The organism is Streptomyces sp. NPDC003016 (assembly GCF_053591455.1).
On record NZ_JBSFTV010000053.1, the window covers coordinates 1 to 44,853 of the forward strand.

At 71.8% G+C, this 44,853-nt stretch carries 34 protein-coding genes and 3 pseudogenes; 19 read left to right on the forward strand and 18 right to left on the reverse strand.

The window, feature by feature from the left end; genetic code table 11:
• The first annotated feature begins 406 nt into the window (after positions 1-406).
• Entirely contained in the window at positions 407-856 is a 450-nt protein-coding gene (locus ACWDZ4_RS31365; protein ID WP_451511775.1) for a PTS sugar transporter subunit IIA, read from the forward strand.
• An 86-nt stretch (positions 857-942) separates the two neighbouring features.
• Positions 943-2,613, forward strand: a complete 1,671-nt coding sequence (gene ptsP / locus ACWDZ4_RS31370) for a phosphoenolpyruvate--protein phosphotransferase (protein ID WP_451511776.1) — start codon at positions 943-945, stop codon at positions 2,611-2,613.
• Positions 2,614-2,676: 63 nt separating this feature from the next.
• Here ptsP and ACWDZ4_RS31375 read toward each other — a convergent pair whose 3' ends face one another.
• Together ACWDZ4_RS31375 and ACWDZ4_RS31380 are read right to left on the reverse strand one after the other, a co-directional pair.
• Positions 2,677-3,576, reverse strand: coding sequence for a hypothetical protein (locus tag ACWDZ4_RS31375; RefSeq protein WP_451511777.1), 900 nt, complete (start codon positions 3,574-3,576; stop codon positions 2,677-2,679).
• Positions 3,577-3,699: 123 nt separating this feature from the next.
• Positions 3,700-5,676, reverse strand: coding sequence for an acetoacetate--CoA ligase (locus ACWDZ4_RS31380; protein WP_451511778.1), 1,977 nt, complete (start codon positions 5,674-5,676; stop codon positions 3,700-3,702).
• A gap of 216 nt (positions 5,677-5,892) precedes the next feature.
• On the opposite strand from ACWDZ4_RS31380, the gene ACWDZ4_RS31385 reads away from it, so the two are divergent.
• Positions 5,893-8,250 (forward strand): glycoside hydrolase family 31 protein, encoded by a 2,358-nt coding sequence (locus tag ACWDZ4_RS31385; protein WP_451511779.1) that lies wholly within the window; start codon positions 5,893-5,895, stop codon positions 8,248-8,250.
• 20 nt (positions 8,251-8,270) lie between these two features.
• On the opposite strand, the gene ACWDZ4_RS31390 is transcribed toward ACWDZ4_RS31385, so the two are convergent.
• A complete protein-coding gene (locus ACWDZ4_RS31390) occupies positions 8,271-8,804 on the reverse strand; it encodes an NUDIX domain-containing protein (RefSeq protein WP_451511780.1) in 534 nt (177 codons plus the stop codon).
• 61 nt (positions 8,805-8,865) lie between these two features.
• Between ACWDZ4_RS31390 and ACWDZ4_RS31395 the strand changes: the two genes are divergently transcribed.
• From ACWDZ4_RS31395 to glpK, 4 genes are all read left to right on the forward strand, one after another.
• Positions 8,866-9,672, forward strand: coding sequence for a M15 family metallopeptidase (locus ACWDZ4_RS31395; RefSeq protein WP_451511781.1), 807 nt, complete (start codon positions 8,866-8,868; stop codon positions 9,670-9,672).
• Between the two features lie 128 nt (positions 9,673-9,800).
• Positions 9,801-10,148, forward strand: a complete 348-nt coding sequence (locus ACWDZ4_RS31400; protein ID WP_451511782.1) for an Mpo1-like protein — start codon at positions 9,801-9,803, stop codon at positions 10,146-10,148.
• A gap of 338 nt (positions 10,149-10,486) precedes the next feature.
• Complete coding sequence (locus ACWDZ4_RS31405) at positions 10,487-11,212, forward strand: MIP/aquaporin family protein (RefSeq protein ID WP_451511783.1); 726 nt, start codon at positions 10,487-10,489, stop codon at positions 11,210-11,212.
• A gap of 40 nt (positions 11,213-11,252) precedes the next feature.
• Complete coding sequence (gene glpK / locus ACWDZ4_RS31410; protein WP_451511784.1) at positions 11,253-12,785, forward strand: glycerol kinase GlpK; 1,533 nt, start codon at positions 11,253-11,255, stop codon at positions 12,783-12,785.
• 129 nt (positions 12,786-12,914) lie between these two features.
• On the opposite strand, the gene ACWDZ4_RS31415 is transcribed toward glpK, so the two are convergent.
• From ACWDZ4_RS31415 to ACWDZ4_RS31430, 4 genes are read right to left on the reverse strand one after another with little or no spacing between them, the layout of a single operon-like run.
• Positions 12,915-13,520: a GTP-binding protein gene (locus ACWDZ4_RS31415; protein ID WP_451511785.1), complete on the reverse strand. Its 606-nt coding sequence runs from the start codon at positions 13,518-13,520 to the stop codon at positions 12,915-12,917.
• Positions 13,501-13,899 carry a DUF742 domain-containing protein gene (locus tag ACWDZ4_RS31420; protein WP_093801939.1) on the reverse strand — a complete coding sequence of 133 codons (399 nt, stop codon included), beginning with the start codon at positions 13,897-13,899 and terminating at the stop codon, positions 13,501-13,503. The genes ACWDZ4_RS31415 and ACWDZ4_RS31420 overlap by 20 nt, the downstream gene beginning before the upstream one ends.
• A 10-nt stretch (positions 13,900-13,909) precedes the next feature.
• Positions 13,910-14,350, reverse strand: coding sequence for a roadblock/LC7 domain-containing protein (locus tag ACWDZ4_RS31425; protein WP_451511786.1), 441 nt, complete (start codon positions 14,348-14,350; stop codon positions 13,910-13,912).
• Positions 14,347-17,052: a nitrate- and nitrite sensing domain-containing protein gene (locus ACWDZ4_RS31430; RefSeq protein WP_451511787.1), complete on the reverse strand. Its 2,706-nt coding sequence runs from the start codon at positions 17,050-17,052 to the stop codon at positions 14,347-14,349. Before ACWDZ4_RS31430 ends, ACWDZ4_RS31425 begins: the two co-directional genes overlap by 4 nt.
• Positions 17,053-17,475: 423 nt before the next feature.
• Here ACWDZ4_RS31430 and ACWDZ4_RS31435 point away from each other — a divergent pair, with 423 nt between their 5' ends.
• Positions 17,476-17,967 (forward strand): hypothetical protein, encoded by a 492-nt coding sequence (locus ACWDZ4_RS31435; protein ID WP_451511788.1) that lies wholly within the window; start codon positions 17,476-17,478, stop codon positions 17,965-17,967.
• A 109-nt stretch (positions 17,968-18,076) separates the two neighbouring features.
• Here the strand turns inward: ACWDZ4_RS31435 and ACWDZ4_RS31440 are convergent, their stop codons facing one another.
• The 5 genes from ACWDZ4_RS31440 to ACWDZ4_RS31460 all read right to left on the reverse strand — a co-directional run bounded on the left by ACWDZ4_RS31440 (position 18,077) and on the right by ACWDZ4_RS31460 (position 26,526).
• Complete coding sequence (locus tag ACWDZ4_RS31440; protein WP_451511789.1) at positions 18,077-22,891, reverse strand: hypothetical protein; 4,815 nt, start codon at positions 22,889-22,891, stop codon at positions 18,077-18,079.
• A gap of 81 nt (positions 22,892-22,972) precedes the next feature.
• The gene (locus ACWDZ4_RS31445) at positions 22,973-23,932 is read right to left on the reverse strand and encodes a hypothetical protein (protein ID WP_451511790.1); all 960 of its coding nucleotides are present in this window, start codon (positions 23,930-23,932) and stop codon (positions 22,973-22,975) included.
• Complete coding sequence (locus ACWDZ4_RS31450) at positions 23,929-24,186, reverse strand: hypothetical protein (RefSeq protein WP_451511791.1); 258 nt, start codon at positions 24,184-24,186, stop codon at positions 23,929-23,931. The genes ACWDZ4_RS31445 and ACWDZ4_RS31450 overlap by 4 nt, the downstream gene beginning before the upstream one ends.
• Positions 24,183-25,709, reverse strand: a complete 1,527-nt coding sequence (locus ACWDZ4_RS31455) for a hypothetical protein (RefSeq protein WP_451511792.1) — start codon at positions 25,707-25,709, stop codon at positions 24,183-24,185. The genes ACWDZ4_RS31450 and ACWDZ4_RS31455 overlap by 4 nt, the downstream gene beginning before the upstream one ends.
• Before the next feature lie 103 nt (positions 25,710-25,812).
• Positions 25,813-26,526 (reverse strand): GntR family transcriptional regulator, encoded by a 714-nt coding sequence (locus ACWDZ4_RS31460; protein WP_451511793.1) that lies wholly within the window; start codon positions 26,524-26,526, stop codon positions 25,813-25,815.
• A 177-nt stretch (positions 26,527-26,703) separates the two neighbouring features.
• Between ACWDZ4_RS31460 and ACWDZ4_RS31465 the strand changes: the two genes are divergently transcribed.
• The 5 genes and pseudogenes from ACWDZ4_RS31465 to ACWDZ4_RS31485 all read left to right on the forward strand — a co-directional run bounded on the left by ACWDZ4_RS31465 (position 26,704) and on the right by ACWDZ4_RS31485 (position 30,582).
• Positions 26,704-27,981 carry an MFS transporter gene (locus ACWDZ4_RS31465; protein ID WP_451511794.1) on the forward strand — a complete coding sequence of 426 codons (1,278 nt, stop codon included), beginning with the start codon at positions 26,704-26,706 and terminating at the stop codon, positions 27,979-27,981.
• A 106-nt stretch (positions 27,982-28,087) separates the two neighbouring features.
• A pseudogene (locus ACWDZ4_RS31470) lies at positions 28,088-28,306 on the forward strand (D-glutamate cyclase family protein); the annotation flags it as partial.
• Between the two features lie 22 nt (positions 28,307-28,328).
• Positions 28,329-29,093: a LamB/YcsF family protein gene (locus tag ACWDZ4_RS31475; RefSeq protein ID WP_451511795.1), complete on the forward strand. Its 765-nt coding sequence runs from the start codon at positions 28,329-28,331 to the stop codon at positions 29,091-29,093.
• Positions 29,090-29,716 (forward strand): 5-oxoprolinase subunit B family protein, encoded by a 627-nt coding sequence (locus ACWDZ4_RS31480; protein ID WP_451511796.1) that lies wholly within the window; start codon positions 29,090-29,092, stop codon positions 29,714-29,716. The genes ACWDZ4_RS31475 and ACWDZ4_RS31480 overlap by 4 nt, the downstream gene beginning before the upstream one ends.
• Positions 29,713-30,582, forward strand: coding sequence for a 5-oxoprolinase subunit C family protein (locus tag ACWDZ4_RS31485; protein ID WP_451511797.1), 870 nt, complete (start codon positions 29,713-29,715; stop codon positions 30,580-30,582). The genes ACWDZ4_RS31480 and ACWDZ4_RS31485 overlap by 4 nt, the downstream gene beginning before the upstream one ends.
• Positions 30,583-30,620: 38 nt before the next feature.
• On the opposite strand, the gene ACWDZ4_RS31490 is transcribed toward ACWDZ4_RS31485, so the two are convergent.
• The 5 genes and pseudogenes from ACWDZ4_RS31490 to ACWDZ4_RS31510 form a co-directional block, all read right to left on the reverse strand.
• Positions 30,621-34,226, reverse strand: coding sequence for a hydantoinase B/oxoprolinase family protein (locus ACWDZ4_RS31490; RefSeq protein WP_451511798.1), 3,606 nt, complete (start codon positions 34,224-34,226; stop codon positions 30,621-30,623).
• On the reverse strand, positions 34,223-34,726 hold the full coding sequence (locus ACWDZ4_RS31495; RefSeq protein ID WP_451511799.1) for a hypothetical protein: 504 nt from the start codon (positions 34,724-34,726) through the stop codon (positions 34,223-34,225). Before ACWDZ4_RS31495 ends, ACWDZ4_RS31490 begins: the two co-directional genes overlap by 4 nt.
• 37 nt (positions 34,727-34,763) lie before the next feature.
• Positions 34,764-35,258, reverse strand: a pseudogene (locus ACWDZ4_RS31500) (hypothetical protein); the annotation flags it as partial.
• A 165-nt stretch (positions 35,259-35,423) separates the two neighbouring features.
• Positions 35,424-36,842 (reverse strand): HEAT repeat domain-containing protein, encoded by a 1,419-nt coding sequence (locus ACWDZ4_RS31505; RefSeq protein ID WP_451511800.1) that lies wholly within the window; start codon positions 36,840-36,842, stop codon positions 35,424-35,426.
• Between the two features lie 255 nt (positions 36,843-37,097).
• The gene (locus ACWDZ4_RS31510) at positions 37,098-37,490 is read right to left on the reverse strand and encodes an ankyrin repeat domain-containing protein (RefSeq protein ID WP_451511801.1); all 393 of its coding nucleotides are present in this window, start codon (positions 37,488-37,490) and stop codon (positions 37,098-37,100) included.
• Between the two features lie 262 nt (positions 37,491-37,752).
• Between ACWDZ4_RS31510 and ACWDZ4_RS31515 the strand changes: the two genes are divergently transcribed.
• Together ACWDZ4_RS31515 and ACWDZ4_RS31520 are read left to right on the forward strand one after the other, a co-directional pair.
• Complete coding sequence (locus ACWDZ4_RS31515) at positions 37,753-37,947, forward strand: hypothetical protein (RefSeq protein ID WP_028814016.1); 195 nt, start codon at positions 37,753-37,755, stop codon at positions 37,945-37,947.
• Positions 37,948-37,984: 37 nt separating this feature from the next.
• Entirely contained in the window at positions 37,985-39,565 is a 1,581-nt protein-coding gene (locus tag ACWDZ4_RS31520; RefSeq protein ID WP_451511802.1) for a hypothetical protein, read from the forward strand.
• Positions 39,566-39,597: 32 nt separating this feature from the next.
• Here ACWDZ4_RS31520 and ACWDZ4_RS31525 read toward each other — a convergent pair whose 3' ends face one another.
• Positions 39,598-41,097: an SCO1417 family MocR-like transcription factor gene (locus ACWDZ4_RS31525; protein WP_451511803.1), complete on the reverse strand. Its 1,500-nt coding sequence runs from the start codon at positions 41,095-41,097 to the stop codon at positions 39,598-39,600.
• A gap of 110 nt (positions 41,098-41,207) precedes the next feature.
• On the opposite strand from ACWDZ4_RS31525, the gene yczE reads away from it, so the two are divergent.
• From yczE to ACWDZ4_RS31545, 4 genes and pseudogenes are all read left to right on the forward strand, one after another.
• Positions 41,208-41,867 (forward strand): membrane protein YczE, encoded by a 660-nt coding sequence (gene yczE, locus ACWDZ4_RS31530; protein WP_451511804.1) that lies wholly within the window; start codon positions 41,208-41,210, stop codon positions 41,865-41,867.
• Positions 41,864-42,641 (forward strand): annotated as a pseudogene (locus tag ACWDZ4_RS31535) (glycerophosphodiester phosphodiesterase family protein). Before yczE ends, ACWDZ4_RS31535 begins: the two are co-directional and overlap by 4 nt.
• 57 nt (positions 42,642-42,698) lie before the next feature.
• Complete coding sequence (locus ACWDZ4_RS31540; protein WP_451511805.1) at positions 42,699-44,090, forward strand: MFS transporter; 1,392 nt, start codon at positions 42,699-42,701, stop codon at positions 44,088-44,090.
• A gap of 267 nt (positions 44,091-44,357) precedes the next feature.
• Complete coding sequence (locus ACWDZ4_RS31545) at positions 44,358-44,732, forward strand: RNA polymerase-binding protein RbpA (protein ID WP_014044757.1); 375 nt, start codon at positions 44,358-44,360, stop codon at positions 44,730-44,732.
• The last annotated feature ends 121 nt before the right edge of the window (positions 44,733-44,853 follow it).

The window sequence follows — 44,853 nt, forward strand, 5'->3', positions numbered from 1 at the left end:
TGTTCCCGACTCTACCAGACGCTTTACCGCCCGACTTCGCCGGCGCCTTCCGGTTCTCCGCTTCCGCGTTTCCCTTTCCGGCGACTCCGACTCTATCAGCGCTTTTCCTTTTCTCTGACCATCGTTCTGCGAACATGCGGAACTTAGATCCGAGATAGGGTCTGGACTTGATAGAAGCTACCGACCTGCGACCCACTAGGAGGTGGGCGCTGGTGTCAGGCAGGACTACGACAGTACATCGCTCCGGCAGACGAGGCAAATCGTTCCGGTGCACCCCCTAGGTCCGCCAAGCGGTAGCTCTCATGCGGAACCGGGACTTCTCGTGACTTACCCTTCTGAACAGTACGCCGTCCTGGACAGGTAGTGACGGCGGCACACGAATCTCTCCACCCCCTGGGAGGCCCCCATGACCAGCGTGACGTCGCCACTTGCTGGACACGCCATCGGACTCGCCGCAGTCCCCGACCCGGTGTTCTCCGGTGCGATGGTCGGTCCTGGCACCGCTATCGACCCCGTACGTGAGCCGTCGGAGGCCGTGGCCCCCGTTGACGGTGTCATTGTCTCCCTGCACCCGCACGCCTTCGTAGTCGTCGACGCCGACGGGCACGGAGTTCTGACGCACCTGGGCATCGACACCGTGCAGCTCAATGGCGAAGGCTTCGAGCTGCTCGTCAACAAGGGGGACACCGTGACGCGCGGCCAGGCGGTCGTGCGGTGGAACCCGGCAGCCGTCGAAGAGGCCGGCAAGTCGCCGGTGTGCCCTGTCGTGGCGCTCGAGGCCACGGCCGACTCCCTTGTCGACCTGGTCGAGGACGGCGATGTGAAGCCCGGCGACGCGCTTTTCAGCTGGCAGTGACGCCGGCGCCGTAATAACGGCCGCGGGTACGACATCCATCGCGGTGGACTGGACAGGGTGCCGCCGCAACTATCGGAGACGGTGAAATGGAGACAACGCTGCGAGGCGTCGGCGTGAGCCACGGTGTGGCGATCGGCGAGGTTCGGCACATGGGTACGGCGGTTCTGGAGCCGCCGGCCAAGCAGATTCCCGCGGAGGAGGCGGAGCGCGAACAGGGGCGTGCCCGTCAGGCCGTGGAAGCTGTGGCTGCCGACCTGATTGCGCGCGGCAACCTGGCCGGCGGCGAGGCACAGCACGTGCTCGAGGCGCAGGCCATGATGGCGCAGGATCCTGAGCTCATGGCTGATGTGGACCGGCGCATCGCCGTCGGCAGTACGGCCGAGCGTGGCGTGTACGACGCCTTTGCCGCCTACCGGGCTCTGCTGGCGAATGCCGGTGAGTACCTGGCCGGCCGGGTCGCGGACCTGGACGATGTGCGGAATCGTATTGTCGCCCGGCTGCTGGGCGTTCCGATGCCGGGTGTGCCGGACAGCGACGAGCCGTATGTACTGATCGCGCGGGATCTCGCCCCCGCCGACACGGCGCTGCTGGACCCCACGCTGGTGCTGGGCTTCGTGACGGAAGAGGGCGGGCCGACCAGTCACAGCGCGATCCTGGCGCGTGCGCTGGGTGTGCCGGCCGTGGTGGCTCTGCCGGGCGCCGGTGAGCTGGCCGAGGGCACGGTCGTCGCGGTGGACGGCAGTACCGGCGAGATCTTCGTCGATCCGAGTGCGGAGAAGCGTGCCGAGCTCGAGGCGGCTGCCGCCGCTCGCAGGGCGGCCTTGTCGGCTTCGACGGGGCCTGGTGCGACGTCCGACGGACACAAGGTGCCGCTGCTCGCCAACATCGGTGGTCCCGCCGATGTGCCGGCCGCGGTCGAGGCCGGGGCTGAGGGCGTGGGCCTGTTCCGTACGGAGTTCCTCTTCCTCGACGACAGCAAGCAGGCGCCGTCGGAGGAGAAGCAGGTCGAGGCGTACCGCAAGGTTCTCGAGGCGTTCCCCGAGGGCCGCGTGGTCGTGCGGGTGCTGGATGCGGGCGCGGACAAGCCGCTCGACTTCCTGACCCCGGCGGAAGAGCCGAACCCGGCGCTCGGTGTGCGGGGCCTGCGGTCTCTGCTCGACCACCCGGACGTGCTGCGTACGCAGCTGACCGCACTGGCGAAGGCCGTCGAGGGCCTGCCGGTGTACCTGGAGGTCATGGCACCGATGGTCGCGGACCGTACGGACGCCAAGGCGTTCGCGGACGCGTGCCGTGCGGCCGGGCTGCGGGCGAAGTTCGGCGCGATGGTCGAGATTCCGTCCGCCGCGCTGCGGGCGCGCTCGATTCTTCAGGAAGTCGAATTCCTTTCACTGGGGACGAACGACCTGGCCCAGTACACCTTCGCCGCCGACCGGCAGGTCGGTGCGGTGTCGCGGCTCCAGGACCCGTGGCAGCCGGCGCTGCTCGACCTGGTGGCGGCCTCGGCCGATGCCGCGAAGGCCGAGGGCAAGAGCTGTGGCGTGTGTGGTGAGGCTGCGGCCGATCCGCTGCTCGCCTGTGTGCTGACCGGTCTGGGTGTGACCTCCCTGTCGATGGGTGCGAAGGCCATTCCCTATGTCCGCGCGACACTGGCGAAGCACACACTCGCCCAGTGCGAACGTGCTGCCGCTGCTGCGCGTGCCACGGACACCGCCGACGAAGCGCGGGCGGCCGCGCAGGCGGTGCTGTCCGGCGAGTAACCGGACGGTTTCTGTGGGGAGCCGAGGGCTCCCGGCCGACATGGCCGGGAGCCCTCGGGCGGATCAGTGGTGGGTGTCGGGCTCTTCGATGTCGAAGCCCGGGCAGTACTCGACGCCGGGCTCGGGGGATACGGGATCGCCGGTGTCCGCGTCCGTGCAGTAGGCGCTGAAGACTTCCCCTGCTGTGAGTGCGACCAGTCGGCCCTGGTGGAGTCGCCAGCCGTGAAGCCGGTCGGGTACTCCGGGCTCGGTGGTCCTCAGTACCACTCCCCCGGTGCTTTCCACGGCGATGCCCGCTGCCAGGACCGTCACGAACTCCGCGCCTCCGGCCTCGGTCAGGTGGGCCGGCTCGTTCGCGGTGCGCTCCGCGTGGAGTACGGCGAGGAGTTGTTCCTCTTCGGCCGGGACACTGCAGACGAGGTGATGGCTGCCGGGGCCCGCCTGTTCGAGCAGCCGTGTGACGAGGCGCGCGGCCCGGCCGAGGGCCTCGCGCCCGATGTCCTCGCCGCACTCGGCGCAGTTGCCCAGTCGAGCCAGGAGCAGGGTCGCGTACTCCCACGTGGTCTGCCGGACGGCTTCGTTGATGAGCAGGGGCACGAGGCTGTCGATGGGCTGGCCGGTGTACGGGAGGGAGGCGCCGCAGACCGCGACTTCCGCGGTGAAGCGGGTGCGGCTCTCCGCCGTGTCGGGATCGATTCCGGCCTCCCGGCAGAACTCCAGGAAGTCTTCGGGGTCGAAGAGCGCGACGGTGGTGTGCACTCCTTGCGCCGCGAGGGCGCGCAGCAGGCCTTCGACCTCCTGGAGGTAGGCCGTGTGGTCGTCGAAGACGAAGGTCTCGTAGCCCGTCATGGTCGCGAAGTCCTGCTCTTCGGCCAACAGACCTACCGTGCTGGGTGCTTCGCGGCGGAGTGTGCGCCGCATGGCCTTGCTCTTGTAGTGCTTCGTGGACTTGGTGTGCGCCATGATTCCCCCTGAGCGCAGTCGATCATTGCTCACTCACCGTAACCGGCGGCACTGACAACGCACGCTCCGTGAGGTGGTCGCCGGCGGTCCGGGGCGGGGCGGGCGAGGCCTGGGGCGGGGTCTTCAGCGACGGGTGCGGGCGAGGGTTTCGTAGAAACGGAGGAGGTCGAGGTTGTCGACCGAGCCCGGATTGACGGCCTTGGCGAGGGCCGTCCCCTGGAGGAGGCGCTTGACGGGCACCTCGATGCGCTTGCCGGTCAGGGTGTGCGGAACGCCGGGAACCTCGATGATCTCGTCGGGGACGTGGCGCGGGGAGAGCTCGGTGCGGATGGCCTGCTTGATGCGGGTGCGCAGGGCTTCGTCGAGGGTCGCGCCCTCGACGAGGTGGACGAAGAGTGGCATCCAGTAGCCGCCGTCGGGCTCTTCGAGGCCGATGACGAGGGACTCCCTGATCTCGGGAAGGCGCTCGACCACCTCGTAGATGTCGGCCGAGCCCATGCGGACGCCCTGGCGGTTGAGGGTGGAGTCGGAGCGGCCGTGGATGATCACCGAGCCGTGGTCGGTGATGGTGATCCAGTCGCCGTGCCGCCACACGCCGGGGTAGGTGTCGAAGTAACTGTCGTGGTAGCGGCTGCCGTCGGGGTCGTTCCAGAAGTGGATCGGCATGGACGGCATGGGGTTGGTGACGACCAGTTCGCCGACCTCGCTGATGAGCGGCTTGCCCTGGGGGTCCCATGCCTGGAGGTCGGTGCCGAGGCAGGCGGCCTGGAGCTCTCCGATGTGGACGGGGAGGGTGGGGACCGCGCCGGCGAAGCAGCTGCAGACGTCCGTTCCGCCGCTGACCGATGCGATCCAGAGGTCGGACGCGACTTCGTCGTGGAGCCAGCGGAAGCCGTCGGGCGGGAGCGGGGATCCGGTGGTGGCCACGCACTTGATGCGGGAGAGGTCGTAGTCGCGTGCGGGGTGGACCTCTGCCTTGGCGCAGGCCATGACGTACGCCGCCGAGGTTCCGAAGAGGGTGGCTCCGGTGCGTTCGGCGATGCGCCACTGGGCGTCGGTCCCGGGATGGCCGGGGCTGCCGTCGTACAGGACGACCGTGGTGCCCGTGAGGAGGCCGGAGACGAGGAAGTTCCACATCATCCAGCCGGTGGAGGTGTACCAGAAGAAGCGGTCCTCGGGACCGAGGTCGCAGTGCAGGCCGATCTGCTTGAAGTGCTCCAGGAGGATGCCGCCCTGGGACTGCACGATGGCCTTGGGCAGGCCCGTGGTTCCCGAGGAGTACAGGACCCACAGGGGGTGCTCGAAGGGGACCTGTTCGAAGACCGGTTCCGTGTCCGAGGAAGTGAGCGCGGACCAGTCCGTGGCGCCTTCGGGGGCCTCGGTGCCGAGGAGGGGGATGTGGATCACGGCGCGCAGGGTGGGGAGCTCGCGGCGGAGTTCGGCGACGGTGTCCGTACGGTCGTGCTCCTTGCCGCCGTAACGGTAGCCGTCGACGGTGAACAGGACGACGGGCTCGACCTGCTGGAAGCGGTCGAGGACGCTGCGGGCGCCGAAGTCGGGGGCGCAGGAGGTCCAGACTCCGCCGACGGCGGCGGTGGCGAGCAGGGCGACGGTGGCCTGGGGGATGTTGGGGAGGTATCCGCTGACGCGGTCTCCGGGGCGTACGCCCAGGGCGCGCAGTTCGGCGGCGAGGGAGCCCACCTGGCGGCGCAGCTCGGACCAGCTCACCGGAGTGGGTTCGTGGGTCTCGTCGACGTGGAGGAGGGCGGGGTCGTCCGCGCGGGAGGGGTCCTCGGCCGTACGGAGGGCGTGTTCCGCGTAGTTGAGGGTGGCTCCCGGGAACCACTGGGCGCCCGGCATGGAGCGGTCGGCGAGGACCGTTTCGTACGGCGTGGAGAAGCGCACGTCGAACCAGTCGGCGACGGCCTTCCAGAAGGTGCCGAGTTCGTCGACGGACCAGCGGTGCAGCGCCGCGTATCCGCCGTCGGCGGGTGCTCCGTACCGTTCGGCCGCCCAGCTCTGGAAGCGGGTGACAGCTGCGGCGGCGATGCGGTCCGCGTCCGGCTGCCAGAGGGGCGCGGTGTTCGCTGCTGAGGACATGGGGCGGCTCCCGGGCTGTACGCGTGGTGTGCGTGTGTCGCGCGCACGTGCGAAGGGTGTGCGCACGAGGCGGCTGAAAGGGACGATGCCACGTGATCGTCGTGCGCACCAGAGCGGGCCTCCCACAGCCGGGCGTCCGGTCATGTGCGCGCACCACGGGTGAACGGCAGTTGAACGGCCCCCGTGCGCGTGCGTCCGGATGGCAGGGTGAGCCGCATGGACGGTCGTGACCTGGTGCGCTCGGTGAAACTGGTCGGCACGGTGCAGGGACTGCGCGTCGCGCGCTCCGCGTGGCGGCGGCGTCGTACGGACGCCTGGGGACTGGAGCCGCGGGGAGCTGAGCGCGCCCGGGTGCCCGGCGCGGTGACCGGTGCGGAGCCGCAGCGGGGCGGCGGGGTGGTCCGTTTCGCCCGCTCGGAGCTGCGGGTGATGGTCGCGGTGGGCGGGGCGGTGTTCTGGGGCTGGGACGGCGCGGATCCGGAGCCCTCGTACGCGCTCGCGGGCGCGTGCCCGGAGCCGGACCTCAGGGCGGAGCTGGAGCCCGACAAGGACGGCGGCTGGCAGGTGGTGTCGGAGCGGCTCACGGTCGCCGTTTCGCGGCACGGTGCCGTGGAGGTCCGTACGCCGGGGGGCGTGGTGCTCCGCCGGGAGCTGCCGCCGCGCTGGTGGGAGCCGGACGCCGCCGGGCCCGCGCGCTGGTTGCAGCGCAGCGAGGTGCCGGCGGACGCGCGGTTCTTCGGTCTTGGCGGGCGGTCTTCGGGGCTCCGGCTGCGGGGCGGCACGTACCGCCTGTGGAACACCGGTCCGGGCGAGAGGCGCACCCCGGGCGACGAACCGCTCTCCGTCACCATGCCGGTGCAGTTGGTCGTCTCCGACGCGGGGACGCATCTCGTCTTCCACGACAACAGCTGGGAGGGCCGGGTGACACTGCGGGAGGGCGAGGAGGGGGCGGGGTCGGGCCATGACCGGCCGGGGACGAGTGAGCTGCGCATGGACGGCGGGCCGCTGCGCTGCTGGGTCGTGGCCGGTACTCCGGCGCGCGTGCTGCAGGGCTGGACCGCGCTCACGGGTTCGCCCGCGCTTCCTCCGTCGTGGGCGCTCGGTCCGCAGCACGCACGGTGGGGTCCGGGCGGTGAAGGGGAGGTCCGGCGGGTCGTCGCCGGTTACCAGGAGCGGGGGCTTCCCCTGTCCGTACTGCATCTGGGGCCGGGGGCGGGGCTGGACATGGACCACCGCGGCCGGCGTCAGGCCTCCACCGCCGACCGTGAGCGTTCTCCTGGTCTTCCCCGGCTTGCCGCGGATCTCAGGGCGTCGGGGGTGCGGCTGGTTTCGACGGTCGGTCCCGCCGTCAGGGCTGAGCCCGGCTCCGCGCTGTACGACAGCGGAAAGGCCATGGGGGCGTTCGTGCGGGACGCGCGGGGAAACGAGGTGCGCGGGCCGGGCAGGTCCGGGAAGCGTGTCTACCCGGATTTCACCGATCCGCGCGTGCGTGCCTGGTGGGCGTCACTGTACGAAGAGTTGTCTGCCCAGGGCTTCAGTGGGGTGGGGCACGAGACGAACGAACCGGTGGTCTTCTCTCCCTTCGGTGATCCGTCGTTGCCGCGCTCCGCACGGCACAGCCTGGAGGGCCGCGACGGCGATCACCGGGAGGCGCGCAATGTCTATGGTCTGGGGATGGCGCGCGCCGGTTACGAAGGGCTGCGGAAGGTGCGTTCCGGGGAACGGCCGTTTCTCTTCTCCCGCTCCGGGTGGACCGGCATACAGAGGTACGGCGGCATCTGTTCCGGGGGTACGGCGACGGGGTGGTCCGGACTGCGTGCCTCGCTCTCCCTCGTGCTCGGTCTCGGGTTGTGCGGGGTGCCGTACTCGGGTTCCGATGTCGGCGGGTTCGACGGCGTCCCCTCTCCCGAGCTGTATCTGCGCTGGTTGCAGCTGAGCGCCCACCTTCCGCTGTTCCGTACGCATGCGACGGCCACCGCGGGCAGCGGGGAGCCCTGGGAGTTCGGTCCGCAGGTCCTCGAGCACGCAAAGGCCGTGTTCGCCGAAAGGGAGCGGCTGCTGCCGTATTTCGTGACGCTGTCCCATCTGGCCCGCCTCACCGGTGCGCCTTATGTGCGTCCCGTGTGGTGGGGTACGCCCGAGGACCGGGCCCTGCGGGACTGTGAGGACGCTTTTCTTCTCGGGGACTGTCTGCTGGTAGCTCCCGTGCTGGAGCACGGTGCGGACCGCAGAGCGGTGCGGCTGCCGCGCGGACGGTGGTACGACACGGCTACCGGTGAGGCGTACGAAGGGCAGGGCCAGGTGCTGCTTGAGGCGCCCCTGTCGCGTGTCCCTGTGCTGGCGCGGGCCGGCGCCGTGATTCCCGTGCGGGGTGACGACGGCCGGCCGGCACTCGATGTGTGGGCACCGGCTGCCGGGCGTACCGGAGGAGGGCTGCTCGTGAGGGACTCGGGTGATGGCTGGGAGCGGGCAGAGGTCGAGCGGTTCACGACGCGGGTGGTCAGTGGCCGCGTGCTGGTGGAGCGCGAAGGCGGCGGAGAGGTGGGGCTTGCGGTGCGGGTGCGGGGCTGTTGAGACGACGTACCCGGGGACGTTCATTTCGCGTGGCTGTAGCTTCCCGCGAACCATCGGTGCACTGCTTCGGTGTGCAGGGGGAAGGCCAGCTCGGCGGGCTGGCGCAGGAGGTGCCAGCCGGTCGTTTCGTCAGTGGGTGCGGACGGCGGCAGGCCGGCGGCGTCGCGTTCGGGGAGCAGTCCGAAGAGGAGAAGGTGGCCGTCCGGGGAGCTCAGCGCGTCGGCGAGACTTACCTGCTCCGCCGGGGCTTCGATGCCCGTCTCCTCGCCCAGTTCGCGTACGACGGCCTGCTGCCAGTGCTCTGCGTGGTCGACGAAGCCGCCGGGCAGTGCGGTCCCGCCGCGCCGTGGCTCGATGGCACGGGTGATGACGACGAGTCCGCAGCCCTGTGGGTCGCGTACGGGCAGCAGGGCGACGGCGACGGGCAGAGGGTTGCGGTAGGCCGTGTCGCCGCAGACGGCGCAGGTGCGGGGCCAGTCGCCGGCCGGCCGGTACGGCGCTCCGCAGCTGGAGCAGTGGGAGTTCCTCACGGGCTTCTTCGCGGGTAAGGACACGCGCGGACTGTATCGGATCACCCTTCCCTCCGGGGCCGTCGACCTGATAGATGGAGGGTCCATGACACGACTTGCTCCCGCGCCGCGCACCCTGGCCACCGCTGCCGTCGCCCTGCTCGCCGTCGCAGCCGCCCCCTCCACGGCGCAGGCCGAACCCGAACCGAAGGCGCCCGGGGAGTTCGTGTCCCTGCGGTCCGTGGACCCGACGATCATTCAGGAGATGCGCTACACCACCGCGCACAATTTCGTGGGCGTGCCGGTGGACGGCTACCGCCAGCCGGTCTGCATCCTCACCAGACCTGCCGCGAAAGCCCTGCACGAGGCGCAGACGGAGCTGCTGGGCCGCGGCTACTCGCTCAAGGTGTACGACTGCTACCGGCCGCAGCGGGCCGTCGACCACTTCGTGCGGTGGGCGAAGGATCTTGAGGACGAGACGATGAAGGGGGAGTTCTATCCCCACGTCGACAAGTCACGGCTGTTCGCGGACGGCTACATCGCGGAGAAGTCCGGGCACAGCCGGGGCAGCACCGTCGACCTGACGATCGTGAAGCTTCCCGCGAAGGCCACCAGGCCGTACGTCCCCGGTGAAGAGCTCGTCCCCTGCTACGCGCCCAAGAATGAGCGGTTCCCGGACAACTCGGTCGACATGGGGACTGGTTTTGACTGCTTCGACACGCTGTCCCACACCGAGGATCCTCGTATCCAGGGTGTACAGCGTGCCAATCGGCAGTTGCTGAAGGGGCTGCTCGGTGAGCTCGGTTTCGTGAATCTCACCGAGGAGTGGTGGCACTTCACCTACAAGCCGGAGCCGTTCCCGGACACCTACTTCGACTTCCCGGTCACCCGGCGGTCGGTCGCCGGGCACTGACGCGTGGCCTCCCGACAGGGCCGGGCGACCGGAGCCACCCCCGTGGGTCCCGGCCGTCCGCCCTGTTCTCTCCTTTCGGACGCGGTACAGCCGTATCCGGTTCTCCGTCGGGCCGTTACCGTGCGCCCATGGAACAGCGGACTTTTGATTCGTACGAGGAATTCTGGCCCTACTACGTCGCGATGCACTCCAGGACCGCGACCCGGTGGGTCCATCTCACCGGCACCCTCACCGGCCTCGCGGTCAGCGCGTACGGCCTGGCGCGCGGCCGGAAGCGGTATGCCGCTGCGCTGCCGCTCATCGGGTACGGCGCCGCGTGGCCCGCGCACTTCCTGATCGAGAAGAACAATCCGGCCACCTTCGGGCACCCTGTCTGGTCGCTGCGGGGCGACGTACAGATGATCCGGACGATGCTGGCGGGGCGCGACCGGGAACTCGCGGAGACCGCCGCCAAGTGGCTCGCGGAGAACCGCTGATGCCGGGGTCCGCCCTGTCGGCCGGTTCCGGGCGCAACGTTCCCGGGAGCCGTTGCTGTCCATGACCTTGACGCTCCATCACCACCGGTGAACACTTCCCGTTGTCAGTCGGCGTCGCCGTACGACGGTTCCCGGGAACGTGGAGAACGAGTCTGTTCCCGGGGTCCTCCCTGATGCGGTTCAGGGGCCTCCCCCACGGGCGATTCCACCGGCTCGGCATGCTCGTCACGGACGCCGGACAGGGCAGGGCAACCCCTGCCTCCGGCCGCCGGCCATGGGAAACGCACCCTGCACTTCAGGACCGGGGCCCGGCCCCGGGCGAGGGCCTAGGAGCCGCCATGAGCAACGGGGACATCTTTGTCGGTGAGGTCATCGGCACCGCCATCCTGATCCTCTTCGGCGCCGGTGTGTGCGCCGCAGTCACCCTCCACCACTCCAAGGCGAAGGCCTCGGGGTGGATCGTCATCTCCTTCGGGTGGGGCATGGCCGTGCTGGCCGGGGCGTACACCGCCGCCCCGTTGTCCGGCGGGCACCTCAACCCCGCTGTGACCATGGGCATCGCCGTCGACACCGGCGAGTGGGGGAAGGTCTGGGTCTACGTGCTCGGGCAGATGGCCGGTGCGATGCTCGGGGCCGTACTCGCCTATCTGGCCTACTACGCCCAGTTCGCCGCCAACAAGGACGAAGCGACCGCACTGCCGACGCTGGGCATCTTCTCCACCATTCCGGAGGTGCGCAGCCCTGTCGCCAACCTCCTCACCGAGATCATCGCGACGGTCGGCCTGGTGCTGCCCGTCCTGGCGTTCGGGATGACCAAGGGGCTCGGGGAGTCCGGCACCCAGGTACTGATCGTGGCGCTCCTGGTCGTCGGCATCGGCCTCTCGCTCGGCGGCCCCACGGGGTACGCCATCAATCCGGCCCGCGACCTCGGGCCGCGCATCGTCCACACCGCGCTGCCGATCCCGAACAAGGGCACGTCCGACTGGGGGTACGCCTGGGTGCCGGTGGCGGGGCCGCTGATCGGCGGGGCGTTGTCGGGCCTCGTCTACAACGCAGCCTTCTGAGCACTGAGAGCTTTCAGCCGAGTTCGGACAAGGGGACGCCATGACGGAGCAGACCGGGCACACCGAGAAGTACGTCGCCGCAATCGACCAGGGCACCACCTCCAGCCGCTGCATGATCTTCGATCACAGGGGCGCGATCGTCGCCGTCGACCAGCGTGAGCACCGCCAGATCTTCCCCAGGCCGGGGTGGGTGGAACACGACGCGGCCGAGATCTGGTCCAAGGTGCAGGCCGTGGTGGCGGGTGCGCTCGCCAAGGCCGGCCTGCGCGCCGGGCAGCTCAGCGCGCTCGGTATCACCAACCAGCGCGAGACGACGGTGCTGTGGGACCGGGCAACGGGCAAGCCGGTGCACAACGCGATCGTCTGGCAGGACACGCGTACCGCCGCCCTCTGCCACGAACTGGGCGGCACGGACGGCCAGGACCGCTTCAGGGAAGCGACCGGGCTGCCACTCGCCAGCTACTTCTCCGGGCCCAAGGCAGCCTGGCTCCTCGACAACGTTCCCGGGCTGCGGACCCGCGCCGAACGGGGCGACATCGCCTTCGGGACCATCGACTCGTGGCTGATCTGGAACCTCACCGGTGGCACGGACGGCGGCGTACACGTCACGGATGTGACGAACGCCGGGCGCACCATGCTGATGAACCTGCGAACGCTCCAGTGGGACCGGGCGATCCTCTCCGCGATGAACGTTCCCGAGGCCGTGCTGCCGGAGATCAGGTCGTCGGCCGAGGTGTACGGGACGGCCGTCGGGCAGCTCGCGGGTGTGCCGGTCGCCTCCGCGCTCGGTGACCAGCAGGCCGCTGTCTTCGGGCAGGCCTGCTACGACGTGGGAACAGCGAAGAACACGTACGGGACAGGCAGTTTCCTGCTCCTCAACACCGGTGGCCGGCCGGTTCCTTCGAAGAACGGTCTGCTCACCACCGTGGGCTACAAGATCGGTGACGAGGCGCCGGTCTACTGCCTGGAGGGATCGATCGCGATCACCGGGGCGCTGGTCCAGTGGTTCCGGGACCAACTGGGGATCATCCGTTCCGCGGACGAGATAGAGGCGCTCGCGGGAAGCGTCGACGACAACGGCGGGGCGTACATCGTGCCGGCCTTCTCGGGGCTGTACGCGCCCTACTGGCGCTCCGACGCACGCGGTGTGGTCACCGGCCTCACCAGGTACGTCACCAAGGCGCATCTGGCGCGGGCGGTCCTCGAGGCCACCAGCTGGCAGACCAGGGAGGTCGTCGACGCGATGTACCAGGACTCGGGCGTGGCGATCACGACGCTCAAGGTGGACGGCGGCATGACCGGGAACCATCTGCTGATGCAGCACCAGGCCGATGTTCTGGGTGTTCCTGTCATCCGGCCGAAGGTCTCCGAGACGACGTGCCTGGGCGCGGCGTACGCCGCCGGGCTGGCGACCGGTGTCTGGTCGGACCTGGACGAGCTGAAGTCGCACTGGCGGCGCGACGTCGAATGGTCGCCGCGCATGGAGGCCCAGGAACGCGACCGGGAGTACCGCAACTGGCGCAAAGCCGTGGAGCGGAGTTTCGGCTGGGACGAGGAGGGCGGCCAGGGCTGACAGCGCCGGCCCCGCGACCGCGGTCCGTACCCCTGTCGGCGGGGTACGGGCCGCTCGGGGCCGCGTAGCACTACGGACTGCTGCTCCGATGCGCTCCGCGGATCGCTCGGAGTCCGTTCCCGGGAAGGCTCAGGTCGTTGCGGCCTGCCGCCGGTCGGCGGAGCGGGCCAGCGCGTGCTCGACCACCGCGATGAGCACTCCCTTGACGGTCTCCCGGTCCCGCGCGTCGCACAGCAGCAGGGGCACGCCCTCGTCGAGGTCGAGTGCCGTACGCACCGTCTCCGCCGGATAACGGGTGGCGCCGTCGAAGCAGTTGACGGCGACGGCGAAGGGAATGCCCCGACGCTCGAAGTAGTCGATGCCGGCGAAACAGTCCTCCAGGCGGCGGGTGTCGGCGAGCACGACCGCGCCGAGCGCCCCCTGCGCCAGCTCGTCCCAGAGGAACCAGAAACGGTCCTGGCCGGGCGTACCGAAGAGGTAGAGCACCAGGTCTTCGCGGAGCGTGATCCGGCCGAAGTCCATGGCCACAGTGGTGGTCTTCTTGCCCTCGACGCCGGCGGTGTCGTCGACCGGGCGGCCCGCTTCGGTGAGCGCCTCCTCGGTGCGCAGTGGCCTGATCTCGCTGACCGCGCCCACCAGGGTGGTCTTGCCCACCCCGAAACCACCCGCGACGAGGATCTTGAGCGTCACCGGTTCGACCGGTCGCTTCTTGCGGCTAGAGCGCCCGAAGACCATTGATTACCTCGCGAAGAATACTCTCGTCCGGCAGCTCCGCCGGCGGTACGGGTCGGGTCACATGTACCAGCTCGTCCTCGACGAGGTCGCCGACGAGGACTCTGACCACCCCCACGGGGAGGTCGAGGCCCGCGGCGAGCTCGGCGATCGACTGCGGCGTCTCACTGCAGAGCTCGACGATCTCGACGTGCTCGGGAGCGAGCGTCTGGTCGCGCCCGGGATCGTCGGCCGCGGGCTCGGGAACGACGAGCGCGATCAGATCGAGCCGGTGCCGGCTCGCACTGCTCGTACGGCCACGCGTCATCGCGTACGGGCGCACCACCGGGCCCGCGTCGTCGTCGAACCAGTGCGGCGATCCCTGCTGGCCTGCTTCGCTCATGTCAGCCCACTCACCCTCCGGCGGGCGGACCGGAGCGGGGCGCGGTCGTCAGGTGGGCGCCGACCCGCTTGACCATCAGCGTCATCTCGTACGCGACCTGGCCGACGTCGGAATCGGAGTCCGACAGGACAGCGAGGCAGCTGCCGTCACCCGCAGCGGTGACGAAGAGGAAGGCGTCGTCCAGCTCCACCACGGTCTGCCGGACACGGCCCGCGTCGAAGTGGCGGCCGACGCCCTTGGCGAGGCTGTGGAAGCCGGAGGCGACGGCGGCGAGGTGTTCGCCGTCCTCGCGCGTCAGGTCCTTGGAGGCGCCGGTGGGGAGCCCGTCGCTGGAGAGCACCAGGGCCTTGCGGATGCTGCCGACGCGGTCGACGAGTTCGTCGAGGAGCCAGTTGAGCTCCCCCGAGCCCCGGCCCGTGGTGTGGTGTGCTGTGGCGTTCGGTGCGGTCATCGACCGTCCCTCTCTGGTGTCGTTCCTGGTGCTGTCTCGCCAGGGCCTGGCTCGTCCTCGGCGTTCTGCCGACGGCCGCGCTGCCAGCCGCGTTGGAGCGAAGCCATACGGCTGCGCACCTCCTCCGCTTCGCGCTCGGTCTCCTGCTCGGTGGCCGGCGCGTCGGTCGCGGGTTCGGTGCGGTCTGCGGCGGCCTCGCGCAACTGCGGGGCGAGGTTGGCCTGGCGGACACGGCGGGGCAGTCCGGCCTGCGGGGGGCCCGGAGCCCTGTCCTCGGTGGACGGTTCCCGTGCGGGCGGTGTGGTGGACGTGATGGGGGCGCGGTCGCGACCGCCGACACGGCGGCCGTGATCGGCGACGAGGGTCGGGGCCTTACGGCGGGGCAGTGGAACGGGGACTCCGGGGCGCGCGCTTTCGCCGTTCCCGGGAACGTGGTCGGAGGCCTGCTGGTGCTGTTCGCCGGCGGCTTCCCGGGAACGGCTTCGGAAGCGTTCCCCGGAACGACCGCGGAAGCGTTCCCCGGTGCCTTCCCGGGCGCGGAACAGACCGCCGCGCTCGCTCTCCGTGTCCTCGATGTCGGCGACGCTGTCGAGTGAGCCGAATGAGGCATCCTCGAGGCCCAGTGCCCCCAGAGGCGGTTCGAGTTCGACAGGGCCGTCCAGTATCGCCTGAGCGGCGAGCTCGGCAGGCAGACGCGAGAGCGTCGTCAGGGACTTGCGGCGTCCGCTGTTTCCCGCCGCCGCTCCGGTCCCCGCCTCGTCGGCCGAGTGCTTGCGGTCGAGCCGGAAGCCGGTGCCGTTCGTCTCGGGTGCGTCCGTGAGCAGGGCTGCCGGAACGAAGACGACCGCGGTGGTTCCGCCGTACGGCGACTGCTGGAGCGAGACCCGGACGTTCTGGCGCTGGGCGAGCCGGCTGACCACGAAGAGGCCGAGCCGGTCGGTGTCCGACAGCTCGAACTCGGGAGTCTCGGCGAGCCGCAGGTTGGCGTCGAGGAGGGCGTCGGGCGTCATACCGAGGCCACGGTCGTGGATTTCGAGGGTGAAGCCGTTGGCGACCCGCTCGCCGTGCACCTGCACCGCGGTGTGCGGGGGCGAGAACACCGTGGCGTTCTCCAGGAGTTCGGCGATCAGGTGGGTGAGGTCGGCGACCGCCGGGCCACCGACACCGATGCGCGCCAGCCTGCGTACCTCGATGCGCTCGTAGTCCTCGACCTCGGCGACGGCGGCCCGTACGACGTCCATGAGCTGGACGGGCTTGCGCCACTGGCGGGACGGGGCCGCGCCCGAGAGGATGACCAGGCCCTCCGCGTGGCGGCGCATGCGGGTGGTGAGGTGGTCGAGGCGGAAGAGGTCGGCGAGTTCGTCGGTGTCCTCGGTGCGGCGTTCCATGGTGTCGAGGAGCGTGAGCTGGCGGTGGAGCAGAACCTGGTTGCGGCGGGCCAGGTTGACGAAGACCTCGGAGACGCCGCGCCGCAGGTCGGCCTGTTTGACGGCCGATTCGACGGCCGCGCGCTGAAGGGTGTTGAGGGCCTGGCCGACCTGGCCGATCTCGTCCTTGTCGTACTCCAGACGCGGCGCCTCGGTCTCCACGTCGACCTCCTCGCCGGCGGCGAGTCTGCGCATGACGCTGGGCAGCCGTACGCCGGAGACCTCGTGGGCCTCCCTGCGGAGGCGGGAGAGGTCGCGGACGAGACTGCGGCCGATCCGTACGGACAGGACCAGCGAGACGATCAGGGCGACGAAGCCGAGCACGCCGGCGGCGCCCGCTTTGGCGAAGACACCGAAAGCGACCGGGTCGACACGGTCCTGATAACGGTCGCCCGCGTCCTTGCCCTCGCGGGCCAAGTGGTCGAGTACGCCGGTCGCGGCCTCGTTCCAGCTCTTCGCGGTGACGGCGCGCGGGCTCTTGGTGACACCCTCGGTGATGAGGTGTTCCTCAGCGGTACGGAGGGCCTCGGTGGCCGGGCTGCCCCAGTAGTCCGCGAAGGCCTCGCGCTCGGTCGCGGGGAGGAGTTCGAGGTTGACGTCGTACAGCAGATCGCGGTTCGCGGCCAGGGCCGAGATCTCGCGCAGCTCGGGCGGGTCGAAGCGGCGGGCGACGAAGCCGGATGCGACGAGGGCGTCCTCGCGGGAGAGCATCTCGTGCGCGCGGGCGACGCCGACCAGGGCACGGCCCTGTTTGTCCAGCTCCACGTCTTCGAGGACGTGGAGGGCGGTGAGGAAGGTGTAGCAGGGATCGACGAGCCGGTTGTAGCGGTCGAGGGCCTCGCGTCTGGTGACGGTGCTGTTCTCGACGGAGCGGCGCAGCGTTTCGATGTCAGCGAAGGCTCTGAGGAGGGAGGTCAGGCGCTTGGACGCCGAGGGCCGCATGTCGTCGCGCACGTGGGGGTCCTGTGCCTGGGCCCTGATCTTCGCGACGGACTCGTCGGTGGTCTCTCGCTCACGGCGGAGGGCGGCGAGGGCGTCGGAGGCCCGGGGGTCCGCCAGATAGATCAGCGTCTGCCGCCGTTCCTGCTGGATCACCCTGACCGCGTCCTCGACGGGCCGGCCCACCTGCTCGACGGTGTGGGCCATGTCCAGCATTCGGCCGGCCTCGCGACCGGTGATCACGGTGGCGAATCCCCAGAGCGAGGTGAGGGACACGAGCGGCACCAGCAGCAACGCCACGATCTTCCTGCGGATGGACTTCCCGCGAAAGCGCATGGCCTCCCCCAGCTCGCCCCCCGCCGGGCAGGGGTGGTGTTCCGTCAATAAACGGCCTGAGCCTACTACTGTCACTCACGCAACTCGAAGACATGTCCGGGCGATTTTCGGCCGCTCCAAGGTGAGTTGACCATGAGTTGTCACGCCATTCCGGGAGCTTGCAGGCGCCGTTGTGGCGAAGGACACGCGTACGTACGGTTCTCGTCCCGCCGGGGCAGATGGCTGGAATTCTACGTTCTGCGGGAATCTTCGAGGTGTGCCGTTCGTCCTGCTGTACGAGGGGGGACCGGGCGAGGCCATACATGCCACATTCGGTTCGGGGTAACGGCGTAAAGGGACGCAAGGCGGGCAGCCACTCGTGAAAGCGGGCGTCGCGCGCCCGAGTTGAGTGCACGCCAGGCGGTGGTGGGGAGTGAAGGTCCGATGGATACGGAAGAGCGCCGTACGGCGTCCAGGGCGTCTGCGGCGCCCGTGACGTTCGAGGTCGCCGAGGATTTCCCGGAGCCCGAGGCGGCCGGGGCTCAACGGCAGTTGTGGGTGGACGAGCCTGCGGTACGGCCGCGGCTGCCCGATCCGGTCCGTACAGCAGCCGTCCGCTCCGTCCTCATCACGTCCCTGACGCTGATCCAGGCGATGGTGGCCTACCTGTCCACGCTCGCGGGGTCGTGGCTGGCGTTTCCGATGGTGCTGAGCAGCGTGGGCAGCACCGTGGTCGCCACCTGGGGCGTCCTGGACGTATGGGTCACCCGACAGGTGTGGAACCAGCGCCACGGCGTGGTCTCGGTCCCGAGCAGTACGGCGCGCCGACTGCGACGCGAGCGGCGGAAAGCCCGCCGGACGGCCCGCAGGTCCGCCCGGACACAGCAACGGGAGGAGCGGACCCGGCGGGGGACGGGCCGGCTCTCCCAGGCCTGAACCTCGGACAGGACCGGACAGGCCCAGGCGGGCCCGGACAGGCCCAGGCGGGCCCGGGATGCCCTGGGACCCGGGGCCGCGCCGAGCCCGCCCCTCGCAGACGTCGCCGCTACTCGGCCCGCTCCGGCGTGCGCTTGAACATCCGTGTCGCCGTGATCTCGCCGTGCACCGTCTCGCCGTCCGGGTCCTGCTGCGGCAGGCCCGGCCTCAAGTGCTCCTCCACGCTGATGTACTTCAGCCCCGCCCTGAGGTCGGCGTCGTTGCGCAACCGGATGACCAGCGGGAACTCGGCGAGCGCGGTCGTGTCGAACAGCCCGGTCGTGTAGAGCAGCTGGACGCCGAGCGCGTCGGACACCGCCCGCTGGAGCTCCAGCAGGTAGGTGGCGTTGGCGCGGCCGATGGGATTGTCGAGGAACAGCGTCCCCGCGTGCCGGTGCTTGTCACGGCCCCGGTCGTTGCTGCGCAGCGCGGCCATCGTGCAGTACAGCGCGATCGCGGCCGTCAGCAGCTGGCCGCCCGAGAAGACGTCGCCCATCTGCCCGACCGGTACCCGCTCGGCGCGCAGCACGGCGTCCGGCTTGAGGATCTCGACCGAGACGCCCTTCGGCTGGAGCGCGGCCTGAACACCCCGCAGCAGAAGTGACATTCCGTCCCTGCGCAGGTCCGAGTTCTTCCTGACGGCCGCGCTGGTCGCCTCGTCGATGACCTCGCCGAGCCGCTCGGTGAGCGTCACCTGGTCCGGCTCCTCGAAGCGGATCCGCAGGAACTCCTGGCCGGACCACTCGCCGAGTCCTTCCGGCAGCTGGGAGAGGCGCTGGGCCGAGCGGAGCGTCGCCAGGGCCGACTCCACGAGGCCCCGGAGCCGGTCGACGATGCTGTCGCGATTGCGCTCCAGCTGTTCCAGCTCGTCGGTCAGTACGCGCAGCCGGGGCGCGAACGCCGCCGCCCACGCCGCGGCGTGCTCGGGCAGCGCGGCGGCCGGCAGCTCGCGGATCTGCTGGCGCGCGGGGGTGCGTACCTGCTCGTACCGCGTGGAGTTGGCATTCCGTACGAGCACGTCGCTCGCCTCGCGCACCGAGGCCTCGGCGGCGGACAGGTCGGCCGCGCAGCCGCGCAGCGAACGGCGGGACTCGGCGGCGGACTGCCGGGCCTCCTCCAGACTGCCCGGGTAGGGGTCGGGTCCCTCGGCGGCCTCGTCCTCCTGGTGGTAGTCCCTGAGCAGGTCGCGCAGCAGCGCCGCCGTCTCGTCGAAACCGCCCGCCGCGTCCTCGGCCGCGCGGTGCGCCCGCAGCAGCTCGGCGTGGGCCGCGCGGGCCGAGTCCAGGGCGTCGGTACGGGAGGCGAGTTCGGAGGTGGCGGTGCGCAGCAGCGCCTGCGCGTGCTCCGCGTCGGCGGGCACGAGGTCGTCGGGCAGTTCGGTGTGCGCCGCGCCGTCCTGGGGGGCGAGGCGCTCGGCCTCACCGCGGAGCCTGCCGAGCTGCTCGCTCGCGGCGGACGCCCTCGACTCCAGCATCTGTACGAGGGATTCGGCGCGGGCGACCGCGGCCTGCCGGGACGGGCCGTCGGCGCCGTCCGTGCCCTCCAGCATCAGGGCGGCCCTGGTGCGGACCTTGTTGGAGAGCCGGTTGAGCTCGGCGAGGGCGGCGCTCTCCTCGCTCTCCGCCCTGGCCTGCTCGGCGCGCAGATCGGCGCCGACACCGACCTTCTCGTACAGCTGGGACGCGGCACGGTACGCCTCGCGCAGCGCGGGCAGCGCGATGCGCGGTGCGTCCTGGTCCGGCTCCGGCGGCGTCTCGGGAGCGCCGGCGATCTCGGCCCGCTCGGCGCGCAGGGCGCGCGCGGTCCGGTGGGCGTCGTCGGCGGCGCGCTGGGCGGCGCGGCGGTCCTCGTCGGCCGCCTTGGCGCGCTCCAGGCAGACCGTGGCCCTGGCCTCCAGTTCCGCGGCCTCCTCGGTCAGCTCGCGCACCTTGACCTGCCAGCCGGCGCGCTCCCGCAGGCGGTGCGCGAGGCCCGCGAGGGCGTCGGCGACGCGGCGGGCGCGCTGGGCGGCGTCCTGCCGTTCGTCCCTGACGCGCGCGGCGTCGGCCGCGGCCTCGTCGGCCTCGGCACGGACCGTACGGGCCTCGGCGAGCGCGGCTTCCGCGGTCTCGGCCGCTTCGCCCGCCCTCCTGGCCGCCTCCGCCAGTTCGGCGAGCATCCCGGGCGGGCAGTCGGCGCGCCAGGAACCGAGGCGGGCCGCGAGCGTACGGTCGCCGGCCAGCCGGGCGGCGAGCCTGCGGATCTCCTCGTCGCGGGCGGTCGCCCTGGCCCGCAGCGCCTGGCGCTCCTCGTCGGCCGCGTGTTCGTCGTGCATCGCCGGGTTCGGCGGTACGAGGAAGACGTCGGCGCGGCCCGACGGGGCGGCGCCGGGCGCGGGTACGGGCGCCAGGAGCGCGGCGGCGGTGCCGACGGCGACCGCCGAGCGGGGCAGCAGCGCGGCGCCGACGAGGGCTTCCCGGGCCCTGACGTGCGCGTCGGGGTCGGTGATGACGACGCCGTCGACCAGCTCGGGCCGGGCCGCGAGCACGGCGGCGTGGTCGGCGGGGTCGACGGCCTGCGCGAGGTAGCGCCAGCCCGGCAGGGCGGGGATGCCGTGCTCGCCGAGGAACTCGACGGTGGCCAGGACGTCGGGGCCGGGGGGCAGCAGCCCTCCGTCGCCGAGTGCCCCGAGGATGCGCGCGTCGTCGGCGGCGGCGGTACGCAGGTCGAAGAGCTTCCGCTCGGCGGAGGTGATGCTCTGGTCGAGCAGAGTGAGGAGGTCCTCGGCGTTACGGTCCAGCTCCTCGACCGTGAGCGGGCCCTCGGCGGCGCGGCGGGGGACGCGGGCCGACTGGAACTGCGCGGACGCGACCGCGGAAGCGGCGGACCGGCCGAACGCGTCCGTGCGGGCGCCGGCGTCGCTGTCCGCCGGGCTCGTCGTGCCGTCGGCGGTTGCGGGGGCCGTGCCGTCCGGGCGTGCCGCCGCAGTGGCGGCGGTGCCGTCCGGCGGCGTTCCGGCCGTGCCCCGACGGGGCTGCGGTACGGCGGCGGCAGGATGGGACGCCGGCAGACTGAGCAGCTCCGCCAGGCGGTCCTCCGCTGCCAGCGACTGCGCCGCGCGGCGCTCCGCTTCGTACGCGTGCTGCGCGCCCTGTGCGGCGTCCGCCGCGCGGGCCGCCGCCAGTTCGGCGCGGGCCTCCGCGCCTGCGGCCTCCTTCGCCTGCTCCCCCGTCGCACGGGCCGCTTCACGGGCCGTGTCCCAGGCGGCGACCGCCGCCTTCTCCGCGTCGGTGGCGGCCAGCGCCGCCCGCGCCGGGTCGGCGTCCGGAGCCGTGTCGTCGAGCCAGCCGGCGCGTACCGCTTCCGCCGTCTCCTGTTCGACCTCGGCGAGGCGCTGGCGCAGGTGCCCGGCCTCGCTGCGGGCGCGCTGCGCCTGGGTGGCGGCCGTGGTGGCGTCGCGGTGCGCCGCCTCGCCCGCCTCCTGGAGGGCGGCCGAGCGCTCTTCCTCCTCGGCGGCCACGCGTTCCCCGTCCTCGGCCGCCGCGTGCAGGGCCCGTACGAGCTCGCCTGCGGCCGTGGCACGGGCCGCCAGCGCCGGGGCGGCGTCCCGCTCTGCCTCGCGGATGGCGACGGCCACGCGCGCGGAGCGGTCCGCGGCGGCGCGGTGGCGCAGTACGGCCTCGGCGGCCTGCCAGGCGGCGTGCAGCGTACGGGCGTCGGCCAGCTCGCGGCGCTGCGCGCCCGCCGCCTTCTCCGCGGCGGTGAGGGCCAGCGAGGCGTGCCGGTAGGCCAGCTCGCTGGCGATGAGGGAGCTGCGGCTGCGGGCCTGCTCGGCCTCGGTGACGGTGTGCGCGGCGGCGGTGACCTGCTGGGCGAGCTCGGCGGTCCGGCCGCGCTCCTCGGCGGCGCGCGCCGAGAGCCTTCGGGCGAGCGTACGGGTTCTTCGCTCGGCGCCCGCGTGGACGTCGCGGGCGCGCACGCGCGTCCCGGCCGCCTCGACGATGCGTCCGAGCAGGTCGACGGAGCCCGCCGTGAAGTCCCGCTCGGCGGTGAGCTCGGCCCGGCGGCCGAGCTTGTTGCCGAAGCCGTGGACGAGGTCGGCGAGGCCGTCGGTGTCCCTGGTGTCGGTGACGGCACGCAGCAGCAGGTCGGTGAAGTCGGAGTCCTTCTTGACCGCGAAGAGACCGGCCGCCTCGCCCTCGTCCGCGTTCATCTCGCGCTGGTAGCGGAAGAGCTCGGGGTCGAGGCCGAGGTCTCCGAGGTGCTCGTTCCAGCGGTCGTGGATCTCTTCCCAGTGGATGTCGAGGTGCGGGTACACCTTGCCCGCCTCGGTGATCGCGTCACGGAAGCCCTTCATGGTGCGGCGGCGGCCCTTCGCGCCCGAAGCGCCCTCGCCGGGTGTGCGGACGGCGGTGGACTCGGCGACCGGCAGCGAGTCGAGGCTGAGCCCGGGGCCGGGGCGGAAGGAGTACCAGGCCTCCGCGAACTTCCGTGGGTCGTTGGACACCTGCCGCCCGCGCCACTCGCTCACCTTGCCGACGACCACGCACTCACCGGTGAGCGTGTGCTGCCACTCCAGTGCCACGTGCCCGCAGTCGTCGGCGAGCAGGAATTTGCGCAGCACGCCGGAACTCGCGCCGCCGAGTGTGTTGCGGTGGCCCGGCAGCATCACCGAGAAGATCAGCTTGAGCAGGACGGATTTGCCGCCGCCGTTCTCCAGGAAGAGCACGCCGGCGGGCGCGGGCCTGCGCGGCGGGCCGACCGGATCCTCCTCGAAGAACTCCGCCTGGGTGGGGGCGGGGTTGGGGACGGGCTTGCCGACTCCGCGCAGGTCAAGCACGGTGTCGGCGTAGCGCGCACCGGCGGGCCCGATGGAGTAGAGGCGGACCCGGGACAACTCGTACATGGCGGCGGACTCTCGTCGTAAGTCGTGAAGCGGCAGGTGTGCGATGACCGGCCGGCCGGAAACCGGCCGGGACCGGCTGGATCAGGCGTGGAAGGGCAGGCCTGCCTCGGCGGTCAGTTCGAGGTCGTCGGCGTCCGGCGGCGGCACCAGCGTCGCGCTGCCGTCGGTCACCGGCACCACGCCCAGTTCCAGCAGCTCGGCCATGGCGGCGCTGCCCGCCATGTCGCGGACCTGCAGCTGGTAGCGGGCGGTGGTGCGGTACGCCCCTCCCGCGTCGTCACCCGTGCGGTGCAGGAAGCCGGAGTCGGTGAGGAAGGCAACGGCCTTGCCGACGATGCCGGTGGTGGAACCGGCCAGCCGCCGCGCGTCCTTGGTGGCGCCGGTCGCGCTGCGACGGGCGTATATCCGCCAGGCCGCTTCGAGGCCGGGGGCGTCGGTGGCCGGGTCGGTGTTGTCGCCCTCGGCGTCGGCGCGGTCCTCGAGACGGCGGCAGGCCTGCCGTACGAAGGCGTCGACGCCGTTGACCGTGATGCGGCCGATGTAGTTGTCGTCGGCGAGGTCTTCGGGGCGGGGGAACGCCAGCGCGGCGACAGCCAGGTGGGCGAGGCCGTGCAGGAACCGGTCGGCGGAGTCGGCGGAGGCACGCCGGGCGTAGTCGCCCATGCGGACGGCGAAGACGGAGTCCTCTCCGGCGGAGACCGCCATGCCGGCGCGTGGGGAGACCTCGAGGACGACGAGCCCGAGCCCGGTCGCGACGGCGTCGGCCAGCCGGGCGAAGGCGGGCTCCTCGCGGTAGCGGCGGAGGAGGTCGGCGTACTCGATGTCGCGGGCGGGCAGCAGCTTGGGCTGCAGCCCGAAGGACACGAGCCGGGCGGCGTCGGCGGCGTCGGCGGGCGTGACCGCGCCGTTCGCGACGGGCGGGGGAGGTGAGGGAGCGGTCGCGAACGTCTCGGCCGGCTCGGCGGCGGTGGCCGCGTCGGCCGCGTCACCGACGGGTCGCTCCCTCCACGCGTCGGCGTGCTCTGCGTGGTGGTCACTCACGGCTGCTGCTCCTCGGTACGGAAGTTCTCGGTTTCGGGTACGGACGGGGTGGCGCGCCCGGCGCACGGGGTGCCCGGACCTGCGGCAGCGACGGCACGGTCACCGGGCGGCGCCTGCCGGTGCGGCGCGCGGACAGTGGCATGGATCGCTGCTGCCGGACCGGCGACCGCGGAAGGGGCCGGCTCCGGACGGGCGGGGGGCGGCGGAGCCGGGGTGCCGGTCCGGGGCAGGGCGGTCCGGCCTCTCGTACTCATGCCGTCTCCTTCCGGTCCGCGGTCATCCCGGCCGCGTCCAGCAGGGCCATGCCCACGATCAGGTCGGCGCCGCCGAACTCCGGGTCGTCGAGCTCGGCGCCGTCGTCCACGGCGAACAGCAGCCGTTCCTCGCCCTGCCGGTACGCGGTGCCGACCGGCGGGCTCGCCGCGTGGACCGCGAGCAGCGCGACGAGGTACGGGAGCTCGGGGTCGTGGCGCCGGGCGTCCGCCAGCAGCCCGGACAGCCTGCGCGGTGCGTCGTGCGGCAGGTCGAGCAGCTCCATCGCGCTCGCCAGCTGCTCCTCGCTGAAGCGGCTGTCGTCGGGGGTGGCGATCAGGTCGGGCTCCGGCATCTCGGCGCCCAGGTGCTCCCGCTCCACCGGCGGCGTCAGCAGGATGTCGACCAGGTCTCCGACGCGTACGGCGACGGGCGTGCGCAGCCCGGTGCCGCGCGCGAAGAAGGCGTCGGTGACCCGGATCGCCTGCTCGACCGGCAGCGGCAGCAGCGGGGCGACCAGCTGGCCGTACAGATCGAGCCCCGACCGGGCCGTGGGCGCGGCGAAGGCCTGGCGGTCCTGCTCGGCGCGGAACAGCGGTCCCGCTTCCAGCAGCCGGGACTGCAGCTGCGTGTGCCTGCGGATGCAGTCCTTGACGATGTCGACGAGCTCGGCCGCGCGCCGCTTGTTCTCCGGGCCCTCGGCCTCGTCGCGCGCCTTGCGGATGTTGGTGAGGATCGCGTTCTCGTGCCGGTAGCGGTCGGCCACGTGGTCGAGCGCCTCGGCGATCATGTCGGGCACGGAGTTGAGCCAGTCGACGGCGCGCACATTGCGCCGGGTGGCCTCCAGTGTCCTGCGGAGCGTCTCGGCGTACTGCACGGTCCGGTAGCGGGCCTGCTCGGCGGCGAGCTGGGCGTCGGCGAGCCGGCCCCGGCTGATCAGGACTTCGAGCTTGACCTCGGCGGCGATCTGCGCGCTGGTGACATCCGTGTCGAGGGCGCCGACGAGGACGTTGACCGCCTCGTCGGTGGTCCGCAGGTAGACACTGCCGCCATGTCCGGGGACCTCCTCGATGAGCTTGAAGTCGTAGTCCCTGCGCACATAGGCGCCGTCCGGGCCGAACGTGCCGTAGACCGCGCGGAAGCCGCGGTCCACGCTTCCCACGTTGATCAGGTTCTCCAGGACCCAGCGGGCGACGCGTTCGTGCTCGGCGAGTGGGCGGTGCGGGGCCTGGGCGGCGACGCGCGGGAGCAGTCTGGCCACTATCTGCTCATGGTCGGCACCTGTGTCGAAGTCCATGTTGAGGGTGACCAGATCGATCGCGGCGAGGGCGACTTCCGCCATCGCGTAGACCGAGTACTCGCCTGCGAGATTCGCCTTGCGGACGTCGAGATCATGGAGCGGCGCCGTGCAGGCGAGCGCACGGAGCCGCCGCGCGAGCCCCTCGTCGGCGGCCGGGCCCTGGGCAGGCCGCGGCCCCGCGCTGAGCTGGGGCGGAACCAATTCCGTCGATGCAGGCGAAGTCACGTGGCCCAGATTAGGTCCTCGCACTGACACCGGTCGAAACGGCGCAGAAGCGACCCCTGCGGGCGGGCCGGGACCGGAGGTCCGGCAGGGGCCCGGCAGGCGCTCAGGCCCCCCAGTTCCCGGTCTCGATGTGACGTGCGTACACCTCGGCGAGCTGGGTGCGCGAGTCGTCGAGATAGCCGGCGAGCAGTTGTTCGCCGGCCGCGTTGTCGCCTGCCCGCAGGCATTCCAGAATCTGCCGGTTCCGTACGAGATAGGGCTCGTGCAGCCGACGTGGGTCCGCCACCACGTGGAAGGCGAGACGCAGTTCGGCCAGGACGCCGCGCATCAGTTCGTCGGTGCGCGGGCTGCCGGCGAGGGCGACGAGTTCGCGGTGGAAGTGGATGTTGGCCGTCGACACCCCCTTCCACTCCCGTCGGCGGGCCGCCCGCTCGCCGTCGGTGACGGCCTTGTCGAGGCCGTCGAGGGGGAAGGGAGGCGCGCCCAGACCGCGGACGACGGCACATTCGACCAGCCGTCTGGTGCGGTAGATGTCCTCGACGTCCTCGACGGCCAGGACCCGGACGAAGACGCCGCGGTTGAGCTGGTGGACGAGCAGCCGCTCATGGGTCAGCAGCCGGAACGCCTCGCGCAGGGTGTTGCGCGAGACGCCGAGCGCCTTGCCGATGCTGTCCTCCGAAAGGCGCTCCCCCGGCGGGAAATAGCCCTCGGCGATACGGGTGCGGAGGATGTCCGCGACGCGCTCCGCCGTACTGGTGCGGCCCAGCAGCGGGCGGTCGTCCGCCAGCCCTCCGGCCTCGGACTCCGTCGTGCCCACAGCGCCCTCTCTCCCTCGGTTCTCGCCGCGCCGGCCGCTCCTGGTGACGCGCGGTGTCCATCGTAGAAGCAAGAACGAGCCGACATGAGCCTTGTCGGATCGTTCAACAATCCCCTACGGTGACGTCACCGCACGGTCTCAGCGCACTCCTCCCTCCTCCCCTTCTGCGAGGTGCAGATGAGTACCACCCAGGCACAGCCGGAGCAGAACGAACTCCCCGACGACAAGGGGGCGTTCGCCTGGCTGCGCGCCCTCGGGCCGCGCGGCCGCCGCGCGTTCGGCGGAGCGTTCGGCGGATACGCCCTCGACTCCTACGACTTCTTCACGCTGCCGCTGAGCATGGTGGCGATCTCCGCGTACTTCGGTCTCAGCACCGGGCAGACCGGCCTGCTCACGACCGTCACCCTGGTCGTCTCCGCGATCGGCGGCGCCATCGCCGGCATCGCCGCCGACCGCATAGGCCGGGTGAAGGCACTGATGATCACGGTGATCACCTACGCGCTGTTCACCGTCCTGTGCGGGTTCGCCCCCAACTACGAGACGCTGCTGGTCTTCCGTGCCCTCCAGGGCCTCGGTTTCGGCGGCGAGTGGGCGGTCGGCGCGATCCTGGTCGCCGAGTACTCCTCCGCCAGGCACCGCGGCCGTACGCTCGGCGTCGTCCAGAGTTCCTGGGCGATCGGCTGGGCGCTCGCGGTCATCGTCTACACGGTGGTGTTCCAGTACCTGGACCCGGACACGGCCTGGCGCGTGATGTTCTGGACCGGTGCGCTTCCCGCGCTCCTCGTGGTCTACGTAAGGCGCCACGTCAGCGACGCGCCGGAAGCGACCGAACGGCGTCTCGCGAGCAGCAACAAGGGATCGTTCACGGCGATCTTCAAGAAGGACCTGCTGCGCACCACGCTTTTCGGTGTGCTCCTGTCCACCGGCGTCCAGGGCGGCTACTACACCCTCGCCACCTGGGTGCCCACCTACCTCAAGACGGAGCGGGGCCTCAGCGTCGTCGGCACCGGCGGCTACCTGGCGTTCCTGATCTCGGGTGCGTTCATCGGTTACCTCACCGGCGGGTACCTCACCGACAGACTGGGCCGCAAGAAGAACATCGCGCTCTTCGCGTTCCTCTCCGCCGCCTGCATCCTCGCCTACACCAACATCCCGGCCGGGGCGGACAACGTGGTGCTCGTCCTGGGCTTCCCGCTGGGGTTCTGCATGTCGGCCATCTTCAGCGGCTTCGGTTCGTTCCTCAGTGAGCTCTATCCGACGGCGGTTCGCGGGACCGGCCAGGGGTTCACGTACAACACGGGCCGCGCCGTGGGTGCGTTCTTCCCGACCCTCGTCGGCTTCCTGGCGGGCAGCTGGGGAGTCGGGGGCGCTCTCGTCTTCGGTGCCATCGGTTACGGACTCGCCGTAGTGGCGCTGTTCGGCCTTCCCGAGACGCGCGGAAGGGAACTCCGGTGAACGTCACCACGACGGCCAAGAGGCCCCGGGAAGCACGCGATCTGTTCCGCGCAGGGGTCAGCGTGACGACCGCGGGCCTGGACCACCCCGCCGGCGCCCGGCGCCGATCTGCGCACCGGCCTGCCCGGTTGTCGGCATCATGGACCTCGGGCAGCCGGACTTCGGCGATCCCGTCGAACCGCAGCCCGGTGACATTCCGGTGTTCTGGGCCCGCGGAGTGACGCTGCAGGCGGCCGTGACGGCCTCATGTCCGCCCTTCGCGATCACCCACGCACCGGGCCGGATGTTCATCACCGACGCCCGCGGCGAGCAGTTCCGTGTGGCCTGGACAGGAGACGGATCCGTACATGACCTCGGCATCGATCGACCTCAACGCCGACCTCGGGGAGGGTTTCGGGCGCTGGCGGCTGACCGACGACGAACAGCTGCTGTCCGTCGTCACCAGTGCCAACGTCGCCTGCGGCTTCCACGCCGGTGACGCGGCGACCATGCGCCGCGTCTGCGACCTCGCGGCCGAGCGGGGGGTGCGGATCGGCGCGCAGGTCTCGTACCGCGATCTGGCGGGCTTCGGACGACGCTCGATGGACGTCCCCGCGGACGAACTCGCCGCCGAAGTCGCCTACCAGATAGGCGCACTGGACGTGTTCGCGAGGGCGGCGGGTTCGCGCGTCTCGTACGTCAAGCCGCACGGCGCGCTCTACAACCGTGTGGTGCACGACGAGGAGCAGGCCGCCGCCGTCGTCGGCGGTGTACTGCTCGCGGGCGGACAGCGGCCGGTTCTCGGGCTGCCGGGGTCACGGTTCCTCGACATCGCCTCGAAGGCCGGGCTGCCGGTCGTCGCCGAGGCGTTCGCGGACCGCGCGTACACGGCGGAAGGAACGCTCGTTCCGCGCGGGCAGGAGGGCGCCGTCGTCACCGACGAGGTGACGGTCGTCGAACGCTCCGTCTCGATGGTCCGGTCCGGCGTCGTCACCTCGCACTGCGGCAGGCCGGTCGGCGTGCGGGCCCGCTCGCTGTGCCTGCACGGGGACACCCCGGGCGCCGTCGAGCTTGCCCGCCGCGTACGGGAACGCCTGGAGGACGCGGGCGTCCGTGTGGAGGCCTTCGCATGAGTGCCCTGAGGGCGCTGCCGGCCGGCGACCGTGCCCTGCTGGTCGAACTGGGCAGCGGCGAGGAGGCGGAGGCGTTCCACGCCGAGCTGCTGCGCCGCCGCGCGCAGGGCACGCTCCCCGCCGTGCGGGAGATCGTGCCGGCGGCGCGCACGGTACTGCTCGACGGCCTCGACGATCCCGGGGACTTCGCGCAGCGGCTGGCAGGCTGGGAGATCCCGCCGCTCGCGCCGGGCGTCGGGGGCGCGGTCGAAATCCCGGTGCGTTACGACGGCCCCGACCTCGCGGCGGTGGCCGAGCTGTGGGACGTACCGGAAGGCGAGGTGGGGCGGATTCATGCGGCGGCCGTGTTCCGGGTGGCGTTCTGCGGGTTCGCGCCCGGGTTCGGCTATCTGACCGGCCTCGACGAGCGGTACGCCGTACCGCGCAGGGCCACGCCGCGCACGGCGGTCCCCGCGGGCGCCGTCGCGCTGGCCGGCGCGTACACGGGGGTGTATCCGCGTGCCTCCCCCGGCGGCTGGCAGCTCATCGGTTCGACGGAGGAAGTGCTGTGGGACCACACCCGGGAGCCCGCCGCGCTGCTCACACCGGGCACCCGGGTGCGCTTCGTACCGGAGGAGCTGTGACGGACCGGGCTTTCGCGGTCGTACGGGCCGGGGCGCTGACGTCCGTACAGGACCGGGGGCGGCCCGGCCACGCCCATCTGGGAGTGCCGCTCTCGGGCGCGCTGGACCGGCCGGCGAGCGCTCTCGCGAACCGGCTGGTCGGCAATCCGCCGGAGGCGGCCCTCCTGGAGACGACTCTCGACGGATGTGCGGTACGGCCGCGTTGTGCGGTCACCGTGGCGGTCACGGGTGCGCCGTGTCCCGTCACCGTGGACGGGCGCCCCGCCGCCTGGGGCGCGCCGGTGCGCGTGGCGGCGGGATCCGTACTGGAGCTGGGGCATGCGGTGCGCGGCGTACGGAGCTGTCTCGCGTTCGCCGGCGGGGTCGCCGCCGAGCCCGTGCTGGGCAGCCGTTCCACCGATCTGCTGTCGGGACTCGGCCCCGCGCCGCTGACCGACGGTGCGGTGCTGCCGCTGGGGGACGAATCGGGGCCACCGGTGTACGCCGATGCCGTGCCCTGGCAGGGCCCTCCGGAGGAACTGGTGCTGCGGGCCGGCCCCGGGCCCCGTACGGACTGGTTCACCGGGCGGGCGCTGCGCACCCTGGCCACGGCGGTCTACCGGGTCTCCTCCGCGAGCAACCGCATCGGGCTGCGCACCGACGGTCCGCCCCTGGAGCGCGCCGCGGCCGGTGAGCTGCCGAGTGAGGGCATGGTGCTCGGCGCGGTGCAGGTGCCGCCCGACGGGCGCCCCGTGGTGTTCCTGGCCGACCACCCCACCACGGGCGGCTACCCGGTGATCGCCGTCGTCAGGGAACGGGATCTGGCCGCGGCGGCGCAGGCCGCACCCGGCACGCCCCTCCGCTTCGTCCTGACCGGCGGGCGCTGAGAGCCCGCAGGAAAGCCCTCAGGCGTCCTCAGCCGTCCTCAGCCCCCAGGGCGACCGTAGCCGCCCCCGCCGGGCGTACGGACCACCAGCGTGTCCCCCGGCCCGACTTCGGCCGTGTCACACCCCGCCAGCGGCGTGACGGTGCCGTCGGCGCGCTCGACGAAGTTGCTGCCGGTCGCTCCCGGCCCGCCGCCCGCCATGCCGTACGGCGGGACGCGGCGGTGGCCGGAGAGCAGCGCCACCGTCATCGGCTCCAGGAAGCGGATCCTGCGTTCCGCGCCGCGGCCGCCCCGCCACCGGCCGGCTCCCCCGCTGCCTTCCCGCACGGAGAAGCTCTCCAGGCGCACCGGGCAGCGCCACTCCAGCACCTCGGGATCGGTGAGACGCGAGTTGGTCATGTGGGTCTGCACGGCGTCGGCCCCGTCGAATCCGTCGCCCGCCCCCGAGCCGCTCGCCACGGTTTCGTAGTACTGCACGCGGTCGTTGCCGAAGGTGACGTTGTTCATGGTTCCCGAGCCCTCGGCCTGGACGCCGAGCGCGGCGTACAGCGCACCGGTCACCGCCTGCGAGGTCTCGACATTGCCTGCCACGGTCGCCGCCGGGTAGGCGGGCGCGAGCATCGAGCCCTCGGGGACCCGTACCTCCAGCGGTTCGAGGCAGCCGCTGTTGAGAGGGATCTCCTCGGCGACGAGTGTTCTGAAGACGTACAGAACGGCCGCCATGACCACCGACTTGGGGGCGTTGAAGTTCCCCGGCTGCTGCGGTGCCGTTCCGGTGAAGTCCAGCACCGCGCTGCGCGCCTCACGGTCCACCCGCAGCGCCACCTGGATCACGGCCCCGCTGTCGGTCTCGTAGCGGTACGAACCGTCCCGCAGCCCGGCGACGATCCGCCGCACGGACTCCTCGGCGTTGTCCTGCACGTGCTGCATGTACGCCTGGACCACCTCCAGACCGAACTGGTCCGTCACACGGCGCAGTTCGGCGATTCCCTTCTCGTTGGCGGCGATCTGGGCGCGCAGGTCGGCCAGGTTGGTGTCCGGGTCGCGCGACGGGTACGGGGCGGCGGCCAGCAGCTCGCGCGTCTCGTCCTCACGCAGCCTGCCGTCCCTCACGAGAAGCCAGTTGTCGAAGAGAACGCCCTCTTCGTGCACCGTACGGCTGAAGGCGGGCATGGACCCCGGGGTGATTCCGCCGATCTCGGCGTGGTGTCCGCGCGAGGCCACCAGGAAACGCAACGGTCCTCCGTCCGCGTCGAACACGGGTGTCACCACGGTGACGTCGGGCAGGTGCGTGCCGCCGTGGTACGGATCGTTGATCGCGTACACGTCGCCGGGTCGCATGCTCCCCTCATTGCGCCGCAGCACCTCCTTGATGGACTCGCCCATCGAACCGAGGTGCACGGGAATGTGCGGAGCGTTGGCAATCAGGCTGCCGTTCGTGTCGAAGAGCGCGCAGGAGAAGTCCAGCCGCTCCTTGATGTTGACGGAGTGGGCGGTGTTTTCGAGGCGTACGCCCATCTGCTCGGCAATGGCCATGAAGAGGTTGTTGAACACCTCCAGCATGACGGGATCGACGTCCGTGCCGACCGCCGTCCTGCCGGGGCGCGGGCGCACGCGCGTGAGCAGCAGGTGTCCGCGCTCTCCGGCGGCCGCCTGCCAGCCCGGGTCGACCACGGTGGTGGCGTCGTCCTCGGCGACGACGGCGGGACCCTCTACGGTGTCCGTCGGCCGCAGGTCGTCGCGTCGGTACAGCGGGGTGCTCTGCCTGCGCCCTTCCGTGAACATCCGTACCGTCGCACGGGGCGCCGGCGTTCCCGGGCGCGTGTTCCCTCCGGTGGCGTTCCGTGGAACGTACGGTTCGGCCGTGCCCACGGCTTCCACCGAGACGGCTTCGACGACCAGCGGCTTGTCCATGGTGAAGCCGTAGCGTGCGCGGTGGTCCGCCTCGAAGGCCGCGGTCATGTCCGGGACGCCGCCCAGTGCCACCGGCAGGCTCGCGTCCGTACCGGCGTAGCGGATCAGCACGCGCGCGTGGGTGCTGATCGCCGTGTCCGCGATACCGTCGGCGCGCAGTTCCGCACGGGTACGTCCGGCCAGCCGGTCGCACAGTTCGCGTACGCCCCCGAGCGACGCCTCGTCGAGCTCCGCCTCGACCGACTGCTCGCGCATGGCGGTGGCGTCGGCCAGTCCGATGCCGTACGCGGAGAGCACACCGGCCAGCGGCGGCACGATCACCGTGCTGATGCCCAGCGCGTCGGCCACGGCGCACGCGTGCTGCCCGCCGGCGCCGCCGAAGCTGGTGAGGGCGTACCGGGTGACGTCGTGACCGCGCTGCACGGAGATTTTCTTGACGGCGCTCGCCATGTTCAGGACGGCGATGTCGAGGAAGCCCGACGCGACCTCCTCGGGGCTGCGCCGTACACCGGTCGCTTCGGCGACGTCGTCGGCGAGCCGCGCGAACCCGTGGTGCACGGCCCCGGCGTCCAGGGGCTGGTCGCCGTGCGGTCCGAAGACCGCGGGGAAGTGGTCCGGCTGGACACGTCCGAGCATCACATTGGCGTCGGTGACCGTGAGCGGGCCGCCGCGCCGGTAGCAGGCGGGCCCCGGGACGGCGCCCGCCGAGTCGGGACCGACCCGGTAGCGCCGGCCGTCGAAGTGCAGCACGGAGCCGCCGCCCGCCGCGACGGTGTGGATGTTCATCATCGGAGCACGCATGCGTACGCCCGCGACCTGCGTGCCGAAGTCCCTTTCGAACGCGCCGGCGTAGTGCGACACGTCGGTGGAGGTGCCGCCCATGTCGAAACCGATGACACGCTCGAACCCGGCCTGCTGCGATGTACGGGCCATTCCGACGACGCCGCCCGCGGGGCCGGAGAGCACGGCGTCCTTGCCGCGGAAGTGTGCCGCCTCGCGCAGTCCGCCGTTGGACTGCATGAACATCAGGCGGACGCCTTCGAGTTCCTTGGCGACCTCGTCGACGTAGCGGCGGAGGACCGGTGAGAGGTACGCGTCCACGACGGTCGTGTCACCGCGCGGCACCAGCTTGATCAGCGGACTGACCTCGTGCGAACAGCTCACCTGGGTGAACCCGAGCCGACGTGCCTCGGCCGCGACGGCGGACTCGTGCGCGGGATGCCGGTAACCGTGCATCAGCACGACAGCGGCACTGCGGAAACCGTCGCTCCGCGCGGCGCTCAACCGCCCGGTGACGGCGGCGAGGTCCAGCGGCCGTACGGTCGCTCCGTGCGCGTCGATCCGTTCCGGGACCTCGACGACCCGCTCGTACACCGCCTCGGGCAGGGCGATGCGGCGGTCGAAGAGCCGGGGACGGTTCTGGTAGGCGATCCGCAGGGCGTCCCGGAAGCCTTCGGTGACGACGAGCACGGTCGGCTCGCCGCGCCGTTCCAGGAGCGCGTTGGTGGCGACCGTCGTGCCCATCCTCACGGTGTCGATCCGGTCGGCCGGGACCGGCTCGTCCGGCCCGAGCTCCAGCATCAGCCGGATTCCGGCGACGGCCGCGTCCCGGTGGCGCTCCGGGTCGTGCGAGAGCAGTTTGCGGGTGAGGAGCCTCCCGTCCGGGCGTCGGCCCACCACGTCGGTGAAAGTACCGCCACGGTCGATCCAGAATTCCCAGCGCCCGCTCATTCCCTCATTCTGGCAAGGGGCGGCGCAGTCGGCGCGGGTACGGCGGCGAGCGCGGCCGAGAGCGCCCGGGAAGCCCGCAGACCGAGCCGCGCGCCGGTCCCGCGTGCCCCGTGCCGTACCTCCTCGACCGCCAGGCCCAGCAGCTGCGGCGGCAGGCCGGTGGACCGGCGCGTCAGCCGGCCGGTGTCCGCCGTCAGAGGCCGCAGGAGGGCGGCCGCGCGGGTGGGCGGGGGCTGCTCGGGTTCGCGTCCCGGCGGTTCTCCGGTCGCGAGCCCCTCGGCGGCCGGCAGGGCGTGGAAGCGAGCGGCGATCAGCCGGTGCCCGCGCTCGCCCGGGCGCAGCCTGTCCGGGCTCCGGAGGCCGCGGTCGGCCGTCCAGGGCCCCTCGGCGATGTGCAGGTCTACGGCGCCGTAGTGCGCGGAGAGGGCGTGCGCCACGGTGTCGACGGCCCGCTGCCTGCGGGCCGGCGGACGGGCGAGCGGGGCCGGCAGGCCCAGCACGGTCCCGGGGCCGGCAGACAGGCCGTCAGCGGTATGGCGCCGTGGAGGGCGCGGGGGTCCGGTCGGCCGCGCTGTGTACGGCCCGTATGCGCCGCCAGGCGGTCCCTTCCCCGGTGCCCATGTACGTACGCGGGCATAGTCGGCGAGGTCGGTCCGGTGGACGGCGGCGGCCGGGATGCCCAGCCGCGCGGCGGCCGCCCTCCCGCGTACTCCGAGCACGGAGGGGCTGGCCGGGTGGGCGGTGCCGGCCCGGTGGACGGTGAGCGCGGCGGCCACTCGCCGGCTGGGCAGCGCCACGCGCACCTGCGGACAGCGGAAGGGAGGGAACGCGCACCACGGGGCACGGCATTCCGCCGTCGAAGCCGGTGCTCGTACCAGAACCAGAACCCGAACCGGAACCGGAACCGGAACCCGAACCAGAACCCGAACCAGAACCCGAACCGGAACAACCGGAATCTGAATCGGGCCCGGCCGCCCCGGCCGGAGCTGTGACGAGCGGGTCGTGCCCGCGGGCGGCAAGGTGGCGGGCGGAAAGGACCCGGTGACGATGACGGCACGCACACCCGTGTTGTCGTCATGCCGGGAGTGGCCCGGCCGGCTTGGATCTGTCCGGCCGAGGAACGTCCTCTGCGCGTTCGGCCCCCGTGTCCGTCACGCCGCCCCTCGCACCCACTCGGACAGCCGCCGTCACGCCCGATCAGACGGCGGGCGCGTCGGGCCCGATCCTGCTGCGTACGGCGGTCTGCACCTCGGCCTCCTCGGCCGGATCGGCGGCGAGCCGCCGCAGTCTCTCCGCCACGCGCGCGTCGCCGGTCTCGGCGTGCAGCGCGGCCAGTTCTCTGGTGGTCTCCTCGCAGTCCCACAGGCACTCGACGGCGAAGCCGGTGGCGTACGACGGGTCGGTGGCGGCCAGGGCCCGCGCCGCGCGGCCACGCAGGTGCGAGGAGGCCGTCTCCCGGTAGACGTGGCGCAGTACGGGCGCCGCGGCGCAGATGCCCAGCCGCCCCGCGCCGTCCACAAGGGTCCACAGGAGCGATGCGTCGGGCCCGTCCGCCCGTACGGTCTCCCGCAGCGCACCGAGCACGAGCGGGGCGTCCCCGGCCTCGCCCCGGCAGGCGAGCACGCCGGCGGCCGACGCCCCCAGGGCGTCGGGGCGGTGCACCCAGCCGCGGGCCCGGTCCACCGCCTCGGCGCCGCACATCCGCTCGAAGGAGGCGACCGCGGCTTCCGCGACGGTACGGGAGGGGCTCTGCGCCGCCGCCTCGATGAGGTCGAGCGCGGCAGGATCGCGTGATGCGGCGAGGTGGTGCAGGGCGGTGCTGCGCGCGCCGTCCTGGCCGCTGCGGGCGGCCTCGACGATCGCGGGCCGGTCCGCGGGTCCCGCGACGGCCGTCAGGCACCGGGCGGCCGGCACATGGAGCGGCGTACCGCGGTCCAGGCCCTGCTGTGCCCAGTCGAACACCGCCTGGACGCTCCAGCCGGGGCGGGGCCCGGACGGCCGCATCTGCCGCTGCCAGCGGGCGAACGACCCCTGCTCCTGGGCCGCCCGCACGCGGGCGCCGACGCTTTCGCGCGGGTCCTCGGACCACAACCGCCAGGGTCGGGGCTCGAAGGCGTCCCGTACGGCGGAGGCCAGTGCGGCCTCGCCCTCGGGGGTGGCGGGGAACCGGGCGAGCACGGGCAGGGCGAGGCCGCGCAGTCCCGTGTCGTCGTCGCGCAGGGCGAGCTCGTCGAGGGCCCAGGTCCAGTTGGTCCCGGTCCTGGCGTACCGCCGCAGCAGCGCCACGGCGTCGTTCCTGCCGTACGAGGCGAGGTGGCCCAGCACGGCGAGGGCGAGGCCGGTCCTGCCCTCGTCGGTGTCGACGAGGTCCTCGGGGTCGAAGAGGTGCCGCTCGATCGCTTCGAGCCCGCCGTCGAGATCCAGGTAGAGGCGCGCGTAGTACAGGGAGCGGTTCTCGACGTGCCAGTCGTGGCGGGGGTCGTCGAGGACGCAGTGGTTGAGGGCCGCGAGCGCTTCGGGGCGCGGCGCGGCGAGCGCGTGCAGCGTGCCGTCGCCGCGGCCCCGCTGCAGGAGGCCGAGCAGTGTGCCGCTCGGCGCTATGACTGGATCGAACATGGAAAGAGCCTCACATCAAGCTGTCGACGCAACCGGGATACGTGCCGTGCCTAGGCCGCGCGACACCCTGTCCGGTCGTCCGCCGTCGTCTCTTGCCCGTTGTAGACCATCTTCCTCTGCCTCTCGTCGGTGGGCCCGGAGCGGGCCCGTTCACACTCCCGTGGTCCGGCGACTTCCGACGGTCCCCGCGCATGTGAATCCGACGTCATGATGACCCAGCCATTTCGCCGACGCGACCACATTTACGACGCCCGGTCACCGGGCGCCGAACAGCTCCAGCAGGTCCTTCTTGTCGAACATCCGTGCCGTGTCCACGGCCGACGGCGTTCCGGCGGACGGGTCGGCGCCGCCGTCGACCAGCGCGCGGATCACCGCTTCCTCGCCCTTGAAGACGGCGCCGGCGAGCGGCGTCTGCCCCCGGTCGTTGGCCCGGTCCGGATCGGCGCCCCGGCTCAACAGGGCCTGCACGGCGGCGGCGTGGCCGTGATAGGCGGCGAGCATCACGAGGGAGTCGCCCCGGTCGTTGGTGAGGTTCGCGGGCACGCCGGCGTCGACGTACGCGGCGATCGCCTCGGCCTCGCCCCGGCGCGCCAGGTCGAAGATCTTGGTAGCCAGCTCGACCACCTCGGGATCCGGGGTTTCGCTCATCGGACGGACCGCCTTCCACTGCCGTTCACCGCTGTGACCTGTACGTACGACATCGGAGCCGTACGAGTGAATCGCCAGGGTACTGCCCGCCCGCCGACATGACCCGGCCCGGCGGCGGCAAAGATCACGATGAGCGGACCCACATCGGCCACTTCAGTGAAAAATCCGAAAAGTAACCCATTTGCACCTTTTGCCGTATGGCTACATGCTGTGAGCCTGGAAGAACTCATGGTGACTGTCCCCTCGACCAGGAGAACCCCTCATGATCCTGTCCATCTCAGGCGTCGTACTGCTCGGCATCATCGTCTTCCTCTTCTTCCGGAAGGACGGCCTCAAGGCGTCGCACGCCCTCGTCTGCGCGCTGTTCGGCTTCTACCTCGCGGGCACGGCCATCGCCCCGAGCATCAAGGCCGGAGGCGCCAGCCTCGCCGGCCTGCTGGGCGGGATCAAGTTCTGACCTGCCACACCCGCTTCAACACCACCAGGAGACCGAAGTGGCCCGGCGCCCACTCCCCCGCATTCTGAGCAGCAGCAGTGCCCCGATCATCCGCAGCCGCGAGATCGCGCGCACCGCAGCCGACAGCGCCACCGACGTCCTCCATCCGCTGATCACCGTCGCACGGGGTCTTCGGAGGCTGGCCGCCGCCGGCCGGCGCACCTGGGCCGCCACACCCAAGGACCGGCGTGGTCCCGCGCTGTTCCTGGCGGCGGCCCTCGTCCTGGTGGTCGCGCTCATCCCGTACGGACCGCTGCTCGTCCTGATCACGGTGATGGGCGCGGCCGCCTGGAAAGGGCGGCAGCACACCCCCGCGCCCGGACCCGACGAGGGCGAGAAGGACCGGCTCCGGGCCGTCTACGAGGCCCTGGTGCCGCACTTCTCGGTGGCCGAGGACCCCGACCCGCTGTTCACCCACGGCGGCGAGTGGGACAAGGCGTTCCCCGAGTACGCCTTCGACGACGGCCGGCTCGTCCGGCTCCTGGTGCGCTACCCGGCGTACTTCGCCGACGGCGACGCCTCCTCCCGGGCCCGCGTCGAGCAGCTGCTGCACGCCAAGTCGGGCCGCGGCCGCGAGTACCACTTCGCGTGGGACGAGGAGGGCAACCAGCTCCTCATGACGGTGCTCCCCGCGCTGTCCACCGCCATCGCCGCCCAGCGTTTCGTCACCGCCCCGGGCGAGACCGTACTGGGCTTCACCGACGCCGGAGCGGTCCAGCGGACCGTACCGGTCACGGAGGGCGACCGGACGTACAACGCTCCCCCGGTGATCTGGCGGACGGGTCCGCGCTCCACGGAACCGCACCTGCTCGCCGTGGGACACCCGGGAAGCGGTACGACCAGCCTGCTGCGTTCGATCGCCCTGCAGGCCCTCCAGTACGGCGACGTGGTGATCGTCGAGGGCAGCGGCACCGGCGAGTACGCCTGCCTCACCGGACGCGACGGCGTACTGGCCGTCGAATGCAGTGTCGCGGGAGCGCTCGCCAGCCTGGAATGGGCCGCGCACGAGACCGAGCGGCGGCTGATCGCCGCGAACCGCGCCCGCCAGGCCGGACACCCCGCCCCGGAAGACACGAAACGCCCCCTGTGGATCCTGCTGGACCGGCCGAGCGTGTTCGGTCACCTGGCGGCCGCCGACGGGCGCCCCGACCCCCAGCAGCTGCTCCAGGTGCCACTGCGGCACGGCAGGGCGGCGAACGTGACGGTGGTGGTGGCGGAGCAGTTCGACGCCGTGGATGCCCTGAGCGAGACCGTACGCTCCCACACGCGCGCGCGCGTGGTGCTCGGTCCGTCCGCTCCCGGGCAGGTGGAGTCCGTCCTGGGAGAGCCGCCGCACACGACACCGACACGCGACACCCCTCCCGGCCGCGGTTACGCACGGCTCGGCACCGGTCCCGTGATGCGGCTCCAGGTCCCGGCGACACCCGACCCGTACGACGACGCGACGAGCGAGGCGCACCGGCAGGCCGTCACCGACCTGCTTCCCGAGCGCCTGGACATGCCGGAGGCGCGCTCCGGGGAACAGCCCCGGATCCGGCCCCCGGCGCAGGAACCGGAGCCGGTACCCGCCGAGGGCTGACCCGGAAGGCCCGGAGAGCCGGCGGACGCGGGTCAGGCGACGAACGTACGCGGGACCTCGGTGCCGGAGCCGGCTCCGCTCTCCACGAGTCTCGCGGCCGCCGCCAGCCGCACCGCCGCCTCGTCCGCCACCGGCCCCCCGACGGTGAACGGCAGCCGGACGTACCCCTCGAAGGCCCCGTCGACGCCGAAGCGCGGCCCCGAGGGGACCCGTACACCGACGCGCTCGCCCATCTCGGCGAGGCGCGAACCCGACAGCCCCCCGGTGCGGACCCAGAGCGTCAGCCCTCCGCGCGGGACGTCGAATTCCCAGTCGGGCAGCTCCCTGCGCACCGCTTCCACGAGCGCGTCGCGGTTCTCGCGTGCCTGCGTGCGGCGGATCTCCACGGCCTGTTCCCAGCCGCCCGTGCTCATCAGCCAGTTGACGGCGAGCTGTTCCAGTACGGGCGTCCCGAGGTCGGCGTACGCGCGGGCCGCCACCAGGCTGCGGATCACGTCCGGGGCCGCCCGCACCCAGCCGATGCGCATGCCCGCCCAGAAGGCCTTGCTCGCGGAGCCCACCGTCAGGACCGTGCTGCCCGACGGGTCGAAGGCGCAGACCTGCCGCGGCATGGCGACGTCCGCGTCCAGAAAGAGCTCCGTCATGGTCTCGTCCACGACGAGAACGGTCCCGGCCGAGCGCGCCGCGTCGACGAGCCCGCGCCGCTGGTCCTCGTCGGCCAGGGCGCCGGTCGGGTTGTGGAAGTCCGCGACGACGTACGCGAGGCGCGGGGCGGCGTCGCGCAGGACCTGCCGCCATCGCGGCAGGTCCCAGCCCGTGAGCCCTTCGGCCATCGCGACGGGCACCAGCCGGGCGCCCGCCTCGCGCATCAGCTGGAGGATGTTGGCGTACGACGGCGACTCGACGGCGATCCGTTCGCCCCGGCCCGCGAAGAGATGACAGATGGCGTCGATCGCGCCCATGGCGCCGGTGGTGACCATGATCTGCTCGGGCATGGTCGGGATGCCGCGCTCGGTGTACCGGTCGGCGAGCATCTGCCGCAGCGCGGGCAGGCCCGCGGGATAGTCGCCGTGCGTGTGCGCGTACGGCGGCAGCTCCTCCAGCGCGCCCTGGACCGCGCGGGTGAGCCACGGCTCGGGCGCGGGCAGGGAGGCGCAGCCGAGGTCGATCACGGAGCCGAGGGACTCGGGCGGCAGGGGTTCGAGGCCGCGCGCGGGCAGCGGGTTGCCCGCGGGAACGGCAGTCCAGCTGCCCGCGCCCCTGCGCGACTCCAGGAAGCCCTCGGCGCGCAGGGCCTCGTACGCCGCGGCCACAGTGGTACGGCTGACGGCCACGGCCACGGCCAGTTCGCGCTCGGCGGGGAGCCTCGCGGCGACCGGCACCCGCCCTTCGAGCACCAGCAGCCTTATGCCGTCGGCGAGGGCGCGGTACGCCGGCGGCTTGCGCGTACCGGGCCCCTGCGGACGCGCCTGCTGGGCGTTGAGCTGCCTGGCAAGCTGGGCCGCGCCGACCGCCGAAGTCCACTGCGCCATAATTTCCAGTCCACCTAAGTCGAATTGGCCATGGATAGCATCTTCTGCCAAGCCACAGAGTGTCACGCAGCGGTCCACCGCCGCCACTACCTCTATCCAAGGAGCACCTCTTGTCCGGGGAACTCACCCGACGGCTGCTGCAGCTGTACGTCGGTCTGGCGCTGTACGGAGTGAGTTCGGCGGTGCTCGTGCGCGCGGGCCTCGGCCTCGAACCCTGGGGAGTGCTGCACCAGGGCCTCGCCGAGAAGACCGGACTGACGATCGGTGTGGTCTCGATCATCGCCGGTGCCGCGGTCCTGCTGCTCTGGATCCCGATCAGGCAGCGCCCCGGGCTCGGCACCGTCTCCAATGTCGTGGTGATCGGCATCGCGATGGACGGCACGCTCGCCCTCGTGCCCGACGTGCACGGCCTGGCCGGGCAGATCCCGCTGATGCTCGTCGGCATCGTGCTCAACGGCGTGGCGACGGGCCTGTACATCGCCGCCCGGTTCGGGCCCGGTCCGCGCGACGGGCTGATGACCGGACTGCACCGCGTCACCGGCCGCTCCATCCGGCTCGTACGCACCGGGATCGAGGTGGCCGTCGTCGCCACCGGTTTCGCCCTGGGCGGCTCCCTCGGCGCCGGCACCGTCGTCTACACCCTCGCCATCGGACCGCTCGCCCAGTTCTTCCTGCGCGTCTTCGCCGTTCCGGCGCCGGACGCCGGCACCGGGGCCGGGGCCGGGGCCGTCGCCCCCGGTTCACGGGAAGGCGCGACAATCCCCCGGTGAACCGTGACCGGGTACGCCACCCCTATCTGAACCACCCCGCGCCCCTCGCGTTCGCCCACCGCGGCGGGGCGGCCGACGGCCGACGGCCTGGAGAACACCGCGGCGGCGTTCCGGCGCGCTCGTGAAGCCGGGTACCGGTACTTCGGGACGGACGTGCACGCCACGGCGGACGGCCGGCTCGTCGCGTTCCACGACGCGACCCTGGACCGGGCGACGGACGCGCGGGGAAGCATGTGCGCGCTTCCCTGGGACGTCGCCACCCGCGCGCGGGTGGCGGGAAACGAGCCGCTGCCCCTCTTCGAGGAACTGCTCGGAGAGTTCCCCGAAGCCCGCTGGAACGTGGACATCAAGGCCGAGTCCGCTCTCGCACCCCTGGTCGGCCTGATCCGCAGGACCGGCGCGTGGGATCGTGTGTGCGTCGGATCGTTCAACGAGAACCGGGTGGCCGGGGCGCAGCGCCTCGCGGGCCCCCGCCTCGCCCCTTCCTTCGGCACCGCGGGCGTCCTGGGGCTGTGGCTGCGTTCGCGTTCGCTGCCCGCCCCCGTGCGCCGCAGCGCGGTGTGCGCGCAGGTCCCGGAGGCCCGGAGCGGCGTCAGGGTGGCCGATCACCGCTTCGTGCGGACGGCGCACGCCCTCGGCCTCCGGGTCCATGTGTGGACGGTCAACGATCCGGGCCGGATGGCAGCGCTTCTCGATCTCGGCGTGGATGGCATCATGACGGATCACATCGAGACGTTGCGCACGGTGCTGACCGAGCGGGGTGCCTGGGCCTGACCTGTGCCGTCCCGTCCCCGCGACCGCACGGCACGGGGACGAGCGAGGGGGTGCGCGGTGAGCGCTGACGCCGTGGACCGCACCGACGGCGCGGAGGAGGCGGACGGCCCGGACGGGGCGGCCGGCCGCAGGCGCGAGCAACGCGGCTGGTACTTCTACGACTTCGCGTGCTCCGCCTACTCGACGAGTGTGCTCACGGTCTTCCTGGGCCCCTACCTGACGGTGGTCGCGAAGGCGGCGGCGGACGCGGACGGCTTCGTCCACCCGCTGGGCATCCCGGTGCGGGCGGGCTCGGTGTTCGCGTACGCCGTCTCCGTGTCCGTCGTGGTGGCCGTACTCGTCATGCCGCTGGTGGGCGCGGTCGCGGACCGTACGGGCCGCAAGAAGCCACTGCTCGCGGCCGCCGCGTACGTCGGGGCGGGCGCGACGGCGGGCATGTTCTTCCTGGACGGGGACCGCTATCTGCTCGGCGCGTTCCTGCTGATCGTCGCCAACGCCGCCCAGTCCGTCGCGATGGTGCTCTACAACGCCTATCTCCCCCAGATCGCCCAGCCGCACGAGCGCGACAAGGTCTCCTCACGCGGCTGGGCGTTCGGCTACACGTCCGGCGCCCTCGTGCTCGTCCTCGATCTCGTCCTCTACTCGGGACACGAGGGCTTCGGAATCCCTGAGTCCACGGCCGTCCGGATCTGCCTGGCCTCGGCGGGCCTGTGGTGGGGCGCCTTCACGCTCGTACCGCTGCGCCGGCTGCGCGACCGGAGGACGACGGCGAGCGGCACGAGCGGTGGCCGCGCGCCGGGCAGGACCGGCACGGGGTGGCGCCAACTGGTCACCACTGTCAAGGACATGCGCCGCCACCCGCTGACGCTCTCCTTCCTGCTCGCCTATCTGGTCTACAACGACGGCGTTCAGACAGTGATTTCGCAGGCGTCGATCTACGGGTCCGAGGAACTGGGCCTCGACCAGACGACGCTCATCACGGCCGTCCTGCTGGTACAGGTGCTCGCGGTCGCCGGTGCGCTCGGCATGGGCCGGCTGGCCCAGCGGTTCGGTGCCAAGCGCACCGTCCTCGGCTCGCTCGCGGCCTGGACGCTGACGATCGGCGCGGCCTATTTCCTGCCGGCCGGGGAGGCCGCCTGGTTCTACGCCCTGGCCTCGGCGATCGGCCTGGTCCTCGGCGGCAGCCAGGCCCTGTCCCGCTCCCTCTTCTCCCACATGGTGCCGCGCGGCAAGGAGGCGGAGTACTTCTCGGTCTACGAGATGAGCGACCGGGGCATGAGCTGGCTGGGGCCGCTGGTCTTCGGGCTCACCTACCAGCTGACCGGCAGCTACCGGGACGCGCTCATCTCGCTCGTGGCCTTCTTCGCCCTGGGCTTCGCCCTGCTCGTCCGGGTACCCGTGAGGCGTGCCGTGGAGGCGGCAGGAAACCCCGTGCCGGAACGAATTTAGACCTTGAAGTGAAAGGCCGGTAGTGTACGCCTTTGGCCTGCCAGGCGGACCGTTACTGCGCGCTCGGATATCGACAACGCTGGGTGACATCTGCTGCCAGAAGTGACAAACCGGGCACTGGTGGGTACCCAACTTTTGGGAAAAAGCAGCGGCACGACGGGCGACGCATGACCCGCAACGGGAATCTTTACCGCCGACCGGACGTTGACCGGATGACGACGACAGCGACACCTGTCCTGTGGGCGACAAGCCCGGGAGGCACGATTCATGAGTGAGCGAGCTCTCCGCGGCACGCGACTCGTGGTGACAAGCTACGAGACCGACCGCGGCATCGATCTGGCCCCGCGCCAGGCGGTGGAGTACGCATGCCCGAACGGACATCGATTTGAGATGCCGTTCTCGGTAGAGGCCGAAATTCCGCCGGAGTGGGAGTGCAAGGCGTGCGGCGCCACGGCACTCCTGGTAGACGGCGACGGGCCTGAGGAGAAGAAGGGCAAGCCCGCGCGTACGCACTGGGACATGCTCATGGAACGGCGCACCCGCGAGGAGCTCGAAGAGGTCCTGGCCGAAAGGCTCGCGGTACTGCGATCCGGCGCCATGAACATTGCGGTGCATCCGCGGGACAGCCGCAAGTCCGCGTAACGCCCCGGCGTTGCGCCTGACGGCAGTCAGCACAACGGCAAGACGTGGCGGGGCACCGAGCGCAGTGTCGAGGTGGTGTTCGGCAATGTCGCCGACGAGGACGAGCTGCCGGACCACGACC

Bases quoted from the DNA above. Each gene is read 5' to 3' on its own strand.
- ACWDZ4_RS31365 (WP_451511775.1), top strand. From the start codon at position 407: ATGACCAGCGTGACGTCGCCACTTGCTGGACACGCCATCGGACTCGCC.
- ptsP (WP_451511776.1), top strand. From the start codon at position 943: ATGGAGACAACGCTGCGAGGCGTCGGCGTGAGCCACGGTGTGGCGATC.
- ACWDZ4_RS31375 (WP_451511777.1), bottom strand. From the start codon at position 3,576: ATGGCGCACACCAAGTCCACGAAGCACTACAAGAGCAAGGCCATGCGG.
- ACWDZ4_RS31380 (WP_451511778.1), bottom strand. From the start codon at position 5,676: ATGTCCTCAGCAGCGAACACCGCGCCCCTCTGGCAGCCGGACGCGGAC.
- ACWDZ4_RS31385 (WP_451511779.1), top strand. From the start codon at position 5,893: ATGGACGGTCGTGACCTGGTGCGCTCGGTGAAACTGGTCGGCACGGTG.
- ACWDZ4_RS31395 (WP_451511781.1), top strand. From the start codon at position 8,866: ATGACACGACTTGCTCCCGCGCCGCGCACCCTGGCCACCGCTGCCGTC.
- ACWDZ4_RS31400 (WP_451511782.1), top strand. From the start codon at position 9,801: ATGGAACAGCGGACTTTTGATTCGTACGAGGAATTCTGGCCCTACTAC.
- ACWDZ4_RS31405 (WP_451511783.1), top strand. From the start codon at position 10,487: ATGAGCAACGGGGACATCTTTGTCGGTGAGGTCATCGGCACCGCCATC.
- glpK (WP_451511784.1), top strand. From the start codon at position 11,253: ATGACGGAGCAGACCGGGCACACCGAGAAGTACGTCGCCGCAATCGAC.
- ACWDZ4_RS31415 (WP_451511785.1), bottom strand. From the start codon at position 13,520: ATGGTCTTCGGGCGCTCTAGCCGCAAGAAGCGACCGGTCGAACCGGTG.
- ACWDZ4_RS31420 (WP_093801939.1), bottom strand. From the start codon at position 13,899: ATGAGCGAAGCAGGCCAGCAGGGATCGCCGCACTGGTTCGACGACGAC.
- ACWDZ4_RS31425 (WP_451511786.1), bottom strand. From the start codon at position 14,350: ATGACCGCACCGAACGCCACAGCACACCACACCACGGGCCGGGGCTCG.
- ACWDZ4_RS31430 (WP_451511787.1), bottom strand. From the start codon at position 17,052: ATGCGCTTTCGCGGGAAGTCCATCCGCAGGAAGATCGTGGCGTTGCTG.
- ACWDZ4_RS31435 (WP_451511788.1), top strand. From the start codon at position 17,476: ATGGATACGGAAGAGCGCCGTACGGCGTCCAGGGCGTCTGCGGCGCCC.
- ACWDZ4_RS31440 (WP_451511789.1), bottom strand. From the start codon at position 22,891: ATGTACGAGTTGTCCCGGGTCCGCCTCTACTCCATCGGGCCCGCCGGT.
- ACWDZ4_RS31450 (WP_451511791.1), bottom strand. From the start codon at position 24,186: ATGAGTACGAGAGGCCGGACCGCCCTGCCCCGGACCGGCACCCCGGCT.
- ACWDZ4_RS31465 (WP_451511794.1), top strand. From the start codon at position 26,704: ATGAGTACCACCCAGGCACAGCCGGAGCAGAACGAACTCCCCGACGAC.
- ACWDZ4_RS31475 (WP_451511795.1), top strand. From the start codon at position 28,329: ATGACCTCGGCATCGATCGACCTCAACGCCGACCTCGGGGAGGGTTTC.
- ACWDZ4_RS31480 (WP_451511796.1), top strand. From the start codon at position 29,090: ATGAGTGCCCTGAGGGCGCTGCCGGCCGGCGACCGTGCCCTGCTGGTC.
- ACWDZ4_RS31490 (WP_451511798.1), bottom strand. From the start codon at position 34,226: ATGAGCGGGCGCTGGGAATTCTGGATCGACCGTGGCGGTACTTTCACC.
- ACWDZ4_RS31505 (WP_451511800.1), bottom strand. From the start codon at position 36,842: ATGTTCGATCCAGTCATAGCGCCGAGCGGCACACTGCTCGGCCTCCTG.
- ACWDZ4_RS31510 (WP_451511801.1), bottom strand. From the start codon at position 37,490: ATGAGCGAAACCCCGGATCCCGAGGTGGTCGAGCTGGCTACCAAGATC.
- ACWDZ4_RS31515 (WP_028814016.1), top strand. From the start codon at position 37,753: ATGATCCTGTCCATCTCAGGCGTCGTACTGCTCGGCATCATCGTCTTC.
- ACWDZ4_RS31525 (WP_451511803.1), bottom strand. From the start codon at position 41,097: ATGGCGCAGTGGACTTCGGCGGTCGGCGCGGCCCAGCTTGCCAGGCAG.
- ACWDZ4_RS31545 (WP_014044757.1), top strand. From the start codon at position 44,358: ATGAGTGAGCGAGCTCTCCGCGGCACGCGACTCGTGGTGACAAGCTAC.